We start from the raw sequence: 57,671 nt of genomic DNA, 5'->3' as shown, positions 1-57,671 counted from the left end.
AGAATGCAGAATGTGATGAACAGCAAGGTTGTCTATATCCTTGCGGCTCACCACATTAATTTTTGTATTCCAATCCTGGTATAACGGGATCAGTGCCTCAAGCTTTTCGTATTGTTCAGTCTCAAGATTTGGGAAATATTTTTTTATCAGATCCATTCGTCGGAGTTAAGCAACCAAAAATAATGAATTATTCATTAGGAACTTCACGCATTTTTAAATTCTCTCCCGCACTTTTGACGACATCCCTGTAATATTCATCAGAATATCCTGGTTGATCAGGGTATTCAGGTAAGCCGTAAGGATTACGCATAAACTTCCCATCCTTTTCCTGTTTTATGTTCCCGTCCATATATTTCACCAGCAAATACTGGCCCAGTTTAGTCCATTTATCCATCATAAGTTTGGACTGGTTAGATGAAAAATTGGTGATGTAATCGTAAAATTCTGTTTTATTGGAAGCAAATATGTTCTTAGCTTCTTCGTCGGCAGCATCAACAGCTATCTGATAATAGTTTTCAAGCTCATTTTGTACCGGCTTTATATCTTTAATCATATAACTGTAACGTGTATAAGCCCAGTTAGAAACCCAGTTGAATACCCAAAAAGCGGCGTCCCATGTAAATGTCAGCATATCGCCATTTCCAACTTTAAAACATTCAGGAACTTCTTTTATACCTGCATAGATAGGAACATATACTGAGGTTGCGGCATCATCAACGCCAAACCAAAGTATGCCTTTCATTGGGGTGGGGTAGCCTTCTCCACGCATTTGAGCCACAAAAGAAAACCCGGTTTGTTGTGTGGCAATAGCTCTCTCATTAAAATACTCAACGCTGTCTACCTCCCATGTTAACGGACGCCATCTGTAAGGTAACGCAAAAGATCCGGCGCCGGCATCCTTTGTCATATCCAGAGGAGTACCTTCGAAGTGATCCCGCATATAATTCTGAACATCTCGGTAACTGATTTTTTTATCCGGTTTGATCCAAAGCGGCATTCTTTCATTTGTTTCACCCATTATGTAGGGCAGATCCTTTTCACCTTGTTCCGGATTTATATGATTAAAAAAACTCCAGACTCTGGCATCACAAAATCTTACAGCACCATAATCAAGGGGAGCATAAGCAGCCGAGAAATCAAAATCCTTATCATTTCCATCAAAATATTTCATTTTACGTGCAAAATCAATCACATCGGGTGCGTAAAGGCAATTTTTTTTGTCTTTAAAGTCAATGGTTGTAATCCTTGCCTGGTTGGCATGGGCACAAACATAACCGTCGGGTATACGTTTGGCAACCCAAACAGCACCTTTTTCAAATGGGCCTTTGCTGATCATTTCCATAATCCATACTTCATTAGGATCGGCAATAGAAAATGATTCGCCGGAACTGTAATATCCGTATTCTTTAACCAGGGAAGTCATTGTATGAATGGCCTCTCTGGCTGTCTTTGACCGTTGTAATGCGATATACATCAGACTGCCATAATCCATAATCGCAGTTGTGTCTATTAAATCATGTCTTCCTCCATAGGTAGTTTCTCCAATTGAAACGGCATATTCGTTCATATTTCCAACAACCGAATACGTTTGTTGCACCTGATCAATTTCTCCAAGGTATTTGCCGGTATCCCATTCATAAACTTTGAGTTTTGCCCCTTTCGGATATGTTTTTGCCGGCCAGTGATAAAGTTCTCCGTAAAGCGTATGTGAATCCGCAGCATAACTTATCATGCTGGCATTTTCGGCAGATGCTCCTTTTGTAACCAAAAGATTTGTACATGCATTGGAGGACTGAAGAGATACCAGTATCACTAATGTGATAGTAATAAAGAAGTGTTTCATTTTATGTTGACTTTGTTTGTGTGTTCGGTTATAATGCTTTCATTTTTCTGATTGTCTCAAAACGGTCAGTTGCGCTAAATACAAAACTTCCGGATACCAAAACATCTGCTCCATGTTCCAGCAATTTTGGTGCGGTGTCAAAATTTACACCACCGTCAATTTCAATAAGTGTATTCAGCCCTTTTTCTTCAATCATCAGTTTAAGTTCTGAGACTTTTGACAGGGTATTAGGGATAAACTTCTGGGCGCCAAATCCCGGATTTACCGACATCAGGAGCACCATGTCTACTTCACTTATAATATCTTTTAATAAATGAACCGGAGTATGCGGATTGAGTGTAACCGCCGCTTTCATCCCGGCTTCCTTAATCTGGTTCACCACCCGGTTTAAATGTGTGCAGGCTTCGTAGTGCACATTCAGCATATGGACCCCCAGGTTGCTGAATTCGGGTATGAATTTCTGTGGCTCAACAATCATAAGGTGCGCATCCATAGGTTTTTCGCATATGGCAGCTACCTTTTCAATGACAGGGAAGCCAAACGAGATGTTCGGAACAAAAACGCCGTCCATAATGTCCAGATGCAGCCAGTCGGCATCACTCTTGTTGATGAATTCAATCTCTGACTTTAGATTTGCAAAGTCTGCTGCTAAAAGCGATGGTGCAATTAAGTGGTTCATTTTTATATTATTGGATTCAACCTGTATGCCTTCGTCATAAAATAAAAAAGGGCAGATTGTCTCTGCCCTGTAAAAATAGAAAATATTATTTATAAATATGATTTCAATTGTTTGTTGCGATGTTTCTGTTTGAGTTTTTTAAGAGCCCGTTCACGAATTTGGCGAACTCTTTCTTTGGTCAATCCAACGATTTTACCAATCTCTTCCAGTGATTTTGCTGATTCTCCTTCAAGGCCGTAAAACAATTTTAAGATTTCAATTTCCCTTGGATGCAATGATGCAAGTGAATTTGCGATCTCAGTTTTTAACGATTCCATTTCCAGGTCGTCATCCGGGGATTTGGTGTCGTTGTTCAGAAAAACATCGTACAGAGTACCCTTTTCTTCATCGTTGCTGATTGGGGCATCCATTGAAACGTGGCGTTTAAAACTACTCAGTGCCTGCTGAACATCTTTAACCGGAAGGTCAAGTTCCTTGGCTATTTCAACAGCAGTCGGTTCGCGTTGCAATGTTTGCTCCAAATGGTTGTATGTTGCATTTACCTTATTGATAGATCCAATCTTATTTAAAGGTAACCTTACAATTCTTGCCTGTTCTGCAAGCGCCTGTAAAATTGACTGGCGGATCCACCATACAGCATATGAAATGAATTTAAATCCACGGGTTTCATCAAAACGTTCTGCAGCCTTTATTAAACCTATATTCCCTTCGTTAATTAAATCAGGAAAGGATAATCCCTGGTTCTGGTATTGTTTGGCAACAGAGACGACAAAGCGCAGGTTTGAATTTATCAGTCTGTCAAAAGCCTGTTTGTCGCCGGCTCGTACTTTCTTAATTAAAGCAACTTCCTCATCAGGAGTTAAAAGATCGATTTTTGAAACTTCCAAAAGGTATTTGTCAATCGAAATTTCCTCCCGGCTTGTAATTTGTCTTGAAATTTTGAGTTGTCTCATAGCAGCGGATGTGTTTAGGTGAAAAATTACGTTTGTTTGACTTTCTTTGGTTTATACGATTTTGATTTCATAATGTTCCAATTTTGTTTTAAATTGTAAGTTATTTCCTTTCAATTTGTTCCGTACATCACATATTCCTATATACGTAATTAGTATTTGGAACGTTACCTATATTAATACAATAAAAATGCTTCTATTGTTCAATCTTTTTTTGTTAAAAAAATGTATTGCGTGTATATAAGTATATATATGGTAATCTTATTTTGCTGGCTGGATGCTATTTGTTTTTTCTCTTAATAAAAAAAGATGTAATATTGCCACCGATTTACCTAAGCAAACTTAAATTCTGACGGTTGTTAACAATTGTTGATAAACCGGTTCATAACCTGTTAATTCAGAGATGATACATAGTGGATTTCTTCAGCTTAAAAAAGTTGCATATTAGCGTCATGACATGTTATATTTGTTATACCGAAAAGCAATAAAGACTGCTTTCAGAAACCGGGAGGAAGGTATTAATTCTTAAGTGAGTTTTATTTGAATCGTACAAATCGAAAGGTTTGCCGGCAAAGAAAGCCGAAGTCCGAATCACGAAGGAGCAATCTGGAAAGAAGAGGTGGTCTTTTGAAAGAGGTTCGTTCTTTAAAGCATTTGAGTTTGAGGCAGGATAAACCTGAAAGTAGTTTCGGCTACAGAACGGTTTAAAGAATTAATGAGCTCGCTCATTACAATTTTTAATCTCTTAGTTCCGTGAACCCCGTGTTCATAACTGAAGAGAGCCTATAAACCCGGTATCACAAAAATAGATTCCAGGATTTATGAAGGTGATGCTATCCAAGGTAACGTCCTGACTTACCGGAAGATTGAGGTTTGATGAGATTCGGTTTACCGGATTGAGTTACGCAACGCAAATTGCAGCGGATCCGAACAATGGAAGAATTCGTTCTGATATTGCGACATGAAGCTTAGGTTATTCGGGGTGACCCGGTAACAATCCCAGGGATAAAAAATCTAAAAAGTTATGGTTCGTCCAGGCTTATGATTTGGTTCAAATGTGTGTGGAAGGTGCAAACCAGAAACAAAGGAACGGTACGTTCATTCAGAGTCTGATTCAAGAGCAAAAAACAGATGTAACTTCGGTTACAGAAAGTTTTTAGAAAAAGGTGTAAAAACCGGATTCAACGGGACACAGGAAATAAAAGTTTCGGCTGATATTAAATGTGAACCGGGCTTGAGAATGCTTCGTTCTGAAGCTGTTTTAAATGAAATGGGCAACCGTTGAAGGAAAAACAGAATAAGGAACAGCCGGAATTCAAAATTGTAAGAGGTTTTGATGGAAGGTAGGGGCAGAGGAAGAAGCTGAAAAGCGGAAAACCAAAGCCGGTCATAATAAGCTATTCGGAATCTAAGACAACTACGGTCGTCGAACGAGGAACGGGGTATCAATGCAAATTGAACCCCGTTTTTTGTATGTAAAAAATTACATAACCTAACAGAGGAACACAATCAGAAAGATTTCATTATTGAATGATTTGGTAATTAGCTTTTCAGCTTAAATAAAAGAATTTGCAATAAACAGTATCATTACAAGTAAAGCATAAGAATTAATAAATAAAAAGGCTTTTATCGTACTTCGTTTTTCCTCTTTCGGTTTATACAATATTCTGTAGAATCCGATAATAAATCCAATATTTAAAATCATCAGAGCTATCATTACCAACAATGATGCATGTTTGAAGAATAAGGGGAATGCAAGTAGATAGGCAGAGGTGATGGCACCCCAGAAAAACACAAGTCTTTTAATTTTCTGCTCATCAATTTTACCCGACAGAATGGAAAAACCGGCTTTTTCGTACTCTTTGCCATATTTTATAACCAGTAACCAGAAATGAGGCATTTGCCATAAAAACATAAACATGGCAAAATAGACTATCTGTGGTTGCATAATGTCACCACCTGCCGCTGCCCAGCCCATCACTGGAGGGATTGCTCCAACAATTGCTCCGGGTAAAACGGCATACTGTGTTTTTGTTTTAAGTTTTGTATAAATCAGGTTATAAACTACGGCATTAAGTATACCTAATGCTGCCGTGGTGATATTATTAAATGTAAATAAAATTAGTGTTCCTAACAGCATCAGCAGTAAGGCAATGGAAAAAGCTGAAGGTGCTGATAGAATACCGGATGGGAGAGGCCTGTTTTTGGTTCTCCCCATCATTTTATCAAGTTCGCGTTCCTGATACTGATTCATTGCCGACGAGCCGCCAGCCAGAAAAAAGGTGCCCAGATACAGAGCAAGTATGCCAAACGATATTTCTGAAGAAAACAGGAACCATCCAACTACTGACGAAAAAGCAACAGTCATTGATAACCTGTGTTTCATCAACACAAGAATGGTATGAAAATATGAAGTTTTATTTCTTTCCATTTAATTTTGTTCTGAGATAGTTTTCAGATATTCTGTTATCTGAGCAACTTCATCCTCACTTATAATGTCTTTATAAGACTGCATTAATCCTTTATTATAGCCTTTTACTATTTCCTTATTTGGCTCATAAATAGAAGACTTAATGTAATCATCCAGTGCTTTGATTGTCTGTTCTCCCTGATCTGTTATTACAACAGCATCGTGCCCATAGAGTCCTTTAAAACTTGGACCAACCAGTTTTGAACCGTCAAGAGAATGACAGGCAAGACATCCATTCTTTTTTAATATTGCCAGTCCATTGTTTTCTGCTTTTGTGGTGTCTACTGCAGCAAGGTTACTGAACCAGTTATCATAGTCTTCCTGAGAAACGACTTTGGCTTTGGCCAGCATGTTTGAGTGTAGAAGTCCACAGTATTCAGCACATAATACATCATAGTTGCCGATGTAAGTTGGGGTGAACCAAAGGTAATTGTCATAACCCGGAACCACATCTTCCTTAACCCTGAAAGCAGGGATGAAAAGCGAGTGATTCACGTCTTCTGAGACCAGGTTAAGTTTTACCGGTTTATTTAAAGGCACAACCAGATCTTTTGATTTCTTACCGTTTCCATAGTCAAACTCCCATTCCCACATTCTTCCAATAGCTGTTATTTCCATTGCACCTTTGGGTACTTTTCGCATGGGGGCAAATCCTTTCCATCCATAATAGAACATTATCAGTACAAGAATTAGCGGGATAACAGTCCAGATAATTTCCAGTTTTACATTCCCGGTAAATTGTCTGGCAGGTTTGTTTTTTTTACGGTTAAAGTGAATGACCGTATAAATCATAAAAATTGTAATGCCAATTATAAACAGAAAGGCAACGCTAAATATAAAAATAAACGTCTTGTCTACACCTTCTGCTAAGTTTGAAGCTCCTGAAAACATAGTCTAATATTTTACTATCTTAAAAAGTAGTCAATAAATGTAATTAATATTACAAGCGCAAAAAGGAAAAACACCCCTCCAACCATAATTCTCATAAATGGTTTTTCATACTTCAGGTGCATAAAGTATGTTGCAACTGTTGTTCCTTTAATTGATGCAACAAGCAATGCCACCACTATTGAAAGGGCTCCGAAATGTATTGCAGCCACAAATACTGACAGAAAAGTAAGGAATAACAAAACAACTAATATTATGCCCAATTGATAATAACTGGAAATATGAACTTGTTTTTTTTCTGTTCCTAGTGTTTCTTCGTTTTTCATTTTATTATCAAAGTTAAGTTACCAGATAAAGTAGTGGGTAAAGGAATATCCATATTAGGTCAACCAGATGCCAGTAAAGTCCACTGTTCTCCAGTAGCAGGTATTTATCCTTATTGATTTTCCCTGACATAACCCTTCGCATGGATATGATCAGCAACACTGCCCCAACTATAACATGAACTGCATGAAGCCCGGTCATAATGTAGTAAAGTCCAAAAAACTGAGCCTCTCCGTGTGGCAGATTCTCCATTACAGGTGAACCTGGATAGAGATGCAGATGAAATTTATGACTCCACTCAAAATACTTATTTATCATAAATACTAGAGCCAGAATAAGTGTTGCTAAAAGGAACCAAACGGCCTGCTTGTTTTTACCCCTCTGAACGGCCGTAATTGACATGGCTACCGTCATACTGCTGACAAGAAGTACAACTGTATTCAGGGTTCCGATCAATGCATTTAATTCCAGTGCAGCTTCATGAAAATCTTCAGAATACCTGAACCTCATTACTGCATACACCAGAAATAATCCACCGAACAGGAACAGCTCTGTGAACAGGAATATCCACATTCCCATTTTCCCGGATTCGCTATCAATTACATGCTCTGTGTGCGCTGTTTGTGACATAATAATAAGTTTTATGCTTCTTCGTCTTTTGTTGTTTTAAAGAGATACGGAGGATGCTTAATAACCGGTATCTCATCAAAATTCTCAACAGGAGGTGGCGAAGGAATCTGCCATTCCAGTGTAACTCCATGCCATGGATTTGGTCCGGCTTTCGGGCCTTTTCGTCCTTTTACAAGGTTCCATATCATCATTATTAAACCGGTAAACAGAATAAAAGCTCCTATAGTTGATATAACATGGCCTGTTTGGAATTGTGGCAGGTAATCGAAATATCTTCTTGGCATTCCCTGTAAACCAATAATGAAAAGCGGAAAATAAAGAATGTTAAATCCTGCGAACAGAATGCCCCATGCTATGTTGGCTCTGCGGATATTATACATGGTTCCGTAAATTTTAGGATACCAGTAATGAATAGCCGCAAAGAACGCAAATCCCATACCTCCGAAAATAATGTAATGGAAGTGTGCAACAACAAAGGTTGTATCATGTGTCTGTACGTTGGTTGCCAGTGCACCTAAAGTTAAACCTGTAAATCCTCCGATCATAAAAAGAAAAATGAACGAAATAGCATACAGTAGCGGGGGTTTCATGTCAATGGAGCCCCCATACATGGTGGATATCCAGTTGAATACCTTGATCGCACTTGGTATAGCAACAATAAAGGTAAGGAAGGAGAAAAACCATCTTGACCAGTAACTGATACCGGTTGTAAACATATGGTGACCCCAAACAAAATAACCAACCACTGCAATGGCAATACTGGATATAGCAATTGCGCCATAACCGAATACAGGTTTTTGACTGAAAGTCGGGAAAATCTCCGTTACGGCACCCATTGCAGGAAGGATCATAATGTATACTGCCGGATGTGAATAAATCCAGAACAGGTGCTGATAGAGCAACGGATCCCCACCCAAAGCAGGATCAAAAAATCCAATCTGAAGTACTCTTTCTGCAATTACCATTAAAAGTGTTATTCCTACAATAGGTGTAGCGAGTACCTGAGTCCACGCTGTGGCATACAGTGCCCATGGGAAAAGTGGCATTTTGAACCAGCCCATGCCGGGAGCCCGCATACGGTGAATGGTAACGATAAAGTTAATACCCGTAAGAATGGAAGAGAAGCCCAGAATAAATGCTGCCGTAAGGGCATAGATTACATTGGAATTGGCTTCGGCACTATACGGAACATAAAAGGTCCATCCGGTATCCGGCGGTCCGTTACCTACAAACTGTGATAACACACCCAAAATGGCACCTAAAATATACAGATACCATGAAAAGAGATTTAATTTCGGGAACATCACATCTTTAGCCCCAATCATAATCGGGAGGAAAAAGTTCCCGAATACGGCTGCAAGCCCGGGTATCACTACTATAAAGATCATAATAATACCGTGGATGGTAAATAATCCGTTATAGGTCTGAGCACCCATAATTGTTTCTCCAGGCGCAATTTTCTCAATTCGCATAAGCAGTCCCAAAACAGCTGCGATCAAGAAAAAAGTCATAATGGAATACAGGTATAACAAACCAATACGTTTATGGTCTGTTGATGTAAGCCATCCCAGGAGACCCTTATACTTCCCCTGATGTTCCAGATAACTTTCGTAATTCTGATTTTCAGTTACAGACATATGAATAATTGTTATTTAACTACTTTTTTTCTTCCTTTAATCAGCAGGATTATAAATGTAATTGCGGCAATCCCAAGTATAAATGCACCAGCTACTGTTGTAACATTAAGCGTATAGCCCCTGCTCTTGGGGTCATATGCAAAACATACCTGGAGTATTTTACTGATGCTCGGTCTTGATATTCCTTTTTGCGCTTCAATCAGAGCCATTTTAACATCAAACGGAAGGAATGATAAGCCGTAAAGATACCTGGTGATTTTACCATCAGGACTTACGATAATAATAACTGAGGGATGAGCAAAATCTACTCCTGTAGGTTTGTATTTAAACCCAAACGACTGGGTTGCTTTAGTGATATTTTCCTGAGATCCTGTCAGATAAATCCATGCATCCCGATTTTCCTTACTGATTTTTTGAATGAAATTTTCTTTTTTCTCACGCGCTTTTTCTGGTGTGTCTTTGGTATTAAAACTGATGGTTATAACCTGATAATCATCACCTAGTTTCATGTCGAGTTTGCTTACTGCATCTGAAACACCACTTAATAGGGGGCTACAAAGTCCCGGACAATCAAAATACACAAAATTGAAGATGGTTGGTTTTGTTACCAGTTCTGCCAAAGAAACGGTATCGTTATTCTCATTAAGAAACGTAAGATCCAGAGGAATGGTATCGTTCAGATGTTCAACCACTCCAATTTCAACTTCTTTTTCATTACTCTGTGCAAACGAGAGAGAAAACGAAACGGCAGCGAGAAAAAGTATGAGTCCTCTTTTTAACATGTTAAGCTTCTTGTTTTACTTTATTTCTTTCTTTACAAATGCCTGCCACAATTAATGAACCCCCCATCAGGGAAAGGTCTTTCAGCATGGACATCATGGCAAACGCTTTTTCTGTTTCATTCCCGTTTAAATAATTCGGGATATGGATTGTCAGAATAAATACAAATATCAGAGCAGCCAGTAATAAGGTTGATACCTGAATCAACTTATTCGTTACAATACTAATACCGGCAGCTATGAGTAGTAGACCTGTTAGCATAATGGTATACGGACCAATAGCTATAAATGACGTAAACTCGGCTGTAAAAAAGTCCAGTTCAATAAAATGACCCAAACCCAGAAAAATAAACGGAATTCCAAATAACAGCCGTCCAATAAAAGTGAGGTTTTTCATAGCGTGACGATTTAAATGATTAATTATTTTTACCTATAAGAAATATATTCCTGATCTGGAACAGGATATAGAAGATAAATCCCCATACGCCTGCAACAACAGTAAAATATGTTATCAATAACCAAACGGGAGCCATCCATATGGTATTCCACATACCTCTGTGCGCCCTCAAACTAACAGGATGAGTAGGTACGCCGGCCTGAAGTATGGTATCTGTTTCAACGGTACCATAAAGATCTTCATTTGGAAGGTTTGCTATAAAATTAATATAGCCTGCCGTATCTCCAGGTAGATCTTTAGGTGCTGCAAAGTACACAGTTCCTTCTTCATCCGTTCGTTTCACTTCGTCAATAGGTAAATTCCCAAATTGACGCTTAGCAAATAAATTGACTTCTGCATTCTGAACCGGAATCTTTTCACCGTCTTTTGTTCCGGTAACAGAGGCCTGTATTTGCTGTTTGTCCTGCATATATTGTAATAGTATCTTTAAATCTTTTCCGCCAAACGAACCTTCCACAATTTTTTTTGCAACTTCCTGTGCATAATCAGGATTAAAACTTCTGATATACGCAATTACGTTCCAAATGTCAGTAGATGATAGTATATTTTTAAAAGAAGGCATTAATAACCGGCCGTTTGTAATTTTATAATGAAGTGTTCCGTCAGTGTTATTCTGAATTTTACCGGTAGCAGGATCACCGGGAACCGGATTTAAGGCGTGGTTGTAATCTCCCTGACCCGGATGACCATGGCAGGATGTACAGTTTGCTTCAAATATTTTTTTGCCAGCCTCAACATTTTCGTCAGTGAATTTAAACGGACTTAACTGTTTTGTTTTGTCTTCGGGGACAACCCAGTCCGGATCCTGACTAAAAGAAGTAAGCCCGGTTAATAAGAGCAGTGCTAAAAGTGCAAATAATTTCATGATCCTTCCTTTATTCATTAATTTCTTTGGTTTCTTTTTTCTCTGCTTCCTCTGCCATTTCCCATATTGGTATGACCGGAAAGAATTTTGACAGTCCTGTTATAATTAATACAGCAAGTACAAAGGTGCCGAGTGTAATAAAAACTTCGGGAGCTGTTGGTACGTAATGCATCCATTTTTCAGGCACATACATCTTTGGTAAAAACGGATGTTCCTGGGCAGGAACAACAATGATATACCGTTTGGTCCATGATGCCATAAAAACAAAGATTGATATTATCAGCATTGGCAGTGGCTTACGCATTTTCCTGAAGAGCAACAATATAATGGGCAGTATCAGTCCTGATAGCTGGGTTCCCCAGAATAATAAAGCATGTTCACCTACAAATAATTCCTGTATATGAACGGCTTCTGCTTTTTCCATCTTGTATGCAGGAACCAGAAATTCATTGATATTGAAATAAAGATAAACCAGCGAAACCAAAACCAACAGTTTACCCATTTTATCAAAATGCATGTCGGTGAGATAATTCCCCAGCTTGTAATTTTTTCTAAAAAAGTACATCATAATTATAACTCCTGCTACTCCGGTCACAAATGCACCCGTGATAAAGTAGGGGCCAAAAATTGTACTGTTCCAGCCTGCTCTGGGAGTTACTGCGAATAGCCAGGATGTAACCGTATGAATAGCAAATGCAGTTGGAATAATCAGAATCAGCAGAATTCGCATGGATTTAAAAAGAATATCGTATTGTTTGCTGCTGTGGTTCCAGTTGAGCGATAAAAACCCATACACTTTTGCCAGCCATTTGGGCGCATGCTGTAATCGCGTTTTAGCTATTGCCAAATCAGGTATTAAAGGTAAAAAGTAGAGTAGCAGACTGATAACCATATAGGTCGTTACAACTGTAACATCCCACAGAATAGGGGATTGAACCCTTCCATACATAAATACATAAGGAAGCCTGTCGGGACGTCCCATGTCGGAAACTATTACCAAACCTGCTACTGCAGAAAAAGCTACCGCAATAATTTCTGCTATTCTTCCTATCGGTTTGATCCATTGATAACCGATAAGTCCTAAAACAGAACTTATCAGCATCCCGATCAGACTGGCAGCAACAAAAAACACAAAGTGTGCAATGTAAAGCCCCCAGCTTACATAATCCCTTAATCCGGTAACTCCGAGCCCGTTTTTTAACTGATAAATATAGTATCCTACACAAACCAGTAACAGTATATGCAGGAATGCTATCCATGCCAAAAAACTTCCGTTAATTCTCACATGACCCAACAGATCGGATGAGATCTTATTCAATTTTTGATTGTCGTCAGTGAATATTTTTTTGTGATCAGACATAGTTAATATGATTAAGCTTCGTTGATGTAACTATCCTTCGGTGGTTTTTCGTCCGGGAATTTGAACGTCCTGTCTTTAGGAGGCAGGTAATAAACTCTTGGTTCAGTTCCCAGTTCCGGCATCAAGCGGTAACCACCTTTTTCTTCTATCAATTCACTGAAACGTGTTGTCTCCTTAGTAGTTCCGTTGGTGACAGCATCTTCGTTTTTATCACCGTACCAGAATACACCGTTAGGACAGGCAGAAACACAATATGGCATTTTACCTTCCCTCAATCTGTCGGCACTGAATAAACATTTTGAAATTGTTCCTTTTTTCTGGGGTACGTTCAATTCAATATTGTATACCTGACCTTCGTATTTTTCATGATCACGTGGTTGGCTCCAGTTGAAAATCCTGGCTGAATAAGGACATGCTGCCATACAAAACCGGCAACCAATACACCGCTCGTTGTCGATCAAAACTATCCCATCCTGACGTTTGAAAGTTGCATTAACAGGACAAACAGCAGTACAGGGTGGATTATCACAATGCTGACACGGCTTTGGCATAAAGTAAGGTTCTGTCGACTCATCCTCCTGCATTACCAAAGTGTTAATGTGATACTGATAAGGTTGTAACTGGTGAGCTGTCTGACATGCATTCACGCATTTTCTGGCATTGCGACATTTTGAAAGGTCGATTACCATTACCCAACTTTTCCCTTCAAGCCCTTCACGACCACGGGTCTGAAGCTCATCAAGATCAAGCTTAACTTTTTTAATCTGATCTTTTGGTATTTGAACCAGTTTATTGTCGTCTGTTAATACAGTTACGTACTCGTCCTTTCCTTTTTCCTGCTCAAATTTATGGCCGGTATATATAGCAGCAGCACCTGCGGCAAAAGCGGCGCCTGCAATACCGAATTTCTTAACAAATTCCCTTCTGGATGCTCTGCTGTCCTTTAAAGGACCTGTTGGATTGTTATTCGGTTTGTCACTCATATCGGGGTTTTTACAAATTCGTTATTCTAAAGATTGTGTGATTCCTGTAACAGTATAACCCGAACCAACTATGGCTTGTTTAATGGCAATGGTGTCTGTTTTATCCGGATCAAAACTAACTGTCGCCTTCTTTTCTGTATGTGAGGCTGATACAAGTTGAATGCCTTCAAGCTTTCGTACATTTGCCTGGATGGTCTGTTCGCAACCTGTACATGTCATACCTTCAACATCGAAATTGTAGGTTTGTAATTCAATTTTTGCATCGGTAGCTTCAGAGTTGGTTGTGGTGCTTTTTTTGCTGTTACAAGAAGTAACTAATAAGATAAGCACAAGGGAGAGAACTGTAAAAATGTTTCGCATAGTCAATTTTGTTAGTGGTTGATAGTCAGAGATGTTTATGACATCGTTTTATAAAAGTACTAATTATTATTTAAACTGGTTAAAATTAACCAAAAATTTTCCCCAAAATTTTAATCAGACCAAATAAATAGGATTGATCGTTTATAAGTACAATTAAGTGAGCGAAAAGTTCATGCTACAGTTAAAAAAATTTACAAAAAATCTGTTTTTTTAACAAAAATCATTTTCGCTTTTCTGTATGTAATAAAACTAGCTGTTAAAAAATTTCAGGAACATTATTATCAACGCTTCAGATTCCTTATCTTTACGCATACCACTTATCTTTAGAAATCATGAATTACGAAGCATTTTATAAAATAAGTTACGGTTTGTTTGTTATCTGTTCCGGGGATAAAAACCAAAAAAGCGGTTATATCGCGAACACTGCATTTCAAGTAACATCAGAACCTCCTCAGTTGACAATAAGTTGTCATAAAAATAACCATACGAACAAAGTGATAAATGATACCAGAGTATTTTCGGTATCGATTCTAAAACAGGAGGCCGATAAATCAATCATTCAGCAATTTGGTTACGAAACAAGTTCAAAGACGGATAAGTTTACTGCAGGCCTTGATTTTAGATATGGTGACACGGGTGCGCCAATTATGTTGAGCGAGTGTGTAGCCTGGTTTGAGTGCAAAGTTACCATGCAGTTCGATGTAGGGAGTCATATTTTATATGTGGGAGAAGTCATGAATAATGAACTTCTTGAACCGGATTTGGATCCATTGACTTATGATTATTACAGAACAGTAAAACGTGGAATTGCACCACCGAACGCACCAACCTATATTGACAGAAAAAAGCTTAAAAAGGAGAGGGATGAGCGAGAGGAGGAGCAAAGACGGAGTGAGAATCAGGAAGATAAAAAAGACGTAAGTGACAATAATACGATTGAAGAAAAAGAAGAAAACGGAGCACAATGTCTTGTTTGCGGCTATATTTATGATCCTGAAAAAGGTGATCCTGATGGTGGTATTCCTCCCGGAACACCGTTTGAAGATATTCCGGATGACTGGATATGTCCCAATTGTGGAGCTACAAAGGACATGTTTGAGGTGATAGGTAAATAAATATTTTACCTTGTATTGCGCTTAATTCAACAAATAAATAAAGACACATGAAAAGTTTAAAAGGATCTCAGACTGAGCAAAACCTGCTCAAAGCTTTTGCGGGTGAATCCCAGGCCCGTATGCGGTACAATTATTTTGCAAAACAAGCCAGAAAAGAAGGCCTTGAGCAGATAGCTGCCATTTTTGAAGAAACAGCGGTGAATGAAAAAGCTCATGCCAAACGGTTTTTTAGATTTCTTGAAGGAGGAATGGTAGAAATTACTGCCAGCTATCCGGCCGGAGTTATTGGTTCAACCCTTGAAAACCTGAAAGAAGCAGCTAACGGTGAGAATGAAGAGTGGACCGAGTTATATCCTGAATTTGCTAAAATAGCAGAAGAAGAGGGATTTAAAGAAGTCGCCGTGGCATTTAAGATTATTGCAAAAGTTGAAGCAGCTCATGAAGCACGCTATAAAAAACTGTATGAAAATCTTGAAAACGGAAATGTATTCGAACGCGAAGGCAGGGTAACATGGAAGTGCCGTGTTTGCGGATATTTACATGAAGGAACCAAGCCACCGAAGGTTTGTCCGGGATGCCAGCATCCTCAGGCATATTTCGAAATTAAAGAGGAAAATTATTGAACTAATAAATTCTGTGATGTTAGAGCTGTTTCTTTAAGTTACAGCTCTTTTTTTTATTATTTGGTTCTGAGTTGAAAATGTAAGGAATCGCCCCATTCGCCCAGCGCTACTTCATTTTCTGCCAGTGCAATGCGTGCTTCCAGGCAGTTCGAACAGTCTTCAGCATTTTCATCGGTGCAGGGCTTGTTTTCGTATAATTTATAATCGTCACGGTATTTCCCGGGCGTAATATTTGGCATAATCACATTGGCCCCAATCTTTATTGCTTTTTCCCTTCCGATTTTGTCAATAGCCTGCAGTGCTGTGGCTGAGGCAATGTTAATATCTTTCATTATGATCCGAAGGATGGCTACCATTTTTAGTGTGAGCTGAAAGCGTTCATCAACAGATAGAAGCTGATCTTTGTATTGGTATAGAGGCGTGTCACGATGTTCGATGTATGGCCCCATACCAACCATGTCAATGTCAAAATCACGCATAAACAGCAGGTCGTTTGCCAGGTCTTCTAACGTTTGAAACGGAAGTCCGATCATAACTCCGGTACCTGTTTGATAACCCGTATCCTGTAAAGCTTTCAACGCTTTGATCCGGTTTTCAAATCGGTGTTTTTCATCATCGGGATGCAGCTTTTTATACAATTCAGGATTGCTGGATTCGATACGCAGCAGGTAGCGATGGGCGCCGCTTTCCATCCATCTGCGGTAGGTCTCTTTGTTTTGTTCTCCGCATGAAAGCGTAACATGCAGTTCTCCATTGGTTCTTTGATGAATGGTTTTCAGAAGCTTATCTATCCGGTTTACAAATGTTGAACCGGTCAGTTCACCCGACTGCATTACTATGGAAGCATACCTGTTTTTCCATGCAAAAACAGCTGCATTTACAATTTCTTCATCGCTTAGGTTATAGCGTTTTATCTTGACATTATCCTTCCTGATCCCACAGTAAAAGCAATTTTTATCACAAACATTGGAGAATTCTATCAGTCCACGGAAATAGACTTTATCATCTACGTATTGCTTTTTAATACGTGACGAAGTTTCAAAAAGTAGTTTTTTATCCTTGCCTTCGGTTTTTAAAAGTGCAATAATATCTTCTTTTGTTAAAAAATCCGACTGTAATATGGCTGATATGGATCGCATGTTTGAGTTTAAAATTTAAAGATAATCTTCAACCGATTCAGCCGATTTTACAAAAGGTGCGATGGCCCGGTTATAAATGCCCTGAACCCAGGCAATGGACATGCCATAATTGGTGACCGGAATGCCCGCATCAATGGCCGGTTTTAAGCGGTTGATGAGCTGTTTTCTGGTTATCATACAGCCGCCACACTGAATTACCAGTGCATAATCTGTGATTGGTCGTTCCAGTTTATTTAGTCCTGAAACAATATCGTACTCCAGTTGTTTTCCTGTGAAATTGCTGATCCACCTTGGAATTTTTACCCGTCCAATATCGTCACAGGATACATGATGTGTACAAGATTCCAGTAATAAAATCCGGTCTCCGTCTTTCAGATCACTGATCTTTGGTGTACCTTCCAGATATTTAGGAAAATTACCTTTAAAGCGTGCCAGCACTATACTGAACCCGGTCAGCGGTATATCTTTTGGGATGGATGCATCGGCTTTCAGAAAAATGGAGCTGTCGGTTACTGCCAGTTTGGGTTTTATACCTGTTTTTTTAAGGAACGCATCTACTTCACGTTCTTTCAGTACAATGGCTACACTGTCGTTGTCCAGAATATCGCGAATAGCCTGAACCTGTGGTAAAATTAATCTTCCGTCCGGTGCCTCAATGTCAATAGGAATAATAAGCAAAACAATATCGCCATAGCTTAAAAGGTCGCCCAACATGGAAGGTGTTTGATAAGCTGTAGCCGGAATAGCTTTTTTTATAGCATGAATCAGGTGTTCTGTATTCTGTGCGTCAACTGCACTAAAATCCTCAACCGGCGCACGAAACTGATTTGAAATAGAGTGTTTCGTTATAGAATTTAATGGTTCAATATCCGATTTGTTATGAATGAAAAGTGCCGGTACCCCGTAGTCGTACAGTTCATTAAAAAGTTGAACTTCTTCCTCTCCGATTTCATTATTGTTGATTACAATTAAGCCAAGATCGATAGACTGAATAGCCTGACGTGTTTTTTTTATACGCTGTTCACCAAGGCTCCCTGAGTCATCAATCCCTGCGGTATCTACAAGAATAACCGGCCCGATGCCGTGGATTTCGATGGATTTTTTTACCGGATCAGTAGTGGTTCCCGGAGTATCTGAAACAATCGCAATATCCTGTCCTGTCAGCACATTAATGATAGAGCTCTTTCCGTAATTGCGACGGCCAAAAATTCCGATATGTGGTTTTAATTCTCGTCCTTTCATCTTATGATCCTAAATATCTTTCAGTGAAAACCCTTCTTTTAAAAGGTTTTCAGGTTTCATTAGAGATTCCAGTTTTTCAGCTTCAATAAGCTTTAGGTCAGCATTTGCTTCAAAAACAGATTTATGATTCGCTGTCATCACTTTTGCAAGTTCAGCGGATTTATGGTATCCCAAAACCGGAAGAAGGGCTGTAGCCACTGCCGGACTATGAATGAGCTGATCATATGCTTTTTCGCTGTTGATCCGGATATCTTCGATCAAATTCTTTTTCAGTGTCTGGCAGGATGCGATTAATAGTTTTAGTGATCCAATTAGTTTGTGCCCTATGACCGGAAGGTATGCGTTCAGTTCCAGGCAACCCTGCGCACACAAATTGGTGATGAGCATGTCGTTGCTGTAAATAGTATGGCTTGCACTGATCACAAATTCCGGAATTACCGGATTGACTTTTGTTGGCATAATGGAACTTCCAATCTGTTTTTTCGGGATTTCCAGTTCTTTAATGACATGTGTGTCGGAAGCCAGAAGCCTTAGGTCATTCACCATCTTTTCGAGGTTAACGGCGTGTGCTTTTAATATGGCATGAATCTCCACGAAACTATCAAGATTAGCTGTGGCATCGTGCATGTTTTCGCTCCTGGTAACGGGTAAGCCAGTTAGTTCCTTTAATGTCTGAACCACTTCCATAACTACATAACGGGGAACTGTCAATCCGGATCCGATGGCACTTCCTCCCAGGTTTACGGTTTTAATGCGTTCGAAACATTTGGAAACCCGCCACCAGTCTCGTGACAACGCATCGCTGTAGGTACTGAATAATCTTCCAAATGAGGTCGGTACAGCTTCCTGCATTTGTGTGTAGCCAACCCGGAGTTTATTGCGCCCATCCTGTTCTTTTAATTCAACGGAGTGGCGCAGGTCGTTAATTTCTTCTTCCAGCTGAATTAGCAGTCGCATTACTGCAACTTTCAAGGCTGTAGGAATCACATCGTTTGTGGATTGAAAAATATTGGCATGTTCTACCGGATCAATAACAGAGTAGGAACCTGGCCTTTCTCCGGATTGGATCAGAGCTGCATTAGCAATAATCTCGTTGATGTTCATGTTAATGCTGGTTCCGGCACCACCCTGAATGGCAGGAACAATGAACTGGTCGAACCATTCGCCTTGTGCAACCTTCTCAGCTACAGCCTCAAGAATATTAAGCTGATCTTCCGGAATCATCCTGATCTTGAAAGCTGAAAGATCGTATTGTCTGGAGGCAGCTTTAAAAAAATTACCTGCAGTAATATAACAAGCCTGCTTAACCATTCCAACGGCTTTATACCACTCAATCTGAAACGGTGTGTTATCCGGAAAGTTCTCTTTTGCACGAACTGCATTAATGCCGTAAAGGGCATCTTCAGGAATTTCGATGGATCCTATAAAATCAGTTTCTGTTCTTGTCATAGCTCTGGTTTAAAAATAAAGGTCCCTTTCTCCGGCTTTTATTTTTTCGATCCGGCTACGAAGCTCGGGCACGTTAGCATGTCCGTTAAGCTCAGAAATATTTTTTTCGATGACTTTCCAGCCTTTTTCAGCTGTTTCTTCCGGCGCGTAATCCACCAGGTATTCGGCCAAAGTCAGGATGGCATTTGGTGAGCAGAACCGCTTAATAAAGCCCGGAACAGAAAATTCCATGAAGTGTTCTCCTGTTCTTCCAAGCCTGTAACAAGCAGTGCAAAACGATGGCAGGTAATCGTTATCCAGCAGCTCGTTTATAACTTCATTCAACGATCTGTCGTCGTTAATCATGAACTGTTCCTTGTCAATATGTTGATCAGCTTTAGCCGCTGCATAAGCGCCAATTTCTATTTTTGTTCCGCCATCAATCTGCGATACCCCAAATCGCATGACTTCCTTTCGAAGAGCCGCATTTTCACGTGCCGTCAGGATCAAACCGGTATATGGAACAGCCAAACGCAAAATAGCTACCAATCGTGTAAAATCTTCGTCTGAAACCGAATAATCCTGATCGAGGTTTACGTTAAGGGCATCTTTTATGCGTGGAAAAGATATGGTATGCGGCCCGATGTTGTAGCATGCCTCCAGATGATTGGTGTGGCGCACCAGAGCCATCACTTCAAATTTCCAGTCGTAAAGGCCAAAAAGAGCGCCTATTCCAACATCGTCGAGTTTAACATCTTGTGCTCTGTCGAGGGAGGTAAGCCTATTATTGTAATCGGCCTTTTTCCCCGACGGGTGGAATTTTTTGTAAATTCCGGGATGATATGTTTCCTGGAAAATCTGGTAGGTGCCAATGCCTGCTTCTTTTACTTTTTTAAATCCTTCGTGATCAAGTGGTGCAGCATTAATGTTAACCCGCCGAATTTCACCGTTGCCTCTTTTTACTTTGTAAACGGTTCGAACCGAATCGGCAATAAAATCCGCATCGTACATGGGATGTTCACCGTAAACAAGGATTAAACGTTTTTGTCCGTTGTCTTCCAGTGCCATTACTTCCTGTATTAGGTCAACGTGGTTTAATGTATGGCGAACCGCATCTTTATTAGAAACCCTGAAACCGCAATATTGACAGTTATTAATACATTTATTGCCCACATATAATGGAGCAAACAGCACAATTCTGTTTCCGTATACTGCTTCTTTCAGTTTTCTGGCTCCTGCTTTTATCTGTTCAATGGATGAAGGATCATCGGCATTGAGTAAATCAGCTACTTCAGGAAGTGATAAACGCTTTTTGGAAATAGATTTACGGATGATTTCATCAATTCTTTCTTTTGAAGGACGCGGTCTTTCCAGAAAGTTTTCGATTTCATGGACATCAATGAATGGTTCATGAGGCCTGTCTTCAATGGCGTACTTTTCAGGTGTAAATTTCATGGTTCTCCCTTTAATCTTTTGCTAAAACCGATTTTACGGTAATCCCTTCCAAACGTCCAAGTTTACCGCTTAATGTACTAATCTCGTCGGTTGTTCCTTCAACCACGAGAGAAATTATACTAACCGATTTTTCTTTCAGGGGAATGCCTTGCCGGGCAATGATGACAGGTGACTGTTCAGAGAGAATTGCATTCAGTTGCTGAACATGATCTTTATTCTTTATAACAATGAGCAGGGCTCCTATTCTCTTCTCCATCAGAAAGATCCTTTGGGTCAGTTAAACATACATTAAGATCTTTGAAGCCGATAAATCAACTTCTCGGATCAGGGACAAAGGTAATAAAAATTATTAATTAGAGAAATATTTCTTTAATCAATAAGGAAAAATAACCCGGAAAGTTTCCGGGTTATTGAACAAATATCTTATTCCGAAAGAATCAGTTGTTTTTTCTCATTTATTTTATCCAGCTTTTGTTGCTGTACATTCAAAAGTTCACGTTTAACCTGAACATCTTTCTCCTTGTTTTCCAAATCAAGTTTAAGTTGCTCTATGTTGTTTTCTGATTCAGTAATTTCACTTTGCAATTCTTTATTCTCAGCTTCCAGTTCAAGTATTTTCTTCTCATTCTTACTTACATCAGATTTTGCTTTTAGGATATCTCCCTGCATTTTAACAATATCCTTATCCACGTCAGCCTTATTTTTCATGGCTTTTTCCAGATCAGATTGCACATCATCGTGAACATCCTGAATCTTTTCCATTTCATCTTCCACAATTCTTAGCTGATAGAATCTTACGAACCGCTTGATAAATATTTCAATTTTTTCACTCTCTTCAGGGTATTCTTTCTTCGATAAATATTCATACCGATTGACAGAGATAGCGACTATTAAACCGGCATCGGGTGCTTTTGAGTTTACCAAAGAATAAAGCGTTACCATTTTATTTGTTATGTCAGGCAGGTGAATATCCGGTGCGACCCGTATACTTCCTGATCGTTTTAACTTTACATCATAATTGTCTTTTAGAAAATCTTCCCAGGCATCCTCAAGATCTTTGCGGTCCCCTTCAAAAATAACCTGAAAAGCCGGATTAGGATTACCATCATATTCAAGGGTTGTTGTAAAGACTTTGGTGCTTCCTATAACGGAATACGGTCCGTTTTGTGCACTTATAAAAGACAGAGATACAAATACTGCAAACAAAGCAGTAATAAGCTTAAGTTTTTTCATAATCATCAATTTTAAATATAACGTAATCAAACAGGGATGTGTTTAATTGTTTGATTAATAATTACAAAGGTAACGTAAAACTAAATGTGGAACCAATGCCAGGTTCTGAATTTAATTGGATTCTACCTCCCAGTATTTCCACAAGTCCTTTAGAGATTGAAAGACCTATCCCTGCCCCGCCTTTCTGACTAGCCTTTTCATCAGCTTGTCTGAACCGTTCAAATATCATCGCCTGTTGGTGCTTTTCAATGCCTACACCTGTATCTGAAACGTAAATCTTTACGAAATTAGTGTCTGCCATTTTGCATCCGAGTGTAATTTTACCGCTTTCAGTAAACTTAAATGCATTACTCAGCAGATTTGAAATGATCTGTCTTACTCTCGCCGGATCTGTGTTAATGATTAGGTTCTTATCTGTTTCTATATTAAGCATAAATTCAACCGAAGATTTTTGAGATTTTATCCAAAGCAAATCAAAGCTCTCATACAGGTTTTGTAAAATGTCGGGAATATTCTCTTCTGAATTTATAATTTTAATCTGACCGACTTCAATTTTAGATATATCAAGAATATCATCGATCAGTGTCAGCAGATCAACAGATCTTTGTTGAATAATTTCTGTGTAATGTTGCCGTTCTTCTTTTTCAAGATCATAATCATTGATAAGTTCAGAAAAACCTACGATGGCATTCATAGGTGTTCTTATTTCATGACTCATATTTGCCAGGAAAGTTGATTTAAGTTTATCGCTTTCAACGGCTTTTTCTTTTGCTTTTATCAATTCTGCTTCAGCTCTTTTTTTGTAAATAAAAATGCTCATCTCGTGCGCGACAAGCTCCAGGATTTCCTGATGTGTTTCATCAAGGGCATCTTCCGACTGGTAGTTCTGCATTACCAGTGCACCAATAGGATCACTTTCTACTAGTAACGGTACACTTATCCAGCATTTAGGCATTGAACCGACCAGGTCAACAATTCCGGCCTGAGTCATTTTAAGAATGTCTTTCTCCTTCAGAACTAATGGTCGTTTTTGTTCTATAGTATAACCGGTGATGGATTTTTTTGCAGGCCATTCTTCAATTTCATCTTTTTCATCCGTAAAGTAGGGGGCGTATAATGTATCTTTACCTTCATTGTACAACGCACATAAAAAATTTGACGTGTCTATTATTTCTTCCAGTTCATTGTGGATGACCTTGATAAGCTCATGTAACGATTCCGATTTAATCGCAGAAATTGATATATTATAAAGCATGCGTTGAATCCTGACCGTTTTTTTCTGATCTGTAATGTTTAGTCCGAATCCAACAATTCCTTTCATGTTGTCTTTGCTGTCTTTCCACGGAACTTTTGATGTAAGATACCAAATCTTATCCCTTTTGGATATATTGATGCATTCTTCCTTTCTTATAATTGACTTACCTTCGTTTATAACAGATAAATCATCTGCTTTAAATTTTTCAGCCAGTTTTTCAGGGAATATCTCTTCGTCAGTTCTGTCTTTTAAATCACTGGCTTTTAAACCTAACTCAGGAATTCCCTGATTATTAGACATTATTTTTTTCCGGGCCAGATCCTTTACATAAATTTCGAATGGTGCACTGTTTATAATTGTTTGTAAAAGATTTCGGTCAGCTTTAATCTCTTCTTCATGTCGCTTAATTTCACTGATATCATTTGCAAGCGCTATAATAACCTGTTTGCCCATATACTGACCTGGATATAACCTGACAAGTTTTGGGAAAATTTCACCGTTATAGCGTTTCCCCCAGAATTCAAATTCCTGTTCTTCTCCTTTTGCTGCATTCGAAGTTGCCAAAGCCAACATGTTAAGGTCGTTCATGCCTTCAGCTGCCAGATGTTCAGGTGTTTTACCTATAAAATAATCTTTAGGATACCCATACATTTCTTCTGCGCCTTTGTTGACTTCTAAGAACTCACCTTCTAAATTCTGAATGTATATGGCTTCCTTGACTGTGTTGAACAGACCTTTAAAATTATTAACACTTTCTTTCAGCTTTTCCTGTGTTAGTTTTTTCTGGTCAATATTTTTACTAACGCCAAGTATGCCAATGCATTCTCCCGAATCGTTATAAATTCCTTTTATGTTTAGTTCAACCCAAAAAGCATGTCCATCCTTATGTAGTTGTTTTAGCTGGACATTGACTTTGGGAAATACTTTGTTTTTTTCAAGGTACAGAAATCCTTCCTTTATCATTTCTGTTACCTCAGGAATGAATTCCGGACTTAACGTTTCAGTTATCGTTTCCTGCATCGCTTCCTCAACTGTAAAACCGCGCAGTTTTTTTATGGAAGGACTTATATAGGTGAACTCACCAGTAAGATTCATTGTCCAGATGACGTCATCTGAGTTTTCAGCGATTAGGTTGTATTTGCCGTCACTGATCAGCAGAGCATCGCTTGTTTGACTGATCTGGGTCTGAGTGATTTTCTGAATACGGTTTAAGCAATCTTCCATGTCGATTTTGCCATGCGAGAAATCGGACAAAATCTTTTTAAGATCCGGTTTGTAAACCTCTACCAATCGGTCAGAAAATTCCATTAGATTTTAACTGAAAATTAATTGACTTCAAATCTATATTAAATTATTGTTAAATCCTAATCTCTTGTTCTATATTTTTAAGGTTATTTGTTTAGATGACTGAAAGATGTACTTTTTTCCCAGTTTGGAATAATTTTTATCTCTGTTTCTAAATGCTTATACTTGCATTATAAAATTTGGACAAAATTTGCAGGATAAAGAAATACTTGAGAGAATAGCAAAGGGTGATAAGCAGGCATTTGCAGTAGTTTATAAGGAATTTTATAAACCTTTGTGTTATTATGCCTTTAAATTCTTTCAGGATGAGATTACTGCTGAAGATATTGTCCAGAAAACCATGGTTAAGTTATGGGAGCAAAGAAAAAAAATTACTGAAATTAACAGTATTTCGTCTTTTTTATACCGAACGGTTCACAATAACAGTATTAATGAATTAAAGCACAGACAAGTCAGAGATAAACATGCTGATAATATTAAATCTGAACTTGATGCAATAGCCTATGAAAGTCCGGATGAAGAATACGAAGACCGCTTGAATAAGATGTTGATGGATGCTATTAATGATCTTCCTCCCAAGAAAAGCGAGATTTTTAAGCTGAAGTACTTTAAAGGCATGAAACATAAGGAAATTGCGGATCAGCTGGGAATATCATACAGAACGGTTGAAACACATATTGTAAAAGGCTTACAGAAGCTCCGTGAAACATTGGGGGATAAAAATTTTTTCGTGGATGAGTAAGTAGTAAATAACAGGTAGTTGTCTATTTGCTGAAAGATGATAGTTAAACTTAAACATATTGATGAAATTGACCGACTGATTGTACGTTATAAGAATAACGATGCGTCACGAGATGAACAGTTGGCCCTTCTGGATTGGATAAAGGAATCCGAATCAAACAAAAAATATTTTCAGAATACCCTTGCTCTGTACGATAGGATAAATTCAGCACATGCAAAATTCAACAGTGATAAGGCGTTTGAAAGTTTTATGCACAATACCGTTTTAACGCGAAAAGTTTTCTCACTTACTCCCTTTATGAGAATTGCTGCAACAATTTTAATCATAGTTGGAATTGGATTAACCACACTTTATATTACCCGCGATGTAAATCAGATTGTGGTGGCAACGAATGTTGAGATTATTAACCAGGATTTACCAGATAAAACAGAGGTGACACTGAACAAAGAAAGTGAATTAAGTTATCCTTCCAGGTTTACGGAGGAAAAACGTAAAGTTAAACTCAACGGTCAGGCATTCTTTAATGTGCATCATAACGAAAAACATCCGTTTGTTGTGAAGGCAGGTCCGGTGGAGGTTGAAGTTTTGGGTACTTCTTTTGATGTTCATAATGATACCTTACTTCAGGTTACAACGGTAACTGTAGAAACAGGAAAGGTCAAAGTCAGTTATCCGGATAACAATTTTATTGCCTATCTTGAACCGGGTGATCAGTGCACTGTGGACTGGGGGGATCATTCTACAAGCGAAAGTAAAGTGAATGATACAAATTATAAAGCATGGCTGACCAAAATATTGGTATTTGAGTCTTCACCTTTATCTAAAGTCATAAGAGATCTTAATCAGGTATATGATAAAAAAATAGTTATTGCAGATCAGAATCTGAAAAATTGCATGCTTACCACAAAAATTGACAATACTCCGCAAAAAGAGGTTTTAACTATGCTGGAAAAGTCACTCAATGTTGAAGTGATTGACAACGGCGAAATGTATATTCTTATTGGTGACGGTTGCGTTCAGTAATAAATCACTATATTTGGAAAAACCTTTAATATGCGGGTGAAGAGCAATAAATTATATCTCTTACCATATATATTTCTTTTGTTTTTTGTTCTGAATAACATTAAAATTTCGGGACAGGATAATTTATTGTTGTATACAACTAAGGTCACAATAAATGCCCAGAATACTCAGATTCGTGAAATATTAAGCCTTATTGAACGTAATCACAACATTGTTTTTTCTTATAAAGATGGTTTATTTAATGATCAGGTGCGCAGAACATTTATCGTGAAGGATCTGCCTCTTTATAATGCCCTGGATTCTTTACTGCAATCTGATTCCCTTTCATATTATCCATTAGGAAGGAATGTCGTAATTTACAGACCAACAACTTTGCGTCCCAGGAATATCGTGGTCAGGGATACCCTTGTTCAAAATGTTTTGCGAAAAGATACAGTACATGTAAAAGTTCTCAAAAGAGACACTGTGATTGTATTTAAAACAGATACGTTATTCGATACCATTTATGTGAAAGATCCTTATCCTGTATATGATACTTTGTATATGGATAAGCCCAAAATCCAGTTGTTAGGATATTACAATTATAACTTTTATCGTGTTAACAGAACCAGCGTGCCAGATTATCTGGGTTATTCAGATTCATTATTTAATCAGGCTGAATCAAATCCTTATACCTATAGAATAGGTCTTTTAGCCCAGGTAAATCTCAATGAAAAATTCTATTTTAAAACTGGTTTAGGTTTCGGAAAAAGTAAATGGAATTCTGATTATAATTTCAGTACGGTTACGACAGATTCTTCCAACGTTGTGGATTATCATGTGTCAATGGAAACGGAAGTTTACAAGACAGATTCAATTTTTATCTATTTCCCAGGTTCCGATACCCTGTGGTTTTATGATTATGATACTGTTTATCATTATAGCACCAATCCAGAATATAAAAAGGATACAACCAATTATAAATATTCAGGTAAAAACGAATTGATGTTTCTGTCCATACCATTTTATATGGGATGGGAGGTCCCTGTATTTAATAAAAGCAAAATTTATGGTGAATTTGGTTTAATCGTTGATTTTCTTCTATCAACAAAAGGTATGGCTTTGTCCGATTCTCCCTATGGCGAGTTGGTTCCGTTATCTGATCTGCCATTGTCCCCAATTAGTGCATTTATCTCGTTAGGAATAGGTTTTGAAAGCCCTCTGTCTGAAAATCTTGATTGGTTCGTTAAATTTAATTACGATTGGCAGCTAAATTCCGATTATGCAAAGATTTATCCGGTAAGACAAAGGCGTCAAGGGCCAGGTTTTTCGCTTGGTATTAAATTCTGATAAAAAAATCTGTAAAATTTAAGTTAATTGTACGTGTTTTTATTTTAAACATTGTCATTATGGTGTATTATGACTTTTCAGTTTGTTGATCTATGAAGAGCTATTAGATATTATCATTTTATTGATAGTTTGAAATTCTGATTGAAAAGAAACACTCATGAGACGACGAAGAGATTCATGCTTTGAGAGATTTTGGTCAAATTAAGTGGGTTAACTTCAATTTTTATCTTCGTCAGTCTTAAAGTTGAAATGGTGGCATCCATATACACTACAGAAAACCACCATCTCTTCTTTAGTTCAAAAAGGCATACTCCGGCGGGAGGTGCCTTTTTTATTTTTACAAAGATATGAAATACTGAGAGATATTAGCTTGTGTAAGTGTATTACGATTCCGATATCATCAAAATATGGCATATCGTTTTTATATTTGTGACCATGAAAAAGGGTGAACAGAAGAATATTTTATTCGATTTAGGAGGTGTGATTCTTGATCTTGACAAGCAAAAATGCTTTGACTCATTTCGGAACCTTGGTGTGGATTTAAATGGACAGGGACTGGGTTTTTATGGACAATCAGGTTTATTGGGTGAACTTGAACTTGGTAGAGTTGAAGAAAGCATGTTTTATGACCGGTTCAGGAAGGAATATAAAACCGATGCCGATGATGATTCAATAAAGCATGCCTGGAACAGTTTTCTTATCGGTATTCCGGAAGAGCGTCTGGAATTTTTAAAAACACTAAAACAAAAATACAACCTCTATTTATTAAGCAATACAAGTAAGATCCATTATGATTACTGGTATCCGATGTTTCGATATGACGATGATAAGATTGGGGCACAGTATTTTTTTAAGGGGATATTTTGTTCATATATGTCACAGATGGCGAAGCCTGATACGAGGGCATTTGAATATGTTATTACTAAAACAGGAATAAAGCCTGAAGAAACATTATTTTTTGATGATAGCGAAGCCAATATAAAAGCGGCATCAGAGATGGGATTTAAAACTATATTTATCCCGGAAGGTGAAAAGCTTGAGCTTATTTATATTGACAAGCTGCTATAGTTTTTATAATTTTGCGCTTTATTTTATGAATAGTAAAAATATCAGAATGAAACCACAGGTAAGCATTATAATGGGAAGTACAAGTGATCTTCCGGTGATGGAAAAGGCTGCAAAAGTGTTGGACGATTTTGAGATTCCTTTCGAAATAAATGCACTTTCGGCACACCGGACGCCGGAAGAAGTAGAAAAATTTGCAAAAGGTGCTAAGGATAGGGGGATTAAGGTAATAATTGCTGCTGCAGGTATGGCCGCACATTTACCCGGAGTAATTGCCGCCATGACTACCCTGCCGGTTATAGGTGTTCCCGTTAAAGCCAGTCTTGACGGGATGGATTCTTTGCTGGCAATTGTTCAGATGCCTCCCGGTATTCCTGTGGCTACAGTAGGTATTAATGGTGCAATGAATGCTGGAATTCTTGCCGCCCAGATGATTGCTGTAGGCGATGAAAAGATACAAAACAGATTGGTTCAGTTTAAGGAAGAACTGAAGGAAAAAATTGTGAAAGCAAATAAAGAATTAAAAGAAGTTAAGTTTAAGTTTAAAACAAACTGATTTTGATTGTTCCGGTTTATTTTGATGATCGCGTATTAAAACTTACTGATAATCTGGAAGATACCATTGATTCCGGGTTTGATGCAATTCATGAATACTCTTCGCATAGTGATTTGAAATTGTTTCTTGAAAAGTTTGATTCAAATCATTTGTTAAAGCAGGGGATTCTTTACAGTTCCGGATCGATTGAAAAATTGATGGAACATTTAAAATCCTGTTTTAAATATATTGAGGCTGCCGGAGGAATAGTATGCAATAAAAAGGGAGAAGTTCTGTTTATTTACAGAAGAGGTAACTGGGATTTGCCAAAGGGTAAAAAGAAAAAGGGTGAACGTGTTGAGGATACTGCTGTGAGGGAAGTCAAGGAAGAATGTGGACTGAACGATTGTAATGTTGGTGAATATTTAATGGCAACATATCACACCTATCATTTAAAAGATAAAAAGGTTTTAAAAAAGACCTACTGGTATAGAATGACTACAGCGGAATTGCGTTTAAAACCACAATTAGAGGAAGATATTTTAAAGGCTGAATGGATTAGTAAAACGGATTTGTATAAGGTATTGCCTAATACCTACAGATCTGTAAAAGATGTTATTGAGAAGATTTAAAAAATGGCAATTGTTACATTGGTTACCGGCGGTAATGTAGGGAACAGATATTATTCCCTTTCAGAAGCGCAGAGAGAGATAGAGGAGAAAATTGGTGATGTGTTGGTTTCCAGTTCATATTATGAGTCTGAGCCCTGGGGATTCGATTCGGATCTTCCGTTTATTAACCAGGCACTGATTGTTTCAACAAAACTTGCACCTTACGATGTTTTGGCAGAAATCAAGGACATTGAAATAGCGATTGGAAGAACAAGTAAATCTTTTAATGGCGAATATACGGATCGCGTTGTTGATATTGATATCATTTTTTATGATAATCTCATCATGTTTGATGATCCGGAATTGATTATTCCGCACCCACATATGCACAAGCGTCGTTTTGTGCTTGAACCTTTATACGAGATCGCTTCTAGAATGGTACATCCAACAAAACAAGTCTCGGTAGCAGCATTGCTACATGCTTGTATCGATACAAATAAGGTGTATTCTGCCCGTAGTATATGATTTTTTAGACCTCCCTTGTGAATACAGGATTTTCAGGTGTGCTTAAATGGCTGTTGAAGTAGTATCCCTCTTCGTTAAACGCTTTAATTTCTTCATGATCTGTGATTTTGTTCTGGAGTATAAATCTGCTCATTAATCCGCGGGCCTTTTTTGCATAAATGGCGATTATTTTATATGAACCGTTTTTAAGATCTTTAAAATCCGGCGTTATAACAGGCGCACAGAGTCTTTGTGGATTAAGGGCTCTGTAATATTCCTTGCTTGCCAGATTGATCACCGGTCCGCCTACAACTGAAATTTGCTTGTTTATTTCGTTTGTGATCTTATCACCCCAGAATTCATATAACGATCCAAAATCCATTTCGGTACCCATTTCAAGCCTGTAAGGCTTTATTTTGTCCAGTGGCTTCAGTATTCCAAATAGTCCGGATAATATACGCAAATGGTTCTGTGCGTATTTTAGTTCTTCTTCGTTAAAATCCCATCCCTTTAAACCGTTAAAAACTTCTCCTTTAAATGAACAGATAGCTCTAAGTCTTTCAAGTCCGGGTTGATCCCATGACTGAAAGCGTTCATAGTTTAAGATAGCAAGTTTTGGGCTTATTCCCATGAGTTCGATCAGATCGCTGGTTGTATATTGTTTAAGGTGCGCTGCCAACTTGTTGGCCTCGTGTTCAAAGACGGGATCAGTTGAATGATCGGTGCTGCAAGGCAGATCGCTTACAATTGTTTTGGCTGGAGAGATTATTATGATCATTGTAACAGTTTTTTAATACAACTAACATTCAAACAAAATTGTTTATACTTTAAATTTGCTAAAATAAAAGATATTCATTTCATTCGAAGCTTAAAATCTAAAAATGATGAAATACGCACTATCGGTATTATTTGTGTTAATCGGTATAAATGTAACAGCCCAGTTTCATTATAACGAGGAAATTAAAAGTAATAAATTTCCTGTTTACAAAGTAGATAAACTGAATCTCCCGGACATAAAAGAAGGGAAAAAACCTAAAAGCATTATTTTACTTATTGGTGATGGTATGGGAATTGCCCAGATTCAGGCAGGAATGACTGTAAATAAAGGACTTTTATATTTGAATTACTTTAAAAATACAGGTTTTTCCAAAACTTATTCTGCGGATAATTACATTACGGATTCTGCCGCAGGAGGAACTGCTTTATCCAGTGGTTATAAAACAAAAAACGGAATGATAGCTATGACACCGGATTCAGTTCCTGTAGAAACAATTCTTGAAATTGCCGAGAAGCTTGGGAAAAGTACAGGTCTGGTTTCAACATCTTCTATAACGCATGCCACACCGGCAAGTTTTATTGCACATCAGGTATCCCGAAATATGTATGAGGATATTGCAGCAGATTTTATGAATACGGATTTCGAAGTTATTCTAGGTGGCGGATATGATAATTTTGCAAAACGAAAGGATGGCAGAAACCTCCTCGAAAAATTTAAAGACGAAGGATACCAGGTTATGACCAATATGGATGAGATAGAAAATGTAAAGGATGGGAAGCTGGTAGGGCTAACAGCAACAGGGCATAATCCTCCATTTGATGAAAGAGGAGATATGTTGCCCAGGGCAGCAGAAACCGCAATTGATATTCTTGACAATAATAAAAAGGGATTTTTCCTTATGGTTGAAGGCTCGCAGATTGATTGGGGAGGCCATGCCAATAATACGGATTATATTGTAGGAGAGATGCTTGATTTTGATTATACCATAGGAGAGGCATTAAAATTTGCAGCAAAGGATAAAAATACCCTGGTCATTATTACTGCTGATCATGAAACCGGAGGAATGGCAATTGCTGGTGGAAGTTATTCAGAAGGAGAGATACAGGCTGCTTATACTACAAAATCGCATACAGGTGTTATGGTGCCGGTATTTGCGTGGGGGCCAGGTTCTGAAGAATTCAGGGGAATAATGGATAATACGGAAATTTTCAAAAAAATGAAGGAACTGATAACTCATCAATAGTTATCGCCGTGTATCAGTTTATTAAAAATAAGGGCCAGATGCGCATAAAGTGATGTGTTTTGCACCACTGCTTTTTTGGGTACCTTTATTTTTACCGGTGTAAAATTCCAGATCCCCCGGATGCCTCCTTCAATCATAAAGTCCGCTACATCCTGAGCTTTTTCTGCAGGAACTGTTAATATTCCTATTTCAACTCCGGTTTTTTTCCTGACTTCAAAATATTCATCCACATGACGTATAGGCACTCCGCTGACCGTTGTGCCAACAATATCCGGATTTACATCGAATGCGGCGGAAAGATAAAGACCAAATTGCCTTAGTCCGGTATCCTGTAGCAGGGCTGAGCCAAGACTCCCGGCTCCAAATAAATATGCTTTATGTTTTACGCTGAATCCGAGAAAAGTTTCAAGCACTTCAATCAAAGGTTTGATTTCATATCCTACACGGGTTTTTCCAGTAATGTCGATAAATGAAAGATCCTTGGCTACCTGCGAAGAGTCAACACCAATATCTTTAGCCAACTGTGTAGAGGAGATAAATTGCTGCCCACTGTTACTCAATAATTTTATATGTGCCAAGTAAAACGGTAGTCTTCGAATTGTTGGCTCCGGAACTTTACCTATCATATTATTTTTTGATATATAAAAATATACATACAAAAATAGAAAAAAAAACAATAAGGAAATAATTCATTATTTATAACTCTCAAATCCTTTTTATTACAGCCAATCATGCTTATTTTTGTAAAAAAATATAAAGATGAGAATTGTAAAATCAGATACTGCTGCAGTGATGATAGATATGCAGGAAAAATTACTTCCGCACATGAAAAAGCAACCAACAGTACTTGAAAATTGTGTTAAACTTACTGAAGGATTGAAGATACTGGATATTCCTTTACTGGTAACTCAACAATATACAAAAGGGCTGGGGGAGACTGTTGGTTATCTTCGTGAAGCATTTGACAGGTTTGAATATATTGAGAAAACTTCATTTAGTTGTTGTGACGAACCGGAATTTAATTTGAAGCTCAAATCTACCGGAAAACACTTTGTGATTGTTGCAGGAATTGAAGCACATGTGTGTGTATTACAGACTGTCATTGATCTGATTAATTTTGGTTATCAACCTGTCGTTGTTGAAAACTGTGTGTCAAGTCGTTACGATGAAGATAAGGAATCGGCACTACAAAGACTGAGACAGGAAGGTGCAATAATTACCACGTATGAATCGGTATTATTCGAACTTACCCAGAATGCAAAAGCACCTGAATTTAAAGCAATTTCAAAATTGGTGAAATAAGTCAGGCTCTCTTTATTGCATCCTCAATAATCTCGGTAAATACGTCGGCAATGGGAACGTTCATTGCCTTTATTTGTTGAGGAATAAAGCTTGTCAGGGTCATGCCGGGCGTTGTATTGACTTCCAGAAGATAAATAGTTTGGTCGGAAATGATGTAGTCGATACGCACAATGCCCTTGCAACCCAGTATGTTATAAATAGCGGAAGTCAGTTTTTGAATTCGCTGTGTAAGTTCTTCTGAAATTCGTGCAGGTGTAATTTCGTCTGCCATTCCGGGGGTGTATTTAGCTTCAAAATCGAAATATTCATTTTTCGGTACAACTTCGGTAACGGGCATAACTACTTCGCGATCCAGTGTTTTGTAAATACCGTTTGTGACTTCGGTTCCTTTAATAAATGACTCAATAATAATTTCATCACTTTCTTTAAAAGCCTTTTCAATGGCAGGTAATATATCTGTGGTTTGAATTACTTTGGTTACGCCAAAACTTGAACCACCGGCATTAGGCTTGATGAAACATGGAAGGCCAACGCGGCTAATAACTTCATCTGTTGTGATGGCCATGCCTTTCCTGAGCATCAAAGATTCAGCTGATTTAATACCAAAAGCCTTCAGGTAAGTGTTGCAAAAGAATTTATTAAAGGTAACAGATGAGGCCAAAACCCCGGAGGAGGTATATGGAATGGAAAGCATATCGAGATAACCTTGTAATTTTCCATCTTCTCCCGGCATGCCATGGATGGTATTGTAAACACAATCGAATGTTACTTTTTGCCCGTCAACTATTGCACTAAAATCGTTTTTATCTATGGTTACCTCAATACCGCTATCGAGTCTTAAACGCCAATTGCTTTTCTCTAAAATAACAACATAGAGGTTGTATTTTGAATGGTCGATGAATGATTTCAGGCCTTCTGCGCTTTTTAGTGAAACCACAATTTCAGATTGATCACCACCGGTTACAATTGCAATATTTTTTATCATAAATGAATTTATTCGAGATTTCGGTTAGCAACATAATTCCGCCACTTTTCAATTAACAGACTCATATCATCCGGTAATTCAGAGTTAAACTGCATAAATTTATTGGTTGCAGGGTGTACAAAACCCAATGTTTTGGCATGTAATGCCTGTCGGTCACAAATGCTGAAACAATTATCTATAAACTGTTTATACTTAGTAAATGTTGTGCCTTTCAGGATTTTATCGCCACCATAAGTTTTATCATTGAACAGTGGATGACTGATATGTTTCATGTGAACCCTAATCTGATGTGTTCTTCCGGTTTCGAGGTTACATTTTACCAGCGAGACGTAACCAAAACGTTCAAGAACTTCGTAATGTGTTACAGCATCTTTTCCATAGTCTCCTTCATTGTCAAATACATCCATTCCAATACGATCCTTAAGGTTTCGTCCAATTTTGCCTGTTACTGTTCCGGATTCTTCTTCAAAATCTCCCCAAACTATGGCGTTGTAGGTGCGTTCAGTTGTTTTATCAAAAAACTGTTTGGCGAGCTTGTTTTTTGCCAGTTCGTTCTTCGCAATCACCATAAGTCCGGTGGTGTCTTTGTCTATACGGTGAACTAAACCTGGTCTGGGATCATCTCCGTTAAACATTGGTAAGTCACTTAAATGATAAGCCAGCGCATTTACCAAAGTGCCTGTATAGTTTGCTATTCCGGGATGAACAACCAGTCCGGCGGGTTTATTGATCACCATCAAATGATCATCTTCGTAAACAATGTTTAAAGGGATATCTTCCGGAATAATTTTAAACTCATAGGGCGGATATTCGAGTACAATGGTTACAATATCGTTCGGTTTTACTTTGTAGTTTGGTTTAACACTTTTATTGTTAACTAAAATATTGCCGGCATTTGCAGCAGACTGAATTTTAGATCTTGAAGCATTTTTTATCCGGTCAACCAAAAATTTATCTACCCTTAACAGGGTTTGACCCGGATCGCATTCAAATCTGTAATGTTCAAAAAGTTCCTGGTCCTGGCTGTCTTCATCTATTTTATTTAAAGCTTCACTCATTTTGTAATATCTGTATTCAGTGTATCCGGCAAGAGTTTCAGTGTGTCGGCTGTAAGCCACAAGGTAATTGATGATCCAATATTAACCAGTGAACCAGATGTTGGTTTTTGATTTAATACGAATAAAGAATCTTTGTCCTGATCTTCTGTTAAATCCTTGTCGGCCAGTATTGTTGCTCCAATATTTAGTCCTTTGCCTGTTAACAGCTTTTCTGCATCAGTATAAAACTTACCTTTCAATTCGGGTAACATTGTTTTCTCACTACTCAAACCATTTGCGACTAAAACATCAATCCGGCTTCCTTCAATAACCGGTTTTCCTGGTTCTACTTCTTTGCCCTCAAAATGTTGTCCAATTACCAGATTCCTGAATTCAGAAGGGATGTAAATCGTATCGCCAATTTTCAGACCTGCACTTTCAAGCACTGTTTTGGCCTGCCTCAATGAAAGATCTCTGATATCAGGCATCGCAACACTCTTTCTGGTGGATGCATTAAATATGAGAAAAAGTTTTCGGTGCTTTTTTACCTTCGAACCAGCTTCAGGAACCTGTTCCCATAATGTTCCGTTTGGAACAGAGTCGGTGTAGATAGAGTCTATTATTTCATATCTGAGATTCTGATTATCCAGTACTCTTTTTATTTGTAGTTCATTCATCCCTTTTAAATCGGGAACAATTTCAGATTTGCCATGATTGGTGTAAAAATAAAGTCCAATAAATACAGAGGCAAGGATCAGAATTAATAAAATAATGCTGATTATAAGGTTTTTAAAAAAGACCTTTGAGGTTAGAAAGCGAATGATACTCATTTTGCGTGTTAAAAAATTTACGCGTAAAAGTAATGAATAAATAGAATGGAAAAAAATACAGGTAAAAAGTAATTGATAGGTCTGAAAACAAAAAAAGTAAAGATCTCTCTTTACTTCTCTTGTATATTATTTTCTTAACGCAGGCTCATCAGAAACAGTAAGTTTTTTTCTTCCTTTAGCCCGGCGAGCATTTAAAACACGACGACCGTTTTTTGATGACATTCTTTCACGAAAACCGTGTTTATTTTTTCTCTTTCTGTTTGAAGGTTGAAATGTACGTTTCATTTTTATTTTAATTTACTCTGTTTCTACTCCATAAATCGGGATGCAAAAATAGACTTTTTTATTAAGTCCCAAAAATATTTTACGGGTTTTTAATGAGCAATTGCAAATTATTTTTTGATTCTGTAATAAATCAGATGCAAAAGTAAGTGGTGAAGGCTATTTGTCATAAAGTGAGATTATTAAAATGTTAAAAGTTGAGCTGGGATAGCAGAATTAATGTTATGATGATAATTTGTTACTAATTATCATAAAAAAAGGGAAGTATGTAATAAAATAATGATATATTTGGCTCGCCAACAAACAGTTTTGTGTGGATTTTTCTGCATGAAAACCGGGGGGAGTTGAATATTCAACTCCCTTTTTGTTTTTATAACTTTCTGGTTAATAATTTCTGATGATCCACTCAATAAAATAGAAAATAATTTTAAATTAAATTTTTGATTTAGAGCGACTAAAGGAAATCTGGTATTTATCCTATCAAAAAAATAGCAAAACAATTTTAAAAATATTTGGTAGTTATTGAAAATTGTCTTTTCTTTGAACCATTCAACAAACAGGTAATTTTTTTCATAGGTTTAGGTTTAGGGTAATTTAGGTTAAGGATGAGCGCCCGCTCATCCTTAATTTTTTTATATACCTGTCATTTTAAAAATGTTTAAAATTGAAGTAAAAATTTGGCAAATATTAAAAAATGCCGTTACTTTGTTGTATTCAACAACAAACAGGTAATTTTTTTCATAGGTTTAGGTTTAGGGTAATTTAGGTTAAGGATGAGCGCCCGCTCATCCTTAATTTTTTGTCCTTGCCGGATAGATGTATTGATGTATATATGAAAAAATGTTAATTTGTTTTTAAGCCATTAAATTATTGGAAATGAATATTTTGATCCCCTTGTTAATGGGGCGTGTAAACGTTTTCAGGACAAATTTTAGCTGAAAATTTGCCGATATAAATTATATACTATACATTTGTATTACTTCTACGTATTTTTTCATAGGTTTAGGTTTAGGGTAATTTTAGAGGAGCAAAGATGCCTATCTTTGCTCCTCTTATCTTTTGAATATATAAGTGATTAGAGCAGAGGGCTGAAGAGCCTTGCCAGGGACTCAGTAAATTTTCGAAATCGTTTTCTTTTTTTCCATTCTTCCAGCGAAATTTCATGGGATGATGCCAGATCAGACATGAAATTTTCCCTTGCAGTAGCAGCTGTATCAGGATCATAAATAAATGCTGTAACTTCAAAATTGTCCTCAAAACTTCTGAAGTCCATATTGGCAGAACCGACAGCTGTCAGGCTGTCATCTGTAATTAAAAGTTTGCTGTGCAGAAAACCATCCTGATAAAAATAAACACGGACACCGGCTTCCATTATTTCTCTTAAATAAGAATGTGAAGATGCTTCGGTTATAGCAGCATCAGATTTCCCCGGAACAATTAATCTGACATCCGTTCCGCTCAGAGCCGCTGTTTTTAATCCCATTAAAATACTTTCTGTAGGCAAAAAATATGGGGATTCAATGTAGAGGTACTTTTCTGCGCCATTGATTGCAGTGAAAAATGCCTGTTCTATGGTTTTCCAGTCACTATCCGGACTGCTCCATGCGATTTGCATTCTAAGGTTGTTTTTCCTTGTTGGGATGATTTCAGGAAAATATTTGCTGGCTTTAATGCGTTCCCTGCTTACAAAATACCAGTCTAAAATAAAAATACTTTGTAAACTTGATACAGCATCACCCTCAATTTTAACATGTAAATCCCGCCATGCTCCTAGTTTTTTAACTCCTTTCACATAGCGGTCAGCTACATTTAAACCACCCGTGTATCCAATCTTTCCATCTATAACTACTATTTTTCTGTGATTCCTGTAGTTTATTTTGCTTGTAAAAAACGGAAACCTGACCTTCAGAAAAGGATAGACTTCGATTCCTCCGGAACGTAGTTTTTTGAAAAATTTCTGCTTTAAATGCCAGCTTCCAACATCGTCCACAATTAATCTTACTTCTACACCCTCTTTTATTTTTTCAAACAAAGCCTGAAGGATAGTGTTTCCGATGTTGTCGTCCTCAAATATATAATATTCCAGATGGATAAAAGATTTAGCCCTCTGAATATCATTCAAAAGTTCAGGAAACTTTTCGCTTCCATTATTCAGGAGTTTTATTTGGTTATTATCTGTAAATAATGTGTGATTGTTTCTAAATAAGAGAGATATGAGCTTTCTGTGTTTTTCCAGTTCGGACGGGAGTAATATTTTTTTGATGTTGAATTTATTTTTCAGAACGTCATAATACCCATTGATCAGTTCGATCTGTTTGATGCTTTTTCTGGAAATTATTTTTTGCCTGCGGTAATTTTGTCCAAAGAATATGTACAGGATCAAACCTGCATATGGTAGCAAAATAAGAACCAGTACCCACGACATGGTTTTAACCGGATTCCTGTTCTCCAGAACAATAAGTATGGCAATGCTCCATACCGTAACGATATAAATATGATTGAGAAGCTGGAGAACTACTTCAGGAAATTCGAAGCTATTAAACATATACAGTAATTATATTCTTATCTTAAAATTACTGTTTTTTGTTTTTAAATACAAGCAATATGGAATCAGACATTTTTTCTCTGCCAGTTAACTCTCCTGTTAAGCGTGGCGCATCTATGCCCGATATAAACGATTTATTGCCGATGAAACGCCATGCTTCATCCCAAAGACCTTTGGAAATAAATCCTTTCAGAAGGCGTGTGCCACCTTCGATGATAACAGACATGATATTTCTTTCATACAATTCATCCAAGATATCTTCATGAAGATAGTCTTCAAAATCAACTTCAAAATACTCCAGGTTTTTTACGTTCTTTTTGGCATCTCTGGTAAAAACCAGGGTTGGATTAACATAATCAAAAAGATGAAGTTCTGAGGGGAGCCTGTGCTGGCGGTCCAGTACCAGTCGTAACGGATTGTGACCTGTCCAGTAGCGTACACTTAACGAAGGGTTATCTCTTTCAGCAGTATTGGTTCCGACCATCACAGCATCCTCATCAGCCCGCTGTTTGTGAACCGCAACTTTACAGGCATCCGAAGTAATCCAGGTTGGTTTGCTAATGACTTTAGATCGGTCCCTGTCAATAAATCCATCAACTGTTTCGCCCCACTTAAGAATTACGTAAGGTCTTTTTTTATTGTGAAAGGTAAAGAACCTTTTATTAATTTCCCTGCATTCCTCTTCCAATAAGCCGACTTCCACTTTAATTCCAGCCTCTTCCATTTTTTCAACCCCTTTTCCAGCTACTTTTGAATATGGATCGATAGTTCCGATAACAACGTGAGGTATTTTGTTATCTATGATAAGGTTGCTGCATGGTGGGGTTTTACCGAAATGAGCACAAGGCTCAAGATTTACATATAAAGTCGAATCTCTGAGTAGTGTTTTATCTTTTACACTGTTGATGGCATTTACTTCGGCATGAGGCCCTCCATATTCAATGTGGTAGCCTTCGCCTATAATTTTATCTTTATGTACAATAACACATCCAACCATTGGATTGGGAGATACGTGCCCCGATCCGAATCCTGCCAGCGTTAAACAGCGCTGCATAAATAACTCCGGTGAGTTAACTTTTTTCATGTTTTTAATGCTCTAACCTTTTCTTACCTTTGCAAAGCTATGCAAAAAAACATCAACTACATAAAACAAAAGCTGGGCGGTCTGTATCCGGATCGCGAGGTCGAAAGTTTTGTTGTCTGGATACTGGGGCATGTTCTTGGATATGACAAAACACGTATCTTGCTGAATAATGACAAGATACTACCTAAAGATGTGTCATCAAGGATTTCGTCAATTGTTGATCGTCTTACTAAGTACGAACCTATCCAATATATAACGGGTGATACTGAATTTGTAGGACTGAATCTTAATGTTAGACCCGGAGTATTGGTTCCCAGACCGGAAACTGAAGAACTGGTATCTCGTATCAGCAATAAAGTGGCAGCAAATTCAGCTAATATACTGGATATTGGGACCGGATCAGGTTGCATAGCACTTGGATTGAAGAAGTATATGCCAGGAACCAAGGTGTTTGGCTGTGATATATCGCAGGTTGCGATTGAACTGGCCAATGAAAATGCTAAGCTAAATAATCTGGACGTACACTTTTTTTATTACGATATCTTATCTCAAAACGGTACATTGCCCGTTAAAAAGTTTAACATGATTGTAAGTAATCCGCCCTATGTGCTGGAAAGTGAAAAAGTTCAAATGGAAGCCAATGTCCTGAAGTATGAGCCACACAGTGCTTTGTTTGTTCCCGATGATGATCCATTGATTTTTTATCAGAGAATATCTGAATTTGCCCGGTTATATCTGGCGAATGATGGTGAAATATGGTTAGAAATTAATGAAAATAAAGGAGCCGAGGTTAAGCGTTTGCTGGAAAATAACTCTTTCCATGATGTGGTTATTTTGAAAGATATTTTCGGAAAACAACGGTTTGTTTATGGAAAATTTGGGGAATAAACAGTTAGAATTTTTTTATCCCCATCTGCTTTCTAAACAAAAAGTCCATCAAACGGTCAGAAGCATATTTTCTGAGAATGAAAAGAGATTTTGCAAGTAGTGTTACTCTGTATCTTGCACGTGGATTTCGTTTATGAACAGCTTTAAAAATTACATTGGCCACATCATATGGCTTTCCTGCCACACGGTCACTTAATGTGTTTTTTGACCATCCCGTCAAACGATTGATCATTGACTTATATACACTTGATTCCGGAACATGATCGGCAGAAGAATATGCTGTTTCTCCGAACATTGTGCGTATTGGTCCTGGTTCAATGGTTATTACTTTGATGCCAAACTGTCCCACTTCCAGGCGTAACGCATCTGATAATGCTTCTACTGCAAATTTTGATGCACAATACCAGCCGCTTAAAGGCATGGAAACTTTTCCTGCAATGGAACTGATATTTACAATGATACCTTCCTGATGTTTTCGAATCAGAGGTAATGCATGCCTGGTCACTGATGCCAGTCCGAGAACATTGGTATTCATCTGGTTAAATGCCTGTTCTTCGGTTATTTCTTCAATCGGACCCATTTGTCCGTATCCGGCATTGTTAATCAGGCCGTAAAGCTGAATTTCGTCTTTTTCAATCTTTGCAACCACATTTTTAATGGATTCTGTATTTGTGACGTCAAGATATAAGGTTACGGCGCCTTTATTTTTCAAATCAGTGATGGTTTCAGGTTTGCGCGCCGTGGCGTAAACAACGAAACCATTTTTAAGAAGTAATTCTGCTGTGGCTCTGCCGATACCTGAGGAACAACCGGTTATAAGAAATGCTTTTGACATGTAAGTGAGTTTTTAGCGTTTTACAATTACGTGAAAATACTTCAATATGTTATATTTTGTAACTTAAATTAACTAACGTACACGTCGAGGTATAAAAAAAGAGGTAAATCAATATAATTTACCTCTTAAGAGCCGGATCTCAGATTCGAACTGAGGACCCCGAGATTACAAATCACGTGCTCTGGCCAACTGAGCTAATCCGGCATAAAAAGAGGGCAAGCTGCCCGTATCGCACCGCTACAACCGCCTACCCTTGCTGCCGTCAAGCCCTGGGGGAATTCAGCAGGAGCTGGTCGTACGGGACTTGCCCGGGCGCAAAAGTAGAAATTTTACGATTCATCGCAAACTTTTTAAACTTTTTTTGAATGGTATATTTCAGTTTCATTTCATACAGGGCATGGTGATTTCTCAGAATAAAGAAATTCTATCATCGCTCTTTGACTAAAAACTAATATATTTGCCCTATTAATTTAAAATACTATGGAAAAGGATCAATCAATTATTAGTAATTCAATGTTTTACGGTTTCATTTTTGGAATAGTGCTGGTAATTTACAACATTATTCTTACTACAACAGGTATGAATAAAACGCTTATTTCAGGTGGTTTCACAATGTCGATGATGTCGATGCTGCTATCTCTGATCTTATATTTTGGTGGCGTTTTTATTTCTCAGCAACAATACCGAAACAGAAAATTGGGCGGATATATTACATATGGTAAAGCATTTACGTTTGGGTTATTGGTAACCGTTTTTGCGTCATTACTGGTTGCTGTATATAGTTATGTATATGCGCAATGGGTGAATCCTGATTACGGAAAGGAATTGTATGAGATGTCCAGGCAACTTACCATGGATATGCTTGACCGTTTTAATGCTCCGGCAGAAGCAGTGGATCAGGCTTTGGCTAAACTTGAGGAAAATGGTATCTCAACACCACAGGATTTTGCATTCGGATCTATAACAAATGGGATCATTATTGGAACGATCATCAGCCTGCTAACCTCCATTTTTGTTAAAAAAGTGAACAAAGATCCTTTTGCGGGAATAGAAGAAGACATAACAGAATAATAGAAAACAGTTTGATGGATATATCTATTGTAATTCCCTTGTTTAACGAGGAAGAATCATTGCCGGAGTTGACAAAATGGATAAATGATGTGGTTGTTAAAAATAAATTTGCAACCGAAATTATATTTGTTGATGACGGAAGTAATGATGATTCTTGGAATGTCATTAAAAAACTTAAAGAGAGTTACACCACCATAACAATAAATGCTATAAGTTTCCGGCGGAACTATGGCAAATCTGCTGCCTTATATTGTGGATTTGATGCGGCTGTAGGTGATGTGGTTTTTACCATGGACGCTGATCTTCAGGACAATCCTGAAGAAATTCCTCCCATGTATGATATGATTATGAAGGAGGGATATGATATGGTTTCGGGATGGAAAAAGAAACGATACGATCCTGTATTTTCAAAGAACCTCCCCAGTAAATTCTTCAACTGGACTGCGAGAAGAATGAGTGGAATTCAACTGCATGATTTTAACTGCGGACTCAAAGCCTATAAAAATAGAGTGGTTAAGAGTATTGAGGTTTACGGAGATATGCACCGTTACATTCCTGTTTTAGCCAAATGGGCAGGGTTCAAAAAAATCGGTGAGAAAGTAGTCCAGCATCAGGAACGAAAGTTTGGCGTAACAAAGTTTGGGCTGGAACGATTTATCAGAGGCCCGCTGGATTTGTTATCTGTTACGTTCATTTCCAGATTCGGGAAAAGGCCAATGCATTTTTTCGGAGTCTGGGGAATTATAATGTTTTTAATTGGTGTAATAGCAGCTGTTTGGGTTGGCGTTCAAAAATTGTTAGCGTTGTCGCATCATCTTAAAGCACCATTGGTTACTGATAATGCATTTTTTTATATTGCACTCACTTCAATGATCATAGGGGCACAGCTGTTCCTTTCTGGTTTTATTGCGGAGTTGGTTTCGCGTAACGGGGCCGAACGTAATAAATACCTTATTGCCGAAAAAATTTGATTATGAATGAACTTTGGGATGTGATTAAGTACTTATTGCCGGCTTTATTGGTATGGTTGGCGGTTTATACTACACAGAAGCGGTTTTTTAAGCTGACAGAAAACCGCAGGTATTTTGAATTGAAGAATAATAATCTTAAGGTCACAACACCATTACGGTTTCGTGCGTATGAACGCATGATTCTTTTTCTTGAACGGATAACACCAGAAAACCTTGTACTCAGGGTTCAGCGTCACGATATGAATGCCATGCAGTTGCATAGTGAACTTTTAAAAACTATCCGCATGGAATATGAGCATAATTTGTCGCAACAATTATACGTTTCGCCTGAAGCATGGACATTGATCGTAACGGCAAAAGAAAGTGTAGTTAGATTATTAAATTCAACAGTGTCAGGAATAAATCCTCAGTCACCTGCACTTGAATTATCAAAAGAATTCATTGAGGATTATCACGATGCAGGTAAAACGCCTGTAGATCTGGCAAAGAATCAGTTGCAAAAAGAGGTAAGTCAATATTTTTAGTTATGGATTTTAAAGAACTGATCCAAAAGCGATATTCAGTACGACAATACAAAGATATTATTATTGGCAGGGAGAAAATTGAAATGATTTTGGATGCTGGTAGGATAGCTCCTTCAGCTGTAAACTATCAACCCTGGCAATTCATTGTCATTCGTGAACCGGAAATGTTGGAAAAAATACATTCCTGTTATTCCCGTGAATGGTTCAAAACGGCTCCGGTTGTAATCGTAATTTGTGGGGATCATGCTGAAGGATGGCACAGAAAGGCTGATGGGAAGGATCATACCGATATAGATGTGGCAATTGCTGTAGATCATATGACATTACAGGCAGCGGAAATGGGACTTGGAACATGTTGGGTATGTAATTTTAATCCCATTCTTACACGTGAAATTCTGAATCTTCCTCCAAATATTGAACCGATTGCAATGCTGCCTGTCGGAATCCCTGCTGATAATGATGATCTGTCTTCAAAAGTAAAAAAACGCAAACCCCTTAATCAGATCGTCCATTGGGATTGTTATAATGGTTGACGTGATAAATTACAGATGCGTTTTACCGCTACGTGCAATTTATCTGTAGTTTGTCGTTTATAGGTAAAACGAAATCTATTTTATGGCTCTGAAATCTAAAAAGCGTTTTCTCAGAATTGTTATTATATTATTTCTGTCTGCTGTTCTGCTGCTTGTTGCGGGGCTTAGTATGCTTTTTTCTGGCAGATGGGGCAATATTCCTACGAAAGAGGAACTGAAAGACGTAAGAAATTACCTGGCTTCAGAAGTTTACAGTGACAATAATGAATTGTTGGGTAAATACTTTTTTGAAAACCGGTCTAATGCATCTTTTGATGAGATTCCCACATTTATTATTCAGGCATTGGTGGCAACTGAAGATGCCCGCTTTTTTGAGCATGGAGGAATTGACAGGCGCAGTGTAATAAGAGTTTTGGTGAAATCCATATTGATGGGAGACAGAAGCTCAGGTGGAGGAAGTACAATCAGCCAGCAACTCATTAAAAACCTTTATCCCCGAATTGGGGATTCATTTTTAAGTCTTTCTTTCAGTAAAGTGAAGGAAATGATTGCAGCAAGGCGTCTGGAAGATATCTATAGCAAGGATGAGATTCTGACCCTCTATCTGAATACGGTTCCGTTTGGTGACAATACATTTGGAATTAAAAGTGCAGCAGATCATTATTTTAGTAAGGATCTCAAAGATCTGACAGTGGAGGAGGCTGCTGTTCTCATTGGGATGTTGAAGGGAACCAATTTGTACAACCCGTATTATCATCCGGAAAACGCACTGCCTCGGCGAAATATCGTTTTAAATCAAATGGTTAAATACAATTACCTGGAAGAAAATGTAGCCGATTCACTAAAGGAAATACCTCTTGAAATAAACTATAAACTATTGTCTCATCACAGTGGGTTGGCACCGTATTTCAGGGAATATCTGCGGCAGGATCTGCAGAAGTGGTGTGCCACACACTTTAAAGAAAACGGGGATCCATACGATTTGTATAGGGATGGTCTTAAAATTTATACCACCATTGATGCCGGGTTGCAAAGGGATGCAGAGGATGCAATGAAGTATCATATGAGCCGGCTTCAGAGCGATTTTGATAATCACTGGAAAAACAGTAAACCATGGAACAAACATCCGGAAATCATTAGAAATGCCATTGAAAATTCTGACAGGTTTAAGCGGATGGTGAAGCAGAATAAAACAAGAACTGAAATTGATTCTGCATTTAATGCACCTGTTAAACGTAAAATGTTTTCGTGGAACGGGGAAAAAGATATGACGATCACTCCATTGGATTCCATAAAATACAGTCTTCAGTTTTTGCATACAGGATTGCTTGCATTGCAACCCGACAGCGGATATGTAAAGGCCTGGGTTGGTGGAATAAACCATAAATACTACCAGTACGATCATGTGCTTTCCAGGCGTCAGGTTGGTTCAACGTTTAAACCTTTTGTGTACACTACAGGACTTGAATATGGCATTGAACCCGATGATTTTTTTAAAAATGACAGCATTGTTTACACGGATTATGACAACTGGACTCCTTCGAATTCAGATAACAAATACGGAGGGGAATACTCGGTTCTTGGTGCTTTGGTAAATTCCGTAAATACGGTTACCGTTCAGGTTGCCATGAAGTGCGGTCTTGAAAATGTAAAACAAACGGCATATGATCTTGGGATCAAAACAAGCTTGCCGGATGTGCCTTCAATAGCGCTTGGTACAGCTGAGATTCCACTTATTGAGATGGTGCCGGCCTATGCTGCCTTTGTAAATGGCGGATATCGGGTTGAACCGTATTATCTGACACGGATTGAAGATAGAAACGGGAAAGTGCTGGAAGAATTCAGACCAGTAAAACCGGTTAAAGTACTGGATGAGGACGTGGCTCTTACCATGGCTTATATGCTAAAAATGGTGGTGGACAGCGGCACAGCACGATCTATTCGCTCGACGTATGGTATAAGAATGGATATGGGTGGAAAAACCGGTACAACTCAGCAGAATGCTGATGGCTGGTTTATAGGATTAACACCTGATTTGATCACCGGTATTTGGGTCGGAGCAGAAAATCCGGCAATCCATTTCCGTACCATAACATACGGACAGGGCGCATACATGGCTTTGCCAATATTTGCCAATATGGTAAAAAATACGCAGGCTGATGGCGAATACACACGGTATTTCGATAGTTCATTTAAAATGATGAATAACAGAATGGCCCGGCAGTTCGATGTGGCAATGTACCGCGATCACGCAGAACCTGCTGACAGAATTGAACAGTTAATAGATATTGTGGGAGATATTTTTGCAGGAAATAAAAAACATGTAAAAAGTGATTCCACAAAGGTTAAAGAGGAATCGTTTTTGGAAAAACTGGGAAATTTATTCAGGAAAAAGAAAAACCGTTAGTCAAAGCTATATTTGTTTTTGAACTGGTTGTATGATATTCTGTCCTTTTTCAATTTTTGAATGTCATGCGGTTCCTTGTTTTCATCTTTGTATCCTAAGGCAATAATGGATTCTATCATCATGTTTTCAGGAATATTCAGTATCCCCCGGATATATTTCTCAGAGGTGGTTTGTTCGTCATAATCTCTGTTTCTTATCTGGACCCAGCAGCTTCCCAGACCGGAATCTTCAGCTGCCATTTGCAGGTTGATGGATGCAATTGATGTATCCTCTATCCATACATCGCTGGTTGCCGGATCTGCCAGAATAACGATGGCGATCGGTGCTTCTGCAATTAGTTTTGATCCATGTGGTTTACTCATAGATAGACGTTTCAGTAGCGCCTGGTCATCAATTAAAACAAAATGCCATGGGCTTCTGCTTTTGGATGACGGTGACATCAAACAAGACTGTAATATTTTATCAATTATACTTTTGTCAGGTTTTTCACTCTTAAATTTCCTGCAACTACGTCTCGATTTGATAAGTTCAAAAAAGGATTCCATAAATTATGAGGGTTATCAGATTTACTACACTTCAGATTTACTATTTTAGTGCAAATATACAACGCAAAAAAAGCAATTGTTATGGTGAATCCATTATTTAATCGTCATTTTCTTAAATTACTGGACCTCAGTACGGAAGAGATAAAAATGCTGCTTGATTTGTCAGCAAAACTGAAAGCGGAAAAGGAAAAGGGTGTATTGATACCAAGGCTTGAAAACAAACAGATTGCGCTGATATTTGAAAAAACTTCAACACGAACCCGTTGCGCATTTGAAGTTGCTGCCAAAGATATGGGAGCGCACACCACGTACCTGGGACCAAGCGGCAGTCAGATAGGGCATAAGGAATCTATAAAGGATACGGCCCGCGTATTGGGTCGAATGTATGATGGCATTGAATATCGTGGATTCGGTCAGGAGATTGTTGAGGAACTGGCTGCATATGCAGGTGTACCCGTCTGGAATGGATTGACCAATGAATATCACCCTACTCAGATTCTGGCAGATTTTCAAACCATGCAGGAACATTCAGACAAGGAGCTTAAGGACATCACATTTGCGTATTGTGGTGATGCCCGTTATAACATGGGAAATTCGTTGATGGTTGGAGCTGCAAAGCTTGGAATGGATTTCAGGGCTGTGGCTCCAAAGGAATTTTGGCCAAACGAAGAACTTGTGAAAAAATGCAGGATGATTGCCGCTGAAACCGGATCAACAATAACATTAACAGAAAGCGTTGATGAAGGTGTAAAGGGATGTGATTTTATTTATACCGACGTTTGGGTCAGTATGGGAGAACCACCTGAAGTTTGGGCCGAAAGAATACACATGCTGAAACCCTATCAGGTCAATACCGAAATGCTGCAAAAGACAGGTATGGAGAATGTGAAATTTCTGCATTGTTTGCCTGCATTCCATAACAGGGAAACTAAAACAGGTGAGGAGATATTTCAAAGATTCGGAATGGAAGCGCTGGAAGTGACCGATGAGGTTTTCGAATCAGATGCATCAATTGTTTTTGATGAAGCTGAAAACAGGATGCATACCATTAAAGCAGTGCTGGTAGCAACTCTGTGTGAGCATTTTTAGTTTAAAATTATTATAGAATTATAAATTTTAAACATAAATACCTTCATATTAAGTTCCCTTTAAGTCAGTAAAAACATTTGTTTTATCTTCGCGGTTTGATAACAAAACGCGTTATATAAGCTTAATGAAAATTGGCGACATAATATTTAATCAAAGAGCTGTGCTTCTGGCACCCATGGAAGATGTTACGGATGGTGTGTTCAGGAAAATGTGCAGAAAATTTGGTGCTGATCTTGTATTTACAGAATTCGTTTCGGCAGATGCTTTGATTCGGAACGTCAACAGAACTGTGAATAAAATTCAGATTGATCCGGAAGAAAGGCCCGTTGCCATTCAAATTTATGGCAAAGACCCGGAAGCGATGGCTGAAGCAGCAAAAATTGCAGAAGAAGCAGCACCGGAAATTATCGATATTAATTTTGGTTGTCCTGCCCGGAAAATTGCCACAAAGGGAGCTGGGGCAGGGCTTTTGCGCGATATTCCTCTTTTAATGAAAATTACAAGGCATGTTGTTAATGCTGTTAAGACTCCGGTTACGGTTAAAACTAGGCTGGGCTGGGATAACAATTCAAAACAAATTAAAGAGATTGCTTTACAGTTAATGGATGCCGGTATTAAAGCCATAACCATTCACGGGCGTACAAGGGAGCAGATGTACAAAGGTTCGGCTGACTGGACTTTAATTAAAGAAGTCAAGCAGATGCCGGAAATAACAATTCCAGTCATAGGAAATGGAGACATCAGAACACCGGCTGAAGCTGAATTTGCATTCAATACGTTTGGCGTGGATGCTATTATGGTCGGACGTGCATCAATAGGTGCTCCATGGATTTTTAAAGAGATTACAGAATACCTTACAACAGGCGAAAATAAGACGTGGTATTCTAACGCACAAAAAGTGGATATACTGAAGCAAATGCTTTATGAAAACTGCGAAAAGTCAGGAGAAATAAGGGGTATATTACATACCAGAAGACACCTGGCTGCTTCACCTGTTTTTAAGGCCCTGGATAATTTCAGACCGCTGCGAATTAAAATGTTACGATCCGAATCTGTGCAGGAAATTTTTTCAATACTCGATGAAGTAACAAATACTTATTTTGCCTAAAACCCAATGTTAAAGCCTGTTGACAAGGTAAACAGATTTCCTCTGAAAAAAGCAGGAATATATCTGTCAGCCATCTCTCCGTCTGTATTGCTAAATGATGCATTTACAAACAAATGTAACCCGTAAGTAGGCTCATAGTTAAAACACAGGTTAGCAACTGATCGTCTGTATTTGACTTCCTCTATAAAGGGATGCCGGACAAGATCTGGTGATGTACGATTATAGCCATATTCTTCTCCTTTTCGTTCCAGCGTGTAGTTACCGGTAATATTCAGGTTTTTTGCCGGATGGAACCGGAGTTCAAAAAATAGTACGTCAGCATTATCCCGCATATAGTGGCCAATATTGTAGCCATTGCTTTGATAAGTAGTTGTGGCAATATCGTGCTGGTAGGTTACAGGAACTGTTTTTGTATATTCGGCTGTAAAAAAAAGATTTTCAACCGGCCAGTTACTAACCATTATGCCGGTTTTCTGACTGTAGAAATTGTGTTCATCCGGTGATGTCCAACGTGCAATTTTTAATTCGTCAATAAACTGAACATGATACAGATGTACATGATTAATCCCTCTGAAGCTGATGTCGAAAAACATGGAGGAATTCTGTCCCACATTTTTACCTACACCATCTGTGGAGTTATTAGAGTGGTCAACTGATTTATAAAATAAAAAGGGGATAAGATAGCCCGGATTAATCTGGTAATCGCTGTAGACAATGGAATTACCAAACGACAGGTTCAGTGTGTGCCATGGTCTGAATGTAAACATGTTAGAAGCAATGTATTTTTTATGCATCACGTCACGATGTATTCCGTTATTCAGAACGTAGGAATTTGTGCTGTCAATCACATTTGAGATCAGCCAACCGTGCATATAATTGAATTCAAACCAATCCCAGGGAGTGAGTTTAAGTTTGATGTGCGCAAAAGAAGGTGCCCGGTCAGAAATAATGTTGGATCCCGAATAATTGGTTCCAACCGTATAAAAATCTTTGACCAGTCCTACTGATACCCAGTCTTTTTGATACGTAATTCCACCCAGCATTTCACTGTAATCCAGTCCTTTGTAGTTGCCTCCTGTACGTTGTGTCAGAAAAGCAGGTTTTGATATCGCTTCAGATTCATGATTATCGCGCAGGCTTGCATAAAATCCCCAATTCCCTTTTGATCCATAAGCTTCGGCACCGCCCCAGCGATGATACATTGATCCATTATCATTGAAAAAATTATTGATTCCCCAGATGGGTTTAATAGCCAGTTGTGATCCGGAATCGGCATAGTAAAAGCCTAAGGGATGAAGAGAAAATGAGGTATTGGGATTTGGTTTGTACAAATCAATATTTCCTGATTTTTTGGGTTTGTAATTTAAATCATTTTGATATTCCCTCAAATACCAGTTCAGTTCTTTGGCTTGTCGTGCACTGAGTTTATCTTTTTGATTTTTTATCTGGAGTAATAATTCTGCAACTGTTTTACGCGAATACGGTTTAATGGAAGTATTTAAAACAATCAGCTTTGCGTTTGCCATTTCATCCAGAAAGGCATAAATATCTGTTTCATGGATATTCACAGGTATATCCTGGGCTGAAATAATCTGAAACGAAAAGAACAGTAATATGATTATTTTAATTTTCATTCTCAAAAATTTACAGGATCAAAAATAGTAATTATTGTTACAGGCCAATGATGAATCCGGTTCTAAAAAAGAAATCCACATTCTCATTATAATCCACCACCCTGAATGACGGATCATCACCCTTGTGGTTTATAAAATGTATTCCGGCAAATAAAGATGAACTGTATCCCGATTTTAACGTAAATTCAAAGCTGAAAATATCTGTTTTGCGTTTAACAGGGCTAAGTATTTCAAAATCGTAGGGGTAGGGATTTGAATACGTGTAACTATCACCCCAGGCTTCCCTTTGATAGCCTGCCTGAATCATGAGATTAAAAGTAGGGTTCATCACAAATTCCAATCCATAAAATCTTCTGTTGTCCACTGAATACCTGTTTGTGCTTAACCATAAATTATATAAGGGTGACGTTTTGTGATCCAAAAATAACGGAGACTGAACATTGTAAAATCCATGGATGTTTAGATTTGGTGCAGGCCAGTTGCTGAGCGAGATGTCAAAATAAAGAGCATGCACATTTTTATCGTAGTCTGATTGCATCCTTTCCATGCTGAATGCATCAATAATATGGCTGAAGGAAAAATTCAGATGTCTAACCGATGCGATATTGATCCTGTAAAACAGAAAGGTATTTTGTTTCGGATCATTGGAAACATAAAAATTTACCGGAATCAGGTACGTTGATTTAAAGCCGTTATTTTTTAGAAAAGCCGATTGACCCAGTGCTAATTCAATTGATTTATACGGATTAATGATCAATTGATTAGTAGCAAATGAGGTTATCAGGTTGGTGCCTGAAAAGTAATTTGAAATTTGTGTATTATCAAAACTTGTATTAATGTATCCGGTTCTGAACTGATAGGATAACCATGGCAATGGGCTGGTTGTGATTAAAATACTAGGAAATGCGGGTGTGTAAGTATTCAAAACACTAATTTCTTTAGCAACCGGCATTAATTTCGGATTATCGAAAGAAAAAGCCGTAGTAAGGAAATTATTAGAGAATGAAATACCCGCCTTGATTTCGTTTCGTGATGCGTAACTAAAACCCAGCGCAGGGAAATGCTCCTGTATATATGGTTCGTAGGTATACTGTGAGTTGCCATTTCTGCGATAAGAAAAATAGTATCCTACAGGACCAATGTTACCTGATGTTTTTAACCCGTAATGATATTGCAGGTTTTTGTCAACGCTGTTAAGAGTAAACATTGTGCCTGCTAAAGGTGTTAGGGAAAAGCCTCCATTTTCATTTCGGATATAAAGTCCGGGAGGATTAATTCCCAGAGAGAAATTCTCAAATCGTGCAATATCCACATCGTGCTCGTACCATCGGTTTGCTTCGTTGTACAATTTGAAATACCTGACATAAAATCCAAGTTCCTGCTTTTGCCTTTGGTTAAGATCTCTGGCGTTGTATTCGGCTTGTTCAAGAATATTATAAATGCTTTTTTCTGACCATTCAAATGAACTTTGATTGAGGTTATCAATTATATGTTCAGTTTCCAGTTCGTTAAGGAATAACATTAAATGATCGTCCGGAGATACAGGTACATATTGTGCAAAGCCGGATATGCTTATAAACAGGAATAATATGGCAGATTTAAACTTCAAGATTACGATATAAAAACAAATGTAGTAATTTTTAGTTACAACCGTCAGGCTGGTTTTTTTGTCACCTTCAATTGATTAATTTTGTAAAAATTTATTTCATGGCTAAACCATTAATACTCATAACAAACGATGATGGATTTCGTTCTAAAGGTATAAACAGCCTTGTGGAAGCGTTGAAACCGTTAGGCGAAATTTTCGTAATCGCACCGAACAGTTCCAGATCAGGTATGTCCGGAGCTATAACTGTAAAGGAACCTATACGGATAGCAAAGGTGTGGGAAGAGGAGGGAATTTCAATTTATCGTTGCAGCGGTACGCCGGTAGACAGCATTAAAATAGCTATTAATCAACTGTTGCCCCGTAAACCCGATGTAGTTGTTTCAGGGATAAATCACGGTTCAAACACATCTATTAGTGTGCATTATTCCGGGACTATGGGAGCAGCAATTGAAGGATGTTTTAACGGCATTCCTTCCGTTGGAATAAGTCTGAAATCGTTTGATCCGGATGCTGATTTTACACAGGCTGAAAAATTTGCGAAAACGATTGTAAAGGATGTTCTGAAGAACGGTTTGCCGAATGGTGTTTGCCTGAATGTTAATGTGCCTGACGAGGAACAGATTAACGGGGTTAAGATATGCAGACAGGCTAATGGCGTGTGGTCGGAGGAATTTGAGAAACGGGTTGATCCGCATGGCGGAACATATTACTGGCTCACAGGGTATTTTAAAGATCATGAACCGGACTCAGAAGAAACGGATGAATGGGCACTGAAAAATGGTTTTGTTTCTGTGGTTCCCTGTATGATTGATTTGACAGCATACAACTTTATGGATAATTTAAATGAAAGGTTAAATGGTTGAACCGGATCCGGATTACAGTAAATTTTGGTGGGGATTCTTACCGGGGATTGTTTTGCCACCGGTTATTATGGCCATATATTTTTTCGTGAATGTTTCTACCGATGCCTATCTTGATTTTTTTCAGGAAATGGTGAAGCAGAGAATATTTCCGGCTTTGGTTGCTGTAAGTTCAATTATTAACCTTATTATTTTCTATTTTTTTATGCAAAAGGAAAAATGGAAAGCAGGACGTGGTGTTATCCTTGCAACCATGATCTATGCATTGGTGATGATGGCTTTCAAATTTTTTTAATTTATAGAACACAAGAATTAAAATGCAAGCTGTAAGACATAATCCTGATTCGTAATTCTTAAATTTTCCAGTCTATTTCAGTCTTTCCTTTTGAGCGCAAATATTCGTTGGTTCTGCTAAAGTGATGATTCCCGAAAAAACCGCGTGAAGCGGAAAGAGGAGAGGGGTGTACTGATTTTAAAATCAGGTGTTTTTGTGGATTTATCATTTCGGCTTTTTTCTGTGCATAGGCTCCCCAAAGCAGGAAGACCAGATTCTCCCTTTTTTCAGCCAGTTGCTTTATGGCTTCATCTGTAAAGGTTTCCCAGCCTTTCTTTTGGTGCGATCCTGCATTATGAGCCTGAACCGTTAAAGTAGCATTTAAAAGTAATACACCCTGTTCAGCCCATTTGGTCAAATCTCCGTTTGCCGGAACCGGAATATTTAAGTCTCCCTTAATTTCTTTAAAGATATTATTCAGTGAAGGTGGAAATGCAATGCCTTGCTGAACAGAGAAACAAAGTCCGTGAGCCTGTCCGGGGCCGTGGTAAGGATCTTGTCCGATAATTACTACTTTGGTTTTATTGAACGGACAAAGATTAAATGCATTAAAAATGAGGTTTCCTGGAGGATAAACTTTTTTAGTTTTATATTCATTTTTAATAAAGTTAACCAGTGACTGAAAATATTCTTTCTCAAATTCAGGTTCCAGTACCTCCTTCCAGGAGTCTTCTATTTTAACATCCATTATTTTGTGTTTTTGCTAAAATAGTAATTTGAACGGGAAGAAAAAAGCCCCGGTTTTAACCGGGGCTTTATGGAATTAATTATTCTCTTTTTGTTTATCTTCTCTTGGAGGCCTTGGAATCAAAACCTTGTGTGATAATTTGAATTTACCGGTTTTTTCATCGATAGAGATGAGTTTAACCTGAATCTTATCACCTTCTTTAAGGCCTGTTTCTTCCATATCCTTGAACCGTTTCCAGTCGATTTCTGAAATGTGTAAAAGACCTTCTTTGCCTGGAAGAATTTCAACGAAAGCACCAAACGGAGCAAGTGCCTTAACGGTAGAATCGTAAACTTCACCTATTTCCGGTACTGCAATAATTGCTTTGATTCTTGCCATCGCTTTGCTGATACTGTCAAGGTTTGCAGCGGCAACCTGAACCTGACCTCTTCCATCAGCTTCTTCAATAGTAATAACAGCACCAGATACTTCCTGGATCTCCTGAATAATTTTACCACCAGGACCAATCACAGCTCCAATCATTTCTTTTGGAATTGAGAATGCCTCAATCCTTGGAGCATTTGGTTTAAGATCTTCACGTGGTTCTTCAATTGTTTCTGCAATTTTGTCCAGGATATACATTCTTCCGTCTTTAGCCTGGTTCAATGCTTTTTCAAGGATTTCGTATGATAAACCGTCAACCTTGATATCCATCTGTGTTGCAGTTATGCCATCACGTGTTCCCGTTACTTTAAAGTCCATATCACCAAGGTGGTCTTCATCACCCAGTATGTCAGATAATACAGCAAACTTCTCATTTCCTTTATCTGTGATAAGTCCCATAGCGATACCTGAAACAGGTTTTTTAATTTGTAAACCTGAATCCATGAGTGCCAGGGTTCCCGCACAAACTGTGGCCATTGAAGATGAACCGTTTGATTCCAGAATATCCGAAACAATACGGATGGTATAAGGTGTTTGTTCTGGAAGCATCCTCTTTAATGCTCTGAATGCCAGATTACCATGGCCAATTTCTCTTCTGCCAACACCCCTTTGTGGTCGCGCTTCGCCAGTTGAGAATGGCGGGAAATTATAATGCAACAGGAATTTCTCTTTTCCTTTTAGCAATACGTCATCAATTATTTTTTCATCCAGTTTGGTGCCAAGTGTTACCGTTGTAAGGGATTGTGTTTCACCACGTGTGAAAATCGCAGAACCATGTGCACCCGGTAAATAATCAATTTCTGACCAAATAGGACGGATCTCTGTAGTCTTACGGCCATCAAGACGAATACCTTCATCAAGGATCGCTCTTCTTACGGCTTCTTTTTCTACGTCATGGTAGAATTTGCCAATAAGGAAAGCTTTCTCTTCCGCTTCTTCTTCTGATAAACCAGCAATGTATTCTTCTTTTACAGAACTAAATGCATCCTGCCTGGCATGCTTATCAGCGTTCCCTTCAAGTGCAATAGCATATACTTTATCGTAAGTTTTTTCCCAAATATCTTTTTTCAGATCTTCATCTTTCTTTTCGTGGTCATATTCGCGTTTTATTTTACCAACCATTTCAGCCAGTTCAATCTGTGCTTTACACTGATCTTTAATTGCATCATGGGCAAACATCATGGCTTCCAGAAGATCTTTTTCGGATACTTCGCTCATTTCACCTTCTACCATCATA

At 38.1% G+C, this 57,671-nt stretch carries 57 protein-coding genes, 1 tRNA gene and 1 other RNA gene (2 of these 59 running past the window's edge); 21 read left to right on the top strand and 38 right to left on the bottom strand.

Annotation, left to right across the window (positions count from 1 at the left end):
- The 15 genes from rsmG to ACE1ET_RS12010 form a co-directional block, all read right to left on the bottom strand.
- Positions 1-156: the start of a 16S rRNA (guanine(527)-N(7))-methyltransferase RsmG gene (gene rsmG / locus ACE1ET_RS12080; RefSeq protein ID WP_375728667.1), read on the bottom strand. It extends 468 nt beyond the left edge of the window; the window shows 156 of its 624 coding nt (coding positions 1-156); its start codon is at positions 154-156; the stop codon falls past the left edge of the window.
- A 31-nt stretch (positions 157-187) separates the two neighbouring features.
- Positions 188-1,843: a dipeptidase gene (locus ACE1ET_RS12075; protein ID WP_375728666.1), complete on the bottom strand. Its 1,656-nt coding sequence runs from the start codon at positions 1,841-1,843 to the stop codon at positions 188-190.
- A 28-nt stretch (positions 1,844-1,871) separates the two neighbouring features.
- A complete protein-coding gene (gene rpe, locus ACE1ET_RS12070) occupies positions 1,872-2,522 on the bottom strand; it encodes a ribulose-phosphate 3-epimerase (RefSeq protein WP_375728665.1) in 651 nt (216 codons plus the stop codon).
- 89 nt (positions 2,523-2,611) lie between these two features.
- A complete protein-coding gene (locus ACE1ET_RS12065; protein ID WP_375720898.1) occupies positions 2,612-3,475 on the bottom strand; it encodes a sigma-70 family RNA polymerase sigma factor in 864 nt (287 codons plus the stop codon).
- 1,552 nt (positions 3,476-5,027) lie between these two features.
- Entirely contained in the window at positions 5,028-5,903 is an 876-nt protein-coding gene (locus ACE1ET_RS12060) for a protoheme IX farnesyltransferase (protein WP_375728664.1), read from the bottom strand.
- Positions 5,904-6,833 carry a cytochrome c oxidase subunit II gene (gene coxB / locus ACE1ET_RS12055; RefSeq protein ID WP_375728663.1) on the bottom strand — a complete coding sequence of 310 codons (930 nt, stop codon included), beginning with the start codon at positions 6,831-6,833 and terminating at the stop codon, positions 5,904-5,906.
- Between the two features lie 14 nt (positions 6,834-6,847).
- Positions 6,848-7,156 carry a cytochrome C oxidase subunit IV family protein gene (locus tag ACE1ET_RS12050; RefSeq protein ID WP_375728662.1) on the bottom strand — a complete coding sequence of 103 codons (309 nt, stop codon included), beginning with the start codon at positions 7,154-7,156 and terminating at the stop codon, positions 6,848-6,850.
- A gap of 13 nt (positions 7,157-7,169) precedes the next feature.
- Entirely contained in the window at positions 7,170-7,784 is a 615-nt protein-coding gene (locus tag ACE1ET_RS12045) for a cytochrome c oxidase subunit 3 family protein (RefSeq protein WP_375728661.1), read from the bottom strand.
- Positions 7,785-7,795: 11 nt separating this feature from the next.
- Positions 7,796-9,421, bottom strand: coding sequence for a cytochrome c oxidase subunit I (locus ACE1ET_RS12040; protein WP_375728660.1), 1,626 nt, complete (start codon positions 9,419-9,421; stop codon positions 7,796-7,798).
- Positions 9,422-9,432: 11 nt separating this feature from the next.
- Positions 9,433-10,203 carry an SCO family protein gene (locus tag ACE1ET_RS12035; RefSeq protein ID WP_375728659.1) on the bottom strand — a complete coding sequence of 257 codons (771 nt, stop codon included), beginning with the start codon at positions 10,201-10,203 and terminating at the stop codon, positions 9,433-9,435.
- A gap of 1 nt (position 10,204) precedes the next feature.
- A complete protein-coding gene (locus ACE1ET_RS12030) occupies positions 10,205-10,597 on the bottom strand; it encodes a DoxX family protein (protein WP_375728658.1) in 393 nt (130 codons plus the stop codon).
- A gap of 19 nt (positions 10,598-10,616) precedes the next feature.
- A complete protein-coding gene (locus ACE1ET_RS12025; protein ID WP_375728657.1) occupies positions 10,617-11,522 on the bottom strand; it encodes a c-type cytochrome in 906 nt (301 codons plus the stop codon).
- 10 nt (positions 11,523-11,532) lie between these two features.
- Positions 11,533-12,882 (bottom strand): NrfD/PsrC family molybdoenzyme membrane anchor subunit, encoded by a 1,350-nt coding sequence (gene nrfD / locus ACE1ET_RS12020; protein ID WP_375728656.1) that lies wholly within the window; start codon positions 12,880-12,882, stop codon positions 11,533-11,535.
- A gap of 11 nt (positions 12,883-12,893) precedes the next feature.
- Entirely contained in the window at positions 12,894-13,865 is a 972-nt protein-coding gene (locus tag ACE1ET_RS12015) for a 4Fe-4S dicluster domain-containing protein (protein ID WP_375728655.1), read from the bottom strand.
- Between the two features lie 21 nt (positions 13,866-13,886).
- Positions 13,887-14,225, bottom strand: coding sequence for a cation transporter (locus ACE1ET_RS12010; protein WP_375728654.1), 339 nt, complete (start codon positions 14,223-14,225; stop codon positions 13,887-13,889).
- 332 nt (positions 14,226-14,557) lie between these two features.
- Here ACE1ET_RS12010 and ACE1ET_RS12005 point away from each other — a divergent pair, with 332 nt between their 5' ends.
- On the top strand, positions 14,558-15,340 hold the full coding sequence (locus ACE1ET_RS12005) for a flavin reductase (protein WP_375728653.1): 783 nt from the start codon (positions 14,558-14,560) through the stop codon (positions 15,338-15,340).
- A 47-nt stretch (positions 15,341-15,387) separates the two neighbouring features.
- Positions 15,388-15,963, top strand: a complete 576-nt coding sequence (gene rbr / locus ACE1ET_RS12000) for a rubrerythrin (protein ID WP_375728652.1) — start codon at positions 15,388-15,390, stop codon at positions 15,961-15,963.
- 56 nt (positions 15,964-16,019) lie between these two features.
- Here the strand turns inward: rbr and hydE are convergent, their stop codons facing one another.
- The 7 genes from hydE to ACE1ET_RS11965 form a co-directional block, all read right to left on the bottom strand.
- Positions 16,020-17,102 carry a [FeFe] hydrogenase H-cluster radical SAM maturase HydE gene (gene hydE, locus ACE1ET_RS11995; protein ID WP_375728651.1) on the bottom strand — a complete coding sequence of 361 codons (1,083 nt, stop codon included), beginning with the start codon at positions 17,100-17,102 and terminating at the stop codon, positions 16,020-16,022.
- Positions 17,103-17,117: 15 nt separating this feature from the next.
- The gene (gene hydF, locus ACE1ET_RS11990; RefSeq protein ID WP_375728650.1) at positions 17,118-18,344 is read right to left on the bottom strand and encodes a [FeFe] hydrogenase H-cluster maturation GTPase HydF; all 1,227 of its coding nucleotides are present in this window, start codon (positions 18,342-18,344) and stop codon (positions 17,118-17,120) included.
- 9 nt (positions 18,345-18,353) lie between these two features.
- The gene (locus ACE1ET_RS11985; RefSeq protein WP_375728649.1) at positions 18,354-19,793 is read right to left on the bottom strand and encodes a lyase family protein; all 1,440 of its coding nucleotides are present in this window, start codon (positions 19,791-19,793) and stop codon (positions 18,354-18,356) included.
- A 9-nt stretch (positions 19,794-19,802) separates the two neighbouring features.
- A complete protein-coding gene (gene hydG / locus ACE1ET_RS11980) occupies positions 19,803-21,227 on the bottom strand; it encodes a [FeFe] hydrogenase H-cluster radical SAM maturase HydG (RefSeq protein WP_375728648.1) in 1,425 nt (474 codons plus the stop codon).
- Between the two features lie 10 nt (positions 21,228-21,237).
- A complete protein-coding gene (locus tag ACE1ET_RS11975; RefSeq protein ID WP_375728647.1) occupies positions 21,238-21,483 on the bottom strand; it encodes a TM1266 family iron-only hydrogenase system putative regulator in 246 nt (81 codons plus the stop codon).
- Between the two features lie 167 nt (positions 21,484-21,650).
- A complete protein-coding gene (locus ACE1ET_RS11970) occupies positions 21,651-22,460 on the bottom strand; it encodes a hypothetical protein (RefSeq protein WP_375728646.1) in 810 nt (269 codons plus the stop codon).
- Between the two features lie 61 nt (positions 22,461-22,521).
- On the bottom strand, positions 22,522-25,023 hold the full coding sequence (locus ACE1ET_RS11965; protein ID WP_375728645.1) for a PAS domain-containing sensor histidine kinase: 2,502 nt from the start codon (positions 25,021-25,023) through the stop codon (positions 22,522-22,524).
- A 187-nt stretch (positions 25,024-25,210) separates the two neighbouring features.
- On the opposite strand from ACE1ET_RS11965, the gene ACE1ET_RS11960 reads away from it, so the two are divergent.
- From ACE1ET_RS11960 to folK, 7 genes are all read left to right on the top strand, one after another.
- Positions 25,211-25,762, top strand: coding sequence for an RNA polymerase sigma-70 factor (locus ACE1ET_RS11960; protein ID WP_375728644.1), 552 nt, complete (start codon positions 25,211-25,213; stop codon positions 25,760-25,762).
- 36 nt (positions 25,763-25,798) lie between these two features.
- Positions 25,799-26,785: a FecR family protein gene (locus tag ACE1ET_RS11955; protein ID WP_375728643.1), complete on the top strand. Its 987-nt coding sequence runs from the start codon at positions 25,799-25,801 to the stop codon at positions 26,783-26,785.
- A 30-nt stretch (positions 26,786-26,815) separates the two neighbouring features.
- Positions 26,816-28,114 (top strand): hypothetical protein, encoded by a 1,299-nt coding sequence (locus ACE1ET_RS11950; RefSeq protein ID WP_375728642.1) that lies wholly within the window; start codon positions 26,816-26,818, stop codon positions 28,112-28,114.
- Positions 28,115-28,549: 435 nt separating this feature from the next.
- Positions 28,550-29,182: an HAD family hydrolase gene (locus ACE1ET_RS11945; RefSeq protein ID WP_375728641.1), complete on the top strand. Its 633-nt coding sequence runs from the start codon at positions 28,550-28,552 to the stop codon at positions 29,180-29,182.
- A 46-nt stretch (positions 29,183-29,228) separates the two neighbouring features.
- Positions 29,229-29,735 (top strand): 5-(carboxyamino)imidazole ribonucleotide mutase, encoded by a 507-nt coding sequence (gene purE, locus ACE1ET_RS11940; protein ID WP_375728640.1) that lies wholly within the window; start codon positions 29,229-29,231, stop codon positions 29,733-29,735.
- Positions 29,736-29,737: 2 nt separating this feature from the next.
- Positions 29,738-30,346: an NUDIX hydrolase gene (locus ACE1ET_RS11935; RefSeq protein ID WP_375728639.1), complete on the top strand. Its 609-nt coding sequence runs from the start codon at positions 29,738-29,740 to the stop codon at positions 30,344-30,346.
- Between the two features lie 3 nt (positions 30,347-30,349).
- Positions 30,350-30,850, top strand: a complete 501-nt coding sequence (gene folK / locus ACE1ET_RS11930; protein ID WP_375728638.1) for a 2-amino-4-hydroxy-6-hydroxymethyldihydropteridine diphosphokinase — start codon at positions 30,350-30,352, stop codon at positions 30,848-30,850.
- Between the two features lie 4 nt (positions 30,851-30,854).
- Here folK and yaaA read toward each other — a convergent pair whose 3' ends face one another.
- A complete protein-coding gene (gene yaaA / locus ACE1ET_RS11925; protein WP_375728637.1) occupies positions 30,855-31,607 on the bottom strand; it encodes a peroxide stress protein YaaA in 753 nt (250 codons plus the stop codon).
- 103 nt (positions 31,608-31,710) lie between these two features.
- On the opposite strand from yaaA, the gene ACE1ET_RS11920 reads away from it, so the two are divergent.
- Positions 31,711-32,850, top strand: a complete 1,140-nt coding sequence (locus ACE1ET_RS11920; protein ID WP_375728636.1) for an alkaline phosphatase — start codon at positions 31,711-31,713, stop codon at positions 32,848-32,850.
- Here the strand turns inward: ACE1ET_RS11920 and ACE1ET_RS11915 are convergent.
- Positions 32,844-33,476 (bottom strand): redox-sensing transcriptional repressor Rex, encoded by a 633-nt coding sequence (locus tag ACE1ET_RS11915; RefSeq protein ID WP_375728635.1) that lies wholly within the window; start codon positions 33,474-33,476, stop codon positions 32,844-32,846. The genes ACE1ET_RS11920 and ACE1ET_RS11915 overlap by 7 nt on opposite strands.
- Before the next feature lie 133 nt (positions 33,477-33,609).
- Between ACE1ET_RS11915 and ACE1ET_RS11910 the strand changes: the two genes are divergently transcribed.
- A complete protein-coding gene (locus ACE1ET_RS11910; protein ID WP_375728634.1) occupies positions 33,610-34,152 on the top strand; it encodes a hydrolase in 543 nt (180 codons plus the stop codon).
- Position 34,153: 1 nt separating this feature from the next.
- On the opposite strand, the gene ACE1ET_RS11905 is transcribed toward ACE1ET_RS11910, so the two are convergent.
- The 6 genes from ACE1ET_RS11905 to ribD all read right to left on the bottom strand — a co-directional run bounded on the left by ACE1ET_RS11905 (position 34,154) and on the right by ribD (position 40,915).
- Positions 34,154-35,137, bottom strand: a complete 984-nt coding sequence (locus ACE1ET_RS11905; protein ID WP_375728633.1) for a D-alanine--D-alanine ligase — start codon at positions 35,135-35,137, stop codon at positions 34,154-34,156.
- A gap of 8 nt (positions 35,138-35,145) precedes the next feature.
- On the bottom strand, positions 35,146-36,195 hold the full coding sequence (locus ACE1ET_RS11900) for an RluA family pseudouridine synthase (RefSeq protein ID WP_375728632.1): 1,050 nt from the start codon (positions 36,193-36,195) through the stop codon (positions 35,146-35,148).
- Positions 36,192-37,004 carry a PASTA domain-containing protein gene (locus tag ACE1ET_RS11895; protein WP_375728631.1) on the bottom strand — a complete coding sequence of 271 codons (813 nt, stop codon included), beginning with the start codon at positions 37,002-37,004 and terminating at the stop codon, positions 36,192-36,194. The genes ACE1ET_RS11900 and ACE1ET_RS11895 overlap by 4 nt, the downstream gene beginning before the upstream one ends.
- 126 nt (positions 37,005-37,130) lie before the next feature.
- Positions 37,131-37,289 carry a 50S ribosomal protein L34 gene (gene rpmH / locus ACE1ET_RS11890; protein ID WP_375728630.1) on the bottom strand — a complete coding sequence of 53 codons (159 nt, stop codon included), beginning with the start codon at positions 37,287-37,289 and terminating at the stop codon, positions 37,131-37,133.
- A gap of 1,072 nt (positions 37,290-38,361) precedes the next feature.
- Positions 38,362-39,831 carry a cardiolipin synthase gene (gene cls, locus ACE1ET_RS11885; RefSeq protein ID WP_375728629.1) on the bottom strand — a complete coding sequence of 490 codons (1,470 nt, stop codon included), beginning with the start codon at positions 39,829-39,831 and terminating at the stop codon, positions 38,362-38,364.
- Between the two features lie 28 nt (positions 39,832-39,859).
- The gene (gene ribD / locus ACE1ET_RS11880; RefSeq protein ID WP_375728628.1) at positions 39,860-40,915 is read right to left on the bottom strand and encodes a bifunctional diaminohydroxyphosphoribosylaminopyrimidine deaminase/5-amino-6-(5-phosphoribosylamino)uracil reductase RibD; all 1,056 of its coding nucleotides are present in this window, start codon (positions 40,913-40,915) and stop codon (positions 39,860-39,862) included.
- Between the two features lie 39 nt (positions 40,916-40,954).
- On the opposite strand from ribD, the gene prmC reads away from it, so the two are divergent.
- A complete protein-coding gene (gene prmC, locus ACE1ET_RS11875; protein WP_375728627.1) occupies positions 40,955-41,803 on the top strand; it encodes a peptide chain release factor N(5)-glutamine methyltransferase in 849 nt (282 codons plus the stop codon).
- Positions 41,804-41,807: 4 nt separating this feature from the next.
- Here prmC and ACE1ET_RS11870 read toward each other — a convergent pair whose 3' ends face one another.
- From ACE1ET_RS11870 to ffs, 3 genes are all read right to left on the bottom strand, one after another.
- Positions 41,808-42,638 carry an SDR family NAD(P)-dependent oxidoreductase gene (locus tag ACE1ET_RS11870; protein WP_375728626.1) on the bottom strand — a complete coding sequence of 277 codons (831 nt, stop codon included), beginning with the start codon at positions 42,636-42,638 and terminating at the stop codon, positions 41,808-41,810.
- Between the two features lie 130 nt (positions 42,639-42,768).
- A tRNA-Thr gene (locus ACE1ET_RS11865) sits at positions 42,769-42,842 on the bottom strand.
- Between the two features lie 6 nt (positions 42,843-42,848).
- Positions 42,849-42,948, bottom strand: an RNA gene (gene ffs, locus ACE1ET_RS11860) — signal recognition particle sRNA small type.
- Positions 42,949-43,118: 170 nt separating this feature from the next.
- Between ffs and ACE1ET_RS11855 the strand changes: the two genes are divergently transcribed.
- From ACE1ET_RS11855 to ACE1ET_RS11835, 5 genes are all read left to right on the top strand, one after another.
- Positions 43,119-43,709: a DUF4199 domain-containing protein gene (locus tag ACE1ET_RS11855; RefSeq protein WP_375728625.1), complete on the top strand. Its 591-nt coding sequence runs from the start codon at positions 43,119-43,121 to the stop codon at positions 43,707-43,709.
- A gap of 14 nt (positions 43,710-43,723) precedes the next feature.
- Positions 43,724-44,680, top strand: coding sequence for a glycosyltransferase family 2 protein (locus ACE1ET_RS11850; RefSeq protein ID WP_375728624.1), 957 nt, complete (start codon positions 43,724-43,726; stop codon positions 44,678-44,680).
- A 2-nt stretch (positions 44,681-44,682) separates the two neighbouring features.
- Positions 44,683-45,204 carry a DUF7935 family protein gene (locus ACE1ET_RS11845; protein WP_375728623.1) on the top strand — a complete coding sequence of 174 codons (522 nt, stop codon included), beginning with the start codon at positions 44,683-44,685 and terminating at the stop codon, positions 45,202-45,204.
- A 2-nt stretch (positions 45,205-45,206) separates the two neighbouring features.
- Positions 45,207-45,737: a nitroreductase family protein gene (locus ACE1ET_RS11840; protein ID WP_375728622.1), complete on the top strand. Its 531-nt coding sequence runs from the start codon at positions 45,207-45,209 to the stop codon at positions 45,735-45,737.
- 82 nt (positions 45,738-45,819) lie between these two features.
- Positions 45,820-48,144: a transglycosylase domain-containing protein gene (locus ACE1ET_RS11835; protein WP_375728621.1), complete on the top strand. Its 2,325-nt coding sequence runs from the start codon at positions 45,820-45,822 to the stop codon at positions 48,142-48,144.
- Here ACE1ET_RS11835 and ACE1ET_RS11830 read toward each other — a convergent pair.
- Positions 48,141-48,689 carry a nitroreductase family protein gene (locus ACE1ET_RS11830; protein ID WP_375728620.1) on the bottom strand — a complete coding sequence of 183 codons (549 nt, stop codon included), beginning with the start codon at positions 48,687-48,689 and terminating at the stop codon, positions 48,141-48,143. The genes ACE1ET_RS11835 and ACE1ET_RS11830 overlap by 4 nt on opposite strands.
- An 81-nt stretch (positions 48,690-48,770) precedes the next feature.
- Between ACE1ET_RS11830 and argF the strand changes: the two genes are divergently transcribed.
- Together argF and dusB are read left to right on the top strand one after the other, a co-directional pair.
- Positions 48,771-49,778: an ornithine carbamoyltransferase gene (gene argF / locus ACE1ET_RS11825; RefSeq protein ID WP_375728619.1), complete on the top strand. Its 1,008-nt coding sequence runs from the start codon at positions 48,771-48,773 to the stop codon at positions 49,776-49,778.
- 124 nt (positions 49,779-49,902) lie between these two features.
- The gene (dusB, locus tag ACE1ET_RS11820) at positions 49,903-50,886 is read left to right on the top strand and encodes a tRNA dihydrouridine synthase DusB (RefSeq protein WP_375728618.1); all 984 of its coding nucleotides are present in this window, start codon (positions 49,903-49,905) and stop codon (positions 50,884-50,886) included.
- Here dusB and ACE1ET_RS11815 read toward each other — a convergent pair.
- Complete coding sequence (locus tag ACE1ET_RS11815) at positions 50,883-52,520, bottom strand: hypothetical protein (RefSeq protein WP_375728617.1); 1,638 nt, start codon at positions 52,518-52,520, stop codon at positions 50,883-50,885. The two genes, dusB and ACE1ET_RS11815, sit on opposite strands and share 4 nt — an antisense overlap.
- 37 nt (positions 52,521-52,557) lie before the next feature.
- Positions 52,558-54,129: a hypothetical protein gene (locus tag ACE1ET_RS11810; RefSeq protein ID WP_375728616.1), complete on the bottom strand. Its 1,572-nt coding sequence runs from the start codon at positions 54,127-54,129 to the stop codon at positions 52,558-52,560.
- A gap of 98 nt (positions 54,130-54,227) precedes the next feature.
- On the opposite strand from ACE1ET_RS11810, the gene surE reads away from it, so the two are divergent.
- Together surE and ACE1ET_RS11800 are read left to right on the top strand one after the other, a co-directional pair.
- Positions 54,228-54,992 carry a 5'/3'-nucleotidase SurE gene (gene surE, locus ACE1ET_RS11805; protein ID WP_375728615.1) on the top strand — a complete coding sequence of 255 codons (765 nt, stop codon included), beginning with the start codon at positions 54,228-54,230 and terminating at the stop codon, positions 54,990-54,992.
- A complete protein-coding gene (locus ACE1ET_RS11800; protein ID WP_375728614.1) occupies positions 54,985-55,284 on the top strand; it encodes a hypothetical protein in 300 nt (99 codons plus the stop codon). Before surE ends, ACE1ET_RS11800 begins: the two co-directional genes overlap by 8 nt.
- 58 nt (positions 55,285-55,342) lie before the next feature.
- Here ACE1ET_RS11800 and ACE1ET_RS11795 read toward each other — a convergent pair whose 3' ends face one another.
- Both ACE1ET_RS11795 and pnp read right to left on the bottom strand, forming a co-directional pair.
- Positions 55,343-56,011, bottom strand: a complete 669-nt coding sequence (locus tag ACE1ET_RS11795) for a uracil-DNA glycosylase (protein WP_375728613.1) — start codon at positions 56,009-56,011, stop codon at positions 55,343-55,345.
- A 75-nt stretch (positions 56,012-56,086) separates the two neighbouring features.
- A protein-coding gene (gene pnp / locus ACE1ET_RS11790; RefSeq protein WP_375728612.1) for a polyribonucleotide nucleotidyltransferase crosses the window boundary here: on the bottom strand, positions 56,087-57,671 show its 3' portion. Its footprint extends 560 nt past the window's final position; 1,585 of the gene's 2,145 nt are visible here — the last part of the coding sequence; its start codon lies off the right edge, out of view — the gene reads right to left on this strand; its stop codon occupies positions 56,087-56,089.

The sequence above is a fragment of the Quyinboa mangrovi genome, from assembly GCF_042219825.1.
Lineage (GTDB): Bacteria > Bacteroidota > Bacteroidia > Bacteroidales > UBA5342 > JBHJHP01.
The sequence above is the reverse complement of the archived record's forward strand: the minus strand, read 5'-3'. Positions and strand labels throughout refer to the sequence as shown.

Coding starts and splice junctions, on each gene's coding strand:
- ACE1ET_RS12075 (WP_375728666.1), bottom strand. CDS start 1,843: ATGAAACACTTCTTTATTACTATCACATTAGTGATACTGGTATCTCTT.
- rpe (WP_375728665.1), bottom strand. CDS start 2,522: ATGAACCACTTAATTGCACCATCGCTTTTAGCAGCAGACTTTGCAAAT.
- ACE1ET_RS12065 (WP_375720898.1), bottom strand. CDS start 3,475: ATGAGACAACTCAAAATTTCAAGACAAATTACAAGCCGGGAGGAAATT.
- ACE1ET_RS12060 (WP_375728664.1), bottom strand. CDS start 5,903: ATGGAAAGAAATAAAACTTCATATTTTCATACCATTCTTGTGTTGATG.
- coxB (WP_375728663.1), bottom strand. CDS start 6,833: ATGTTTTCAGGAGCTTCAAACTTAGCAGAAGGTGTAGACAAGACGTTT.
- ACE1ET_RS12050 (WP_375728662.1), bottom strand. CDS start 7,156: ATGAAAAACGAAGAAACACTAGGAACAGAAAAAAAACAAGTTCATATT.
- ACE1ET_RS12045 (WP_375728661.1), bottom strand. CDS start 7,784: ATGTCACAAACAGCGCACACAGAGCATGTAATTGATAGCGAATCCGGG.
- ACE1ET_RS12040 (WP_375728660.1), bottom strand. CDS start 9,421: ATGTCTGTAACTGAAAATCAGAATTACGAAAGTTATCTGGAACATCAG.
- ACE1ET_RS12035 (WP_375728659.1), bottom strand. CDS start 10,203: ATGTTAAAAAGAGGACTCATACTTTTTCTCGCTGCCGTTTCGTTTTCT.
- ACE1ET_RS12030 (WP_375728658.1), bottom strand. CDS start 10,597: ATGAAAAACCTCACTTTTATTGGACGGCTGTTATTTGGAATTCCGTTT.
- ACE1ET_RS12025 (WP_375728657.1), bottom strand. CDS start 11,522: ATGAAATTATTTGCACTTTTAGCACTGCTCTTATTAACCGGGCTTACT.
- nrfD (WP_375728656.1), bottom strand. CDS start 12,882: ATGTCTGATCACAAAAAAATATTCACTGACGACAATCAAAAATTGAAT.
- ACE1ET_RS12015 (WP_375728655.1), bottom strand. CDS start 13,865: ATGAGTGACAAACCGAATAACAATCCAACAGGTCCTTTAAAGGACAGC.
- ACE1ET_RS12010 (WP_375728654.1), bottom strand. CDS start 14,225: ATGCGAAACATTTTTACAGTTCTCTCCCTTGTGCTTATCTTATTAGTT.
- ACE1ET_RS12005 (WP_375728653.1), top strand. CDS start 14,558: ATGAATTACGAAGCATTTTATAAAATAAGTTACGGTTTGTTTGTTATC.
- rbr (WP_375728652.1), top strand. CDS start 15,388: ATGAAAAGTTTAAAAGGATCTCAGACTGAGCAAAACCTGCTCAAAGCT.
- hydE (WP_375728651.1), bottom strand. CDS start 17,102: ATGCGATCCATATCAGCCATATTACAGTCGGATTTTTTAACAAAAGAA.
- hydF (WP_375728650.1), bottom strand. CDS start 18,344: ATGAAAGGACGAGAATTAAAACCACATATCGGAATTTTTGGCCGTCGC.
- ACE1ET_RS11985 (WP_375728649.1), bottom strand. CDS start 19,793: ATGACAAGAACAGAAACTGATTTTATAGGATCCATCGAAATTCCTGAA.
- hydG (WP_375728648.1), bottom strand. CDS start 21,227: ATGAAATTTACACCTGAAAAGTACGCCATTGAAGACAGGCCTCATGAA.
- ACE1ET_RS11975 (WP_375728647.1), bottom strand. CDS start 21,483: ATGGAGAAGAGAATAGGAGCCCTGCTCATTGTTATAAAGAATAAAGAT.
- ACE1ET_RS11970 (WP_375728646.1), bottom strand. CDS start 22,460: ATGAAAAAACTTAAGCTTATTACTGCTTTGTTTGCAGTATTTGTATCT.
- ACE1ET_RS11965 (WP_375728645.1), bottom strand. CDS start 25,023: ATGGAATTTTCTGACCGATTGGTAGAGGTTTACAAACCGGATCTTAAA.
- ACE1ET_RS11955 (WP_375728643.1), top strand. CDS start 25,799: ATGATAGTTAAACTTAAACATATTGATGAAATTGACCGACTGATTGTA.
- ACE1ET_RS11950 (WP_375728642.1), top strand. CDS start 26,816: ATGCGGGTGAAGAGCAATAAATTATATCTCTTACCATATATATTTCTT.
- ACE1ET_RS11945 (WP_375728641.1), top strand. CDS start 28,550: ATGAAAAAGGGTGAACAGAAGAATATTTTATTCGATTTAGGAGGTGTG.
- purE (WP_375728640.1), top strand. CDS start 29,229: ATGAAACCACAGGTAAGCATTATAATGGGAAGTACAAGTGATCTTCCG.
- folK (WP_375728638.1), top strand. CDS start 30,350: ATGGCAATTGTTACATTGGTTACCGGCGGTAATGTAGGGAACAGATAT.
- yaaA (WP_375728637.1), bottom strand. CDS start 31,607: ATGATCATAATAATCTCTCCAGCCAAAACAATTGTAAGCGATCTGCCT.
- ACE1ET_RS11920 (WP_375728636.1), top strand. CDS start 31,711: ATGATGAAATACGCACTATCGGTATTATTTGTGTTAATCGGTATAAAT.
- ACE1ET_RS11915 (WP_375728635.1), bottom strand. CDS start 33,476: ATGATAGGTAAAGTTCCGGAGCCAACAATTCGAAGACTACCGTTTTAC.
- ACE1ET_RS11910 (WP_375728634.1), top strand. CDS start 33,610: ATGAGAATTGTAAAATCAGATACTGCTGCAGTGATGATAGATATGCAG.
- ACE1ET_RS11905 (WP_375728633.1), bottom strand. CDS start 35,137: ATGATAAAAAATATTGCAATTGTAACCGGTGGTGATCAATCTGAAATT.
- ACE1ET_RS11900 (WP_375728632.1), bottom strand. CDS start 36,195: ATGAGTGAAGCTTTAAATAAAATAGATGAAGACAGCCAGGACCAGGAA.
- ACE1ET_RS11895 (WP_375728631.1), bottom strand. CDS start 37,004: ATGAGTATCATTCGCTTTCTAACCTCAAAGGTCTTTTTTAAAAACCTT.
- rpmH (WP_375728630.1), bottom strand. CDS start 37,289: ATGAAACGTACATTTCAACCTTCAAACAGAAAGAGAAAAAATAAACAC.
- cls (WP_375728629.1), bottom strand. CDS start 39,831: ATGTTTAATAGCTTCGAATTTCCTGAAGTAGTTCTCCAGCTTCTCAAT.
- ribD (WP_375728628.1), bottom strand. CDS start 40,915: ATGAAAAAAGTTAACTCACCGGAGTTATTTATGCAGCGCTGTTTAACG.
- prmC (WP_375728627.1), top strand. CDS start 40,955: ATGCAAAAAAACATCAACTACATAAAACAAAAGCTGGGCGGTCTGTAT.
- ACE1ET_RS11870 (WP_375728626.1), bottom strand. CDS start 42,638: ATGTCAAAAGCATTTCTTATAACCGGTTGTTCCTCAGGTATCGGCAGA.
- ACE1ET_RS11855 (WP_375728625.1), top strand. CDS start 43,119: ATGGAAAAGGATCAATCAATTATTAGTAATTCAATGTTTTACGGTTTC.
- ACE1ET_RS11850 (WP_375728624.1), top strand. CDS start 43,724: ATGGATATATCTATTGTAATTCCCTTGTTTAACGAGGAAGAATCATTG.
- ACE1ET_RS11845 (WP_375728623.1), top strand. CDS start 44,683: ATGAATGAACTTTGGGATGTGATTAAGTACTTATTGCCGGCTTTATTG.
- ACE1ET_RS11840 (WP_375728622.1), top strand. CDS start 45,207: ATGGATTTTAAAGAACTGATCCAAAAGCGATATTCAGTACGACAATAC.
- ACE1ET_RS11835 (WP_375728621.1), top strand. CDS start 45,820: ATGGCTCTGAAATCTAAAAAGCGTTTTCTCAGAATTGTTATTATATTA.
- ACE1ET_RS11830 (WP_375728620.1), bottom strand. CDS start 48,689: ATGGAATCCTTTTTTGAACTTATCAAATCGAGACGTAGTTGCAGGAAA.
- argF (WP_375728619.1), top strand. CDS start 48,771: ATGGTGAATCCATTATTTAATCGTCATTTTCTTAAATTACTGGACCTC.
- dusB (WP_375728618.1), top strand. CDS start 49,903: ATGAAAATTGGCGACATAATATTTAATCAAAGAGCTGTGCTTCTGGCA.
- ACE1ET_RS11815 (WP_375728617.1), bottom strand. CDS start 52,520: ATGAAAATTAAAATAATCATATTACTGTTCTTTTCGTTTCAGATTATT.
- surE (WP_375728615.1), top strand. CDS start 54,228: ATGGCTAAACCATTAATACTCATAACAAACGATGATGGATTTCGTTCT.
- ACE1ET_RS11800 (WP_375728614.1), top strand. CDS start 54,985: ATGGTTGAACCGGATCCGGATTACAGTAAATTTTGGTGGGGATTCTTA.
- ACE1ET_RS11795 (WP_375728613.1), bottom strand. CDS start 56,011: ATGGATGTTAAAATAGAAGACTCCTGGAAGGAGGTACTGGAACCTGAA.